General features: G+C 59.2%; 55 protein-coding genes and 1 riboswitch (1 of these 56 running past the window's edge). Of the genes, 43 read left to right on the top strand and 12 right to left on the bottom strand.

Annotation, left to right across the window (positions count from 1 at the left end; all coding sequences use genetic code 11):
* A protein-coding gene (locus NE562_RS12745) for a TRAP transporter large permease (RefSeq protein ID WP_280962810.1) crosses the window boundary here: on the top strand, nt 1–548 show its final stretch. 748 nt of this gene lie to the left of the window's left edge; the window shows 548 of its 1,296 coding nt (coding positions 749–1,296); its start codon lies off the left edge, out of view; the stop codon is at nt 546–548.
* Nucleotides 549–652: 104 nt separating this feature from the next.
* Nucleotides 653–1,666 (top strand): Gfo/Idh/MocA family protein, encoded by a 1,014-nt coding sequence (locus NE562_RS12740; protein WP_280962809.1) that lies wholly within the window; start codon nt 653–655, stop codon nt 1,664–1,666.
* 24 nt (nt 1,667–1,690) lie between these two features.
* Here the strand turns inward: NE562_RS12740 and NE562_RS12735 are convergent, their stop codons facing one another.
* On the bottom strand, nt 1,691–2,587 hold the full coding sequence (locus NE562_RS12735; protein ID WP_280962808.1) for a helix-turn-helix domain-containing protein: 897 nt from the start codon (nt 2,585–2,587) through the stop codon (nt 1,691–1,693).
* A gap of 57 nt (nt 2,588–2,644) precedes the next feature.
* Between NE562_RS12735 and NE562_RS12730 the strand changes: the two genes are divergently transcribed.
* From NE562_RS12730 to NE562_RS12685, 10 genes are all read left to right on the top strand, one after another.
* Complete coding sequence (locus tag NE562_RS12730) at nt 2,645–3,424, top strand: TIM barrel protein (protein WP_280962807.1); 780 nt, start codon at nt 2,645–2,647, stop codon at nt 3,422–3,424.
* A 16-nt stretch (nt 3,425–3,440) separates the two neighbouring features.
* The gene (locus NE562_RS12725; protein WP_280962806.1) at nt 3,441–3,728 is read left to right on the top strand and encodes a putative quinol monooxygenase; all 288 of its coding nucleotides are present in this window, start codon (nt 3,441–3,443) and stop codon (nt 3,726–3,728) included.
* Nucleotides 3,729–3,830: 102 nt separating this feature from the next.
* Nucleotides 3,831–4,613: a creatininase family protein gene (locus NE562_RS12720; RefSeq protein ID WP_280962805.1), complete on the top strand. Its 783-nt coding sequence runs from the start codon at nt 3,831–3,833 to the stop codon at nt 4,611–4,613.
* Nucleotides 4,614–4,624: 11 nt separating this feature from the next.
* The gene (locus NE562_RS12715) at nt 4,625–5,182 is read left to right on the top strand and encodes a chromate transporter (RefSeq protein ID WP_280962804.1); all 558 of its coding nucleotides are present in this window, start codon (nt 4,625–4,627) and stop codon (nt 5,180–5,182) included.
* Nucleotides 5,179–5,721, top strand: a complete 543-nt coding sequence (locus tag NE562_RS12710) for a chromate transporter (RefSeq protein ID WP_280962803.1) — start codon at nt 5,179–5,181, stop codon at nt 5,719–5,721. The genes NE562_RS12715 and NE562_RS12710 overlap by 4 nt, the downstream gene beginning before the upstream one ends.
* Before the next feature lie 170 nt (nt 5,722–5,891).
* Nucleotides 5,892–6,332 carry a MarR family winged helix-turn-helix transcriptional regulator gene (locus NE562_RS12705; RefSeq protein ID WP_280962802.1) on the top strand — a complete coding sequence of 147 codons (441 nt, stop codon included), beginning with the start codon at nt 5,892–5,894 and terminating at the stop codon, nt 6,330–6,332.
* A gap of 127 nt (nt 6,333–6,459) precedes the next feature.
* Complete coding sequence (locus NE562_RS12700) at nt 6,460–7,791, top strand: MATE family efflux transporter (protein ID WP_280962801.1); 1,332 nt, start codon at nt 6,460–6,462, stop codon at nt 7,789–7,791.
* A gap of 42 nt (nt 7,792–7,833) precedes the next feature.
* Nucleotides 7,834–8,244, top strand: coding sequence for a DUF3788 domain-containing protein (locus tag NE562_RS12695; protein WP_280962800.1), 411 nt, complete (start codon nt 7,834–7,836; stop codon nt 8,242–8,244).
* A 40-nt stretch (nt 8,245–8,284) separates the two neighbouring features.
* Entirely contained in the window at nt 8,285–8,488 is a 204-nt protein-coding gene (locus NE562_RS12690; protein WP_280962799.1) for a hypothetical protein, read from the top strand.
* 140 nt (nt 8,489–8,628) lie between these two features.
* Nucleotides 8,629–9,951 carry an MATE family efflux transporter gene (locus NE562_RS12685; protein ID WP_280962798.1) on the top strand — a complete coding sequence of 441 codons (1,323 nt, stop codon included), beginning with the start codon at nt 8,629–8,631 and terminating at the stop codon, nt 9,949–9,951.
* Nucleotides 9,952–10,258: 307 nt separating this feature from the next.
* Here the strand turns inward: NE562_RS12685 and NE562_RS12680 are convergent, their stop codons facing one another.
* Nucleotides 10,259–13,153, bottom strand: a complete 2,895-nt coding sequence (locus NE562_RS12680) for an EAL domain-containing protein (RefSeq protein WP_280962797.1) — start codon at nt 13,151–13,153, stop codon at nt 10,259–10,261.
* A 445-nt stretch (nt 13,154–13,598) separates the two neighbouring features.
* On the opposite strand from NE562_RS12680, the gene NE562_RS12675 reads away from it, so the two are divergent.
* The 16 genes from NE562_RS12675 (at nt 13,599) to NE562_RS12600 (ending at nt 31,640) form a co-directional block, all read left to right on the top strand.
* Complete coding sequence (locus tag NE562_RS12675; RefSeq protein WP_280962796.1) at nt 13,599–13,859, top strand: TfoX/Sxy family protein; 261 nt, start codon at nt 13,599–13,601, stop codon at nt 13,857–13,859.
* Between the two features lie 13 nt (nt 13,860–13,872).
* Complete coding sequence (locus tag NE562_RS12670; protein WP_280962795.1) at nt 13,873–14,622, top strand: N-acetyltransferase; 750 nt, start codon at nt 13,873–13,875, stop codon at nt 14,620–14,622.
* Between the two features lie 57 nt (nt 14,623–14,679).
* Complete coding sequence (locus NE562_RS12665) at nt 14,680–15,105, top strand: VOC family protein (protein WP_280962794.1); 426 nt, start codon at nt 14,680–14,682, stop codon at nt 15,103–15,105.
* Nucleotides 15,106–15,142: 37 nt separating this feature from the next.
* On the top strand, nt 15,143–15,727 hold the full coding sequence (locus tag NE562_RS12660; RefSeq protein WP_280962793.1) for a sugar O-acetyltransferase: 585 nt from the start codon (nt 15,143–15,145) through the stop codon (nt 15,725–15,727).
* A 95-nt stretch (nt 15,728–15,822) separates the two neighbouring features.
* Nucleotides 15,823–16,266, top strand: a complete 444-nt coding sequence (locus NE562_RS12655) for a GNAT family N-acetyltransferase (RefSeq protein WP_280962792.1) — start codon at nt 15,823–15,825, stop codon at nt 16,264–16,266.
* A 680-nt stretch (nt 16,267–16,946) separates the two neighbouring features.
* A complete protein-coding gene (locus NE562_RS12650) occupies nt 16,947–18,698 on the top strand; it encodes a cache domain-containing sensor histidine kinase (protein ID WP_280962791.1) in 1,752 nt (583 codons plus the stop codon).
* Nucleotides 18,695–19,642, top strand: a complete 948-nt coding sequence (locus tag NE562_RS12645; RefSeq protein WP_280962790.1) for a substrate-binding domain-containing protein — start codon at nt 18,695–18,697, stop codon at nt 19,640–19,642. The genes NE562_RS12650 and NE562_RS12645 overlap by 4 nt, the downstream gene beginning before the upstream one ends.
* Nucleotides 19,639–21,192, top strand: coding sequence for a response regulator (locus tag NE562_RS12640; RefSeq protein ID WP_280962789.1), 1,554 nt, complete (start codon nt 19,639–19,641; stop codon nt 21,190–21,192). Before NE562_RS12645 ends, NE562_RS12640 begins: the two co-directional genes overlap by 4 nt.
* A 249-nt stretch (nt 21,193–21,441) precedes the next feature.
* Entirely contained in the window at nt 21,442–22,962 is a 1,521-nt protein-coding gene (locus NE562_RS12635) for a sugar ABC transporter ATP-binding protein (protein ID WP_280962788.1), read from the top strand.
* Complete coding sequence (locus NE562_RS12630; RefSeq protein ID WP_280962787.1) at nt 22,955–23,944, top strand: ABC transporter permease; 990 nt, start codon at nt 22,955–22,957, stop codon at nt 23,942–23,944. Before NE562_RS12635 ends, NE562_RS12630 begins: the two co-directional genes overlap by 8 nt.
* A 323-nt stretch (nt 23,945–24,267) precedes the next feature.
* The gene (locus NE562_RS12625; RefSeq protein WP_280962786.1) at nt 24,268–25,218 is read left to right on the top strand and encodes a sugar ABC transporter substrate-binding protein; all 951 of its coding nucleotides are present in this window, start codon (nt 24,268–24,270) and stop codon (nt 25,216–25,218) included.
* Nucleotides 25,219–25,272: 54 nt separating this feature from the next.
* Entirely contained in the window at nt 25,273–26,451 is a 1,179-nt protein-coding gene (locus tag NE562_RS12620) for a Gfo/Idh/MocA family protein (RefSeq protein ID WP_280962785.1), read from the top strand.
* A 609-nt stretch (nt 26,452–27,060) separates the two neighbouring features.
* Nucleotides 27,061–27,999 (top strand): sugar phosphate isomerase/epimerase family protein, encoded by a 939-nt coding sequence (locus NE562_RS12615; protein ID WP_280962784.1) that lies wholly within the window; start codon nt 27,061–27,063, stop codon nt 27,997–27,999.
* A 276-nt stretch (nt 28,000–28,275) separates the two neighbouring features.
* On the top strand, nt 28,276–29,325 hold the full coding sequence (locus NE562_RS12610; protein ID WP_280962814.1) for a LacI family DNA-binding transcriptional regulator: 1,050 nt from the start codon (nt 28,276–28,278) through the stop codon (nt 29,323–29,325).
* A 97-nt stretch (nt 29,326–29,422) separates the two neighbouring features.
* Nucleotides 29,423–30,481, top strand: a complete 1,059-nt coding sequence (locus NE562_RS12605; protein ID WP_280962783.1) for a zinc-dependent alcohol dehydrogenase — start codon at nt 29,423–29,425, stop codon at nt 30,479–30,481.
* Nucleotide 30,482: 1 nt separating this feature from the next.
* Nucleotides 30,483–31,640, top strand: a complete 1,158-nt coding sequence (locus NE562_RS12600; protein ID WP_280962782.1) for a Gfo/Idh/MocA family protein — start codon at nt 30,483–30,485, stop codon at nt 31,638–31,640.
* Nucleotides 31,641–31,787: 147 nt separating this feature from the next.
* Here NE562_RS12600 and NE562_RS12595 read toward each other — a convergent pair whose 3' ends face one another.
* Nucleotides 31,788–32,486, bottom strand: a complete 699-nt coding sequence (locus tag NE562_RS12595; protein ID WP_280962781.1) for a DinB family protein — start codon at nt 32,484–32,486, stop codon at nt 31,788–31,790.
* Nucleotides 32,487–32,740: 254 nt separating this feature from the next.
* Between NE562_RS12595 and NE562_RS12590 the strand changes: the two genes are divergently transcribed.
* The 3 genes from NE562_RS12590 to thiT all read left to right on the top strand — a co-directional run bounded on the left by NE562_RS12590 (nt 32,741) and on the right by thiT (nt 36,468).
* Nucleotides 32,741–34,498 (top strand): VanW family protein, encoded by a 1,758-nt coding sequence (locus NE562_RS12590; protein ID WP_280962780.1) that lies wholly within the window; start codon nt 32,741–32,743, stop codon nt 34,496–34,498.
* A gap of 33 nt (nt 34,499–34,531) precedes the next feature.
* Entirely contained in the window at nt 34,532–35,650 is a 1,119-nt protein-coding gene (locus NE562_RS12585; protein WP_280962779.1) for a DUF975 family protein, read from the top strand.
* A gap of 44 nt (nt 35,651–35,694) precedes the next feature.
* Nucleotides 35,695–35,788: riboswitch (TPP riboswitch) on the top strand.
* A gap of 107 nt (nt 35,789–35,895) precedes the next feature.
* Nucleotides 35,896–36,468 carry an energy-coupled thiamine transporter ThiT gene (gene thiT / locus NE562_RS12580; RefSeq protein ID WP_280962778.1) on the top strand — a complete coding sequence of 191 codons (573 nt, stop codon included), beginning with the start codon at nt 35,896–35,898 and terminating at the stop codon, nt 36,466–36,468.
* 49 nt (nt 36,469–36,517) lie between these two features.
* On the opposite strand, the gene NE562_RS12575 is transcribed toward thiT, so the two are convergent.
* The 3 genes from NE562_RS12575 to NE562_RS12565 form a co-directional block, all read right to left on the bottom strand.
* Nucleotides 36,518–37,705 carry a DUF6179 domain-containing protein gene (locus NE562_RS12575; RefSeq protein ID WP_280962777.1) on the bottom strand — a complete coding sequence of 396 codons (1,188 nt, stop codon included), beginning with the start codon at nt 37,703–37,705 and terminating at the stop codon, nt 36,518–36,520.
* A complete protein-coding gene (locus NE562_RS12570; protein WP_280962776.1) occupies nt 37,698–38,150 on the bottom strand; it encodes a DUF6323 family protein in 453 nt (150 codons plus the stop codon). Before NE562_RS12570 ends, NE562_RS12575 begins: the two co-directional genes overlap by 8 nt.
* Nucleotides 38,151–38,285: 135 nt before the next feature.
* Nucleotides 38,286–38,501 (bottom strand): hypothetical protein, encoded by a 216-nt coding sequence (locus tag NE562_RS12565; RefSeq protein ID WP_280962775.1) that lies wholly within the window; start codon nt 38,499–38,501, stop codon nt 38,286–38,288.
* A gap of 97 nt (nt 38,502–38,598) precedes the next feature.
* Between NE562_RS12565 and rlmD the strand changes: the two genes are divergently transcribed.
* The 6 genes from rlmD to NE562_RS12535 all read left to right on the top strand — a co-directional run bounded on the left by rlmD (nt 38,599) and on the right by NE562_RS12535 (nt 45,643).
* On the top strand, nt 38,599–39,966 hold the full coding sequence (rlmD, locus tag NE562_RS12560; protein WP_280962774.1) for a 23S rRNA (uracil(1939)-C(5))-methyltransferase RlmD: 1,368 nt from the start codon (nt 38,599–38,601) through the stop codon (nt 39,964–39,966).
* Nucleotides 39,967–40,024: 58 nt separating this feature from the next.
* Nucleotides 40,025–40,435 (top strand): VOC family protein, encoded by a 411-nt coding sequence (locus tag NE562_RS12555; RefSeq protein WP_280962773.1) that lies wholly within the window; start codon nt 40,025–40,027, stop codon nt 40,433–40,435.
* A gap of 199 nt (nt 40,436–40,634) precedes the next feature.
* Nucleotides 40,635–41,321, top strand: a complete 687-nt coding sequence (locus NE562_RS12550) for a response regulator transcription factor (RefSeq protein WP_280962772.1) — start codon at nt 40,635–40,637, stop codon at nt 41,319–41,321.
* Entirely contained in the window at nt 41,308–42,297 is a 990-nt protein-coding gene (locus NE562_RS12545; protein ID WP_280962771.1) for a sensor histidine kinase, read from the top strand. The genes NE562_RS12550 and NE562_RS12545 overlap by 14 nt, the downstream gene beginning before the upstream one ends.
* A gap of 83 nt (nt 42,298–42,380) precedes the next feature.
* Nucleotides 42,381–43,064: an ABC transporter ATP-binding protein gene (locus NE562_RS12540; RefSeq protein WP_280962770.1), complete on the top strand. Its 684-nt coding sequence runs from the start codon at nt 42,381–42,383 to the stop codon at nt 43,062–43,064.
* Nucleotides 43,061–45,643 (top strand): ABC transporter permease, encoded by a 2,583-nt coding sequence (locus tag NE562_RS12535; protein WP_280962769.1) that lies wholly within the window; start codon nt 43,061–43,063, stop codon nt 45,641–45,643. Before NE562_RS12540 ends, NE562_RS12535 begins: the two co-directional genes overlap by 4 nt.
* A 514-nt stretch (nt 45,644–46,157) precedes the next feature.
* Here NE562_RS12535 and NE562_RS12530 read toward each other — a convergent pair.
* Nucleotides 46,158–47,153 (bottom strand): SPL family radical SAM protein, encoded by a 996-nt coding sequence (locus tag NE562_RS12530; RefSeq protein ID WP_280962768.1) that lies wholly within the window; start codon nt 47,151–47,153, stop codon nt 46,158–46,160.
* A gap of 426 nt (nt 47,154–47,579) precedes the next feature.
* Between NE562_RS12530 and NE562_RS12525 the strand changes: the two genes are divergently transcribed.
* Complete coding sequence (locus tag NE562_RS12525) at nt 47,580–49,526, top strand: putative bifunctional diguanylate cyclase/phosphodiesterase (protein WP_280962767.1); 1,947 nt, start codon at nt 47,580–47,582, stop codon at nt 49,524–49,526.
* Entirely contained in the window at nt 49,516–50,439 is a 924-nt protein-coding gene (locus NE562_RS12520) for a CorA family divalent cation transporter (protein ID WP_280962766.1), read from the top strand. The genes NE562_RS12525 and NE562_RS12520 overlap by 11 nt, the downstream gene beginning before the upstream one ends.
* A gap of 20 nt (nt 50,440–50,459) precedes the next feature.
* Here NE562_RS12520 and NE562_RS12515 read toward each other — a convergent pair whose 3' ends face one another.
* Nucleotides 50,460–51,125 carry a Crp/Fnr family transcriptional regulator gene (locus tag NE562_RS12515; protein WP_280962765.1) on the bottom strand — a complete coding sequence of 222 codons (666 nt, stop codon included), beginning with the start codon at nt 51,123–51,125 and terminating at the stop codon, nt 50,460–50,462.
* A gap of 98 nt (nt 51,126–51,223) precedes the next feature.
* Between NE562_RS12515 and NE562_RS12510 the strand changes: the two genes are divergently transcribed.
* Nucleotides 51,224–51,931 (top strand): ATP-binding protein, encoded by a 708-nt coding sequence (locus tag NE562_RS12510; protein WP_280962764.1) that lies wholly within the window; start codon nt 51,224–51,226, stop codon nt 51,929–51,931.
* A 554-nt stretch (nt 51,932–52,485) separates the two neighbouring features.
* Here the strand turns inward: NE562_RS12510 and NE562_RS12505 are convergent.
* A complete protein-coding gene (locus NE562_RS12505; RefSeq protein WP_280962763.1) occupies nt 52,486–53,373 on the bottom strand; it encodes a VIT1/CCC1 transporter family protein in 888 nt (295 codons plus the stop codon).
* Between the two features lie 144 nt (nt 53,374–53,517).
* On the opposite strand from NE562_RS12505, the gene NE562_RS12500 reads away from it, so the two are divergent.
* Together NE562_RS12500 and NE562_RS12495 are read left to right on the top strand one after the other, a co-directional pair.
* Nucleotides 53,518–54,159 carry a hypothetical protein gene (locus NE562_RS12500; RefSeq protein WP_280962762.1) on the top strand — a complete coding sequence of 214 codons (642 nt, stop codon included), beginning with the start codon at nt 53,518–53,520 and terminating at the stop codon, nt 54,157–54,159.
* A 30-nt stretch (nt 54,160–54,189) separates the two neighbouring features.
* On the top strand, nt 54,190–54,600 hold the full coding sequence (locus NE562_RS12495) for a peptide deformylase (protein ID WP_280962761.1): 411 nt from the start codon (nt 54,190–54,192) through the stop codon (nt 54,598–54,600).
* A gap of 95 nt (nt 54,601–54,695) precedes the next feature.
* Here the strand turns inward: NE562_RS12495 and NE562_RS12490 are convergent, their stop codons facing one another.
* From NE562_RS12490 to NE562_RS12480, 3 genes are all read right to left on the bottom strand, one after another.
* Nucleotides 54,696–54,986, bottom strand: coding sequence for a DUF6809 family protein (locus NE562_RS12490; protein WP_280962760.1), 291 nt, complete (start codon nt 54,984–54,986; stop codon nt 54,696–54,698).
* Nucleotides 54,983–55,156 (bottom strand): DUF6809 family protein, encoded by a 174-nt coding sequence (locus NE562_RS12485; protein ID WP_280962759.1) that lies wholly within the window; start codon nt 55,154–55,156, stop codon nt 54,983–54,985. The genes NE562_RS12490 and NE562_RS12485 overlap by 4 nt, the downstream gene beginning before the upstream one ends.
* 144 nt (nt 55,157–55,300) lie before the next feature.
* Complete coding sequence (locus tag NE562_RS12480; RefSeq protein ID WP_280962758.1) at nt 55,301–55,483, bottom strand: hypothetical protein; 183 nt, start codon at nt 55,481–55,483, stop codon at nt 55,301–55,303.
* 182 nt (nt 55,484–55,665) lie between these two features.
* Here NE562_RS12480 and NE562_RS12475 point away from each other — a divergent pair, with 182 nt between their 5' ends.
* Nucleotides 55,666–56,601, top strand: coding sequence for a putative PEP-binding protein (locus NE562_RS12475; RefSeq protein ID WP_280962757.1), 936 nt, complete (start codon nt 55,666–55,668; stop codon nt 56,599–56,601).
* Nucleotides 56,602–56,696: the final 95 nt, after the last annotated feature.

Raw genomic sequence — 56,696 nt, 5'->3', positions numbered from 1 at the left:
CCGTGTCGGTGATTTATTCGCTGATTATCTCACTGTTCGTTTACCGCACGCTCAAGCTGCGGGATTTGATGGATGTTTTTGCGGAAGCGGCTTCCACCTACGCGCCGATCCTGTTCATTATCGCGACCGCATCCGCGTTTGGCCGCGTGCTGACCATGACGCAGGCGCCGCAAATCATTGCAACGACGCTGGGCACGGCATTTCCCAATAAAATCGCTCTGATGATTGTCATCAACCTATTCCTGCTTATTGTCGGTATGTTTATGGATACCACGCCGGCGATTTTAATTCTCGCGCCTATCTTAGCGCCGATCGTTACGGCTGTGGGTATCAATCCGGTACATTTCGGCATTATCATGGTATGCAATCTAGCGGTCGGCTTCATCACGCCGCCGATCGGCAACAACCTGTATGTAGCTTCGACTCTGACTAAGGTGCCCGTTATGTCGCTGGCGAAAAAGGTGTTGCCCTTTATGGCCGCATTCCTGATCGTTCTGGTCGCGATCATCTTTATCCCGCAGATCAGTCTGGTACTGGTCGGCGCATAACAAAATCCCCGCGCTTGCTGGCATACGGGGATAGCGTTGGACCGTTTGCTTTTATCCGGAGAAGGGGGAACCCTTCTCCGGTCTATATCGGAAGGAGTTCTTTTATGAAAACTGTCATTGTTGGCGCGGGCGCGATCGCTTACGCGCATGCAAAAGCTTGCCGCGCCTTAAACGTAGAAATCGTCGGCGTTTTCGACATTCGCGCGGAAAGCGCGAAGAAGCTGGCGGACGAATACCATGCGGCCGTGCTGGTCGATATGGAGCAATACGAAAAGGCTGTGCAGGGTGCGGATATGGTGCATCTTTGCACGCCGCCCTCGCTGCGCCTTGCTTATGCTGAGATTGCCATGAAGGCGGGCTGCCATGTCGTCACCGAAAAGCCGATGGCGATCGCGGTGGAGGACGCTCGCAAAATGTGTGACATGGCCGAGCGGTACGGCGTTCAAATTATGGTGGACTACAACCACCGTTTCCGCCCCGGCTTTCAAAAGCTGCTAGAAATCGTCCGCTCAGGGCAGATCGGCGATATCGTGGACGCTTTTGTTTACCGAGCCGGCATGCTGGGCGGCAACGCGGGCACGAAAAACGATACTTGGCGCCGCAAGCCCGGTCTGGTATGCGGCATGAGCATCGAATCGCTATCGCACGATATCGATATGATTATCCAGCTCGCGGGGCCGGTACGGGACGTTAAAGCCGATGTGCGTGGTACATACGCGGAGATCCCGGAGTTTGATAATAATGTTCATGTATCGCTTAACATGGAGTCCGGCGCGATGGCGCTGGTCAACGCAAGCTGGTCCTCCTACATGAAGGGGTCGACTCGCGGCGTGATCGGCACCAAGGGCACGGTTTATCTGGAAGGCGACGACCTGTTTGACTTTACCCGCCTGCGCATTCGGACCGACGAGATGGAATGCGAGCAGGAGTTTAAGCTGAACGATATCTATAATCTGGCGACCTGTCCGTCCTACACCAACGCGACCCGGCACTTTTTGGACGTGATAGAGGGCAAGGCTGAAAACGCCGTGTCCGGCGCTTACGCGCTGCGAACGCTGGAAATTTCCCATGCGATATTGGATTCCGCAAAGGCGCAAAGGGTGGTTGCGGTTTCGTAAGGCATGCCCCTTGCGGCGTGGACTTTAACGCTCCTTTTCTGAAACGGCCTTAAACTTTGTCCGGAAATCCTGCGGGCGCATGCCGATTCGCTTGGAGAACAGCTTGGAAAAATGATAGGTATTATCATACCCGACGTACAGCGCGATATCGCCCACAGAAAGCTCGGTCGTCAACAGCAGCCATTGCGCCTCGCCGATCCGGCGGCTAATCAGGTAGTTGATGGGCGATATGCCGCACTCGTTGGTGAGCGCGTGGCTGATGTGCCCGGCGCTGATATGGAATACGTCGGAAAGCATTTCAAGCGAGATCGGTTCGCGAAAATGCTTGTCGATAAAGGCGATGACCTCGAGCGCGAAAGAATTGCGCTGTAAGGCTTCCTTGGAACCGCGCTTTTGTTCGGCCTTGATATTGGAGCCAGCAAGTTGATTGGATAAAAACAGCAGCGTGGTCGCGGCGGCATGCGCGATCTCAGTAAAATTCGCGTTGTGCCGCTGGTGCTGCTCCAAAATCAGTGCGAAGTTTTGATAAAAGCAGTCCGCCAGACTGCCCAGACGCATCAGCGGGTACGCGCCGGGAGAGATCACCTGATTGGGCGCCAGCCCCGGTAAGGAAAAGCGCGTGACGGTGAGCGTCCAAGCGTTGAGCGCGTCCTGTGCGTCCGACGCAAGACTGTGGATAACACCGGGGTTGATCACGATTAAATTGCCCGCCGAAGCCGAATAGGACATATTATCGAGCGTATAGGTACCATGTCCGCTTTGGATATAAATGACCTCCGCGGCGGCGTCGTGCGAATGAAAATTATAAAACCAGTTCGGGTTATCGAACACATGGGTCAGCGCAAGGATTTGAACATCCTTGGTGCGCGTAAAATCCGCTCGGTCGGTTTCTTCAAACGATACGCGTATCACCGGAAACATCCCCTTTCGTCATTCTCATTATCTTATAGTATATCTTAAATTCAAAGGAGAACGCAAATGAAAAAGTCCATTTGTATTGAAAAAATTTATTTGGAACATGACTTTTACGAGCGCTTTAATCAGGTCGCTCAGGCAGGGTTTGACTGCGTTGAGTTCGGCTATTGGCCGGGCCGCGATATCGCCCGTATTAAGGACGCGTGCGAAAAAAACAGCCTGACCGTCACCGCGTTTTCGGCCGATTTTAAGGCTTCGCTGATCGTGCCGGACGACCACGACGCGTTTTTAGAATATATCGCGCAGTCGATCGAGGTGGCAAAGACGCTGGAGTGCAAAAATCTGGTGATCCATTCTCAGGCCATGGACGATACCGGAAGCTTCACGCACGACGGAAGCGGACTGAGCGATACCGTGAAGCTGTACAGCGCGGCACTGACCGCGCAGGACGCGGCAAAGCTGGCCGAGCAGGCGGGCGTAACGCTGGTGCTGGAAGCGGTGAACAATATCTCCAAGCCCGGCTATTATATGACCACCAGCAGGTTTACCGGCGATCTTTGCAAGGTGGTCGGCTCGCCCAACCTGAAGATATTGTATGATATCTGGCACATGCAGCAGATGGAAGGTAACATGGTGGAAAATCTGCGCAGGTACGCGGATGTGCTCGGCTATATCCATGTCGGCGACTGCCCTGAACGGCACGAACCCGGTACGGGGGAGATCAATTTTGATAAGATCAAGCGGGTGGTCTGTGACGAGCTTGGGCTGGATGTTGTTTGGGGCTTTGAACTAGACCCGGAAATAAACTCAGCCGATTGTGTGCAAAAGCTAAAGGCTTTTTGAGAAAGGATGGATTCTAATGATCGTTACGATCGCAAAACAGGTGATCAAGCCCGCGTGTTTCAACCGTTACCACGCGCTGGCAAAGGAATTGGCGGAGGCTTCCCGCGCGGAAGCGGGTTGTGTGGATTACCGCTCCGTGCAGAGAGAGGACGACCGCCGCGTCCATCTGTTTATCGAGTGCTGGAAGGACCAAAATGCGATCGATCTGCACTGCGCGACCGGGCATTTTACCCGCATCGTGCCGCAGTTTGCCGAGATGTTTGATGCGGACGAACTTGTCACGCGGTATCAGGTTATTGTATAATTCCTAGGTAGACCGCAATAAAACATTATGTAAGATACAGGGCGCTCCTGCTTCCTCCTTGCAGGGACGCCTTTGTATCGCTCTTGGAAACGGAGGGCGCTGGTGAAGGACGAACTGTTAAGGCCGGACCAATGGCGGGAAAAGCAAAAAAAGAAGTCCGTGGTATTTTTACCGCTGGGACCGATCGAATGGCACGGCCCGCATCTGCCGATGGGGACCGACGGTCTGATCGCGCAGGCCGTAGCCGATCGGCTGTCACAAGCGTTTGGCGGCGTACTGCTGCCGCCGCTGTTTGCAGGCGCTGCGGCGCCTTTGGGCGCGGAAAACTGCCGGTCTCTGGGTCTGCCGGAGGAGCGGCGGAGCGCGGTCGGCATGGATTTTTCGCCGATAGGCTTGCCCAGCGTGTACCTGCGCGAAACGACGTTAGAAGCGCTCCTGCTCGATTATACGGATGCGCTGCTTGCGCAGGGCTTTCGACTGATCGTCTTGATCAGCGGACATGGCGGCGCGGGACATACCCCGGTTCTGGACAAGCTGTGCGCCCGCCGTTTAGCCGGCGCCAAAATCGTTTGGTATCCGGCGATCCTGCCCAAAACGTCGAATGATCCGGACAGCGGACATGCCACGCGGCTGGAAACCTCGGTTATGCTGGCGCTTAATCCGGAAAGCGTCGACTTGCAGGCCCTGCCGTCCATGGGCGAAAAGCTTTCGTGCGCAAGGTACGGGATCGCTGACGACCGGTTTTTTCGAGGCGATCCGACCCCGGATAAGACCGTGTTTGCAGACCCGCGCACCGCGACGCGTGCACGGGGCGAGCAGTATCTCGAACGAACGATTGAAGAATTAAGCGGCTGTATCCGGGCGCAATACAGCGCGTTAGACTAGGAGGGGCCGCTGTGGACAAGGCTAGCAAACAATATATCCCGCTGTATTTGGCGTTTTTACGGCTAGGAGCGTTTACCTTTGGCGGCGGACTGGCCATGCTGCCGTTGCTGCGACAGGAGATTGTGGAAAGAAATCACTGGGTGGAGGAAGAGGAACTGATCGATATGTACGCGCTGGCGCAGTGCGCGCCCGGCATCATAGCAGTCAATACCTCTACTTATGTGGGATATCGTATCGCGGGCGTGGGCGGCGCGTTCGCCGCCGTGCTGGGACAGATCACATCGCCCATGTGCGTGATCACCATTATTGCGGCGCTGTTTCAGCACATTACCGATTCCGTGCTGTTCCAGCACGCGCTTGCGGGTATCGGGGCAATGGTCTGCGTGCTTTTGAGCAATACGGTATGGACCATGGGTAAAAAAAGTATCCGCGACCGGTTCACCGTCCTCGTCTTTATCGCCGCGTTTGCCGCCGGTATGCTGCTGCATCTGCCCATTCTTCTGCTCACGCTGTGCGGTGGGGCGGCCGGGATTGCCTTTGCCGGTATGACCGGAAGGTGGCGCGCATGATCCTTTGGACGCTGTTCATCAACTTTGCGCGCATAGCGGTATGCACGCTGGGCGGTGGTTCCGCGACCATTCCTTTTTTGATGGAACTGCCGCAGCGGTATGACTGGGTCACCTCCAAACAGCTTGCCGGAATCATCGCGGTGGGCGAAAGCGCGCCGGGACCGGGCGGTGTGAATATGGCAAGCTATATCGGATACGAAGCGGCGGGGATCGCCGGCGTGGTCAGCGCCGTGGCCGGACTTTGTCTGCCCAGCGTGCTGATCGTTCTGGTACTGGCCGCATGCTTAAAGGGATTCGAGCGCCGCCCAATGGTTCGGCAGTTTTTTTATGGGCTGCGTCCGGCCGTGGTAGCCGCGGTGGCAGTGGCGGTGATCGGCCTGATGAAGCTGATGCTGCTGCGGGGCGGGCTACCCTATTGGCGCGCGATCGCCGTTTATGCCGCCGGTATGGCGGTCACGCATCTGCCCGCATTAAAGCGCGTGCACCTGTTTGTATGGATACTCGCCGCGGGCGGACTGGGGATGCTGTTTGCATTCTAAAGAGACCAATCAATAAGCGGCCGCCTTACCTTTTTTGGTAAGGCGGCTATTTGCATATTCTTTTCTTGGCAACCTGCCCCACCCCTGCTTTCCTCGAAAAAAGGGCTTGACACGAGTACGAAATCGGACTATAATACAGGAGTCCGAAATCGGACAAGGGGGGGCTGCGCGTGGATTTTCCGCAAGGGAAGGGCATACGGGAATTTAACCGCTTATATAAGGAGCTGGACGATCTGTACCACGACCTGTCGCTCAAAATGGGCCTGTCGGACAGCGCGTTTATCATTCTTTACGCGATCTGCGAGATGGGCGACGGCTGCTTGCAGCGCGATATCTGCCTGATGTCCTATCTCAGCAAGCAGACGATCAATTCCTCCATTCAAAAGCTGGAACAGGGCGGCTACCTTGTGTTGAAGCCCGGCAAGGGCCGGGACCGTGAGATCTTTTTGACCGACGCCGGGCGCAGGCTGGCGGAGGAAAAAATCCTGCCCGTGGCGATCATGGAGAACTTGGCGTTTGAAGAGCTTTCGCCCGAGGAAAGCCGCGAGCTGCTGCGGCTGACCGGCAAGTACGTGGAGCGCTTCCGGGCAAAGGCCAAGCAAATTTTATAGCAGTCATCGGAGGACGGTTGGCCGGAGCCAAACCAGTCGGAGAAGATGTCGAGTGCGCTCGGTTATGGGGATAACCGGGCGCTTTTTGTACCCCGCAAGAACAAACGGTTTAGGAGTTTCAGACAAAATGAAAATACAATTATCCGATCATTTTACTTATAAAAAGCTGCTGCGGTTCGTGCTGCCGAGCGTTGTGATGATGATCTTCACCTCGATCTACGGCGTAATAGACGGCCTGTTCGTTTCCAACTTTGTGGGCAAAACGCCCTTTGCGGCGCTCAACCTCATCATGCCGTTTTTGATGATGATGGCGGCGCTGGGCTTCATGATCGGCACCGGCGGCAGCGCGATCGTCGCGATCACGCTGGGCGAGGGCGACAAGGAACGGGCCAACCGCTATTTTTCCATGCTGGTCTATGTGACGCTCGCCGCCGGTCTGGTGCTGACGGTGCTCGGCGTCGCGGCGCTGCGGCCCATCGCGGCCGCCATGGGCGCGGAAGGCGAAATGCTGGAAAACTGCGTGCTGTACGGCAGGATCATCCTGTTCGCGCTGGCCCCGTTCATGCTGCAAAACGTGTTCCAAAGCTTCTTTGTCACGGCGGAAAAGCCCAAGCTGGGGCTTGCGATGACGGTGGCGGCGGGCCTGACCAACATCGTTTTGGACTATGTGTTCATCGTGCCGCTGGGGTGGGGGCTGGCGGGCGCGGCGCTTGCCACCGCGCTCAGTCAGGTCGTGGGCGGCGTGGCGCCGCTCCTCTACTTCGCGCGGAAAAACGACAGCCTGCTGCGCCTGACCCGCGCCTCGTTCGAGGGCCGCATCCTAATCAAGGCCTGCACCAACGGTTCGTCCGAGCTGATGACCAATATCTCGATGTCGCTCGTCAATATCCTGTATAACTTCCAGCTCATGAGCGTCGCGGGCGAGGACGGCGTGGCCGCCTACGGCGTGATCATGTATGTGAACTTTATTTTCGCGGCCATGTTTTTGGGGTATGCGATCGGCAGCGCGCCCGTGATCAGCTACCATTACGGCGCGGCGAACCACGCGGAGCTGAAAAACCTGTTCCGCAAAAGCCTGACCATCGTCGCGCTGGCGGCGTTCACGCTCACCATCGTGGCGGAGGCGCTTGCCGCGCCGCTGGCCACGGTGTTCGTCGGCTACGACGCGGGGCTGATGGAGCTGACGCGCCACGGCTTCCGTTTGTACGCGCTGTCCTTCCTGATGAACGGGTTCAACATCTTCGGTTCGGCGTTCTTCACCGCGCTGGGCGACGGGCTTGTTTCCGCGCTGATCTCCTTTTTGCGCACGCTGCTGTTCCAAGTCGCGGCGGTGCTGCTGCTGCCGCTGGTTTTCGGGGTGGACGGCATCTGGCTCGCCATTGTCGCGGCCGAGCTGCTGGCGCTGCTCGTCACGGCATGGTTCCTTGTGCGCAAGCGGACAAAATATCATTACGCCTGATAGAAAGGGCGCATCACGCACAAAATAAGGGAGGACGCTACCATGTACGAAAGAATGCTGGATAAGCAAACCGCTCCGTCCATCGCGGAAATGACAGCCTACTGCGGTGAAAACGCGGCGCGGTTTACCCTGCTGAACGAATGGCTTTCTCAGACCTACGGGACGGAGCGGCAGATTACGTTCCCCTATGGCAACCGATACGGCTGGGGCGTCGCCCACCGAAAAAAGAAAAAGCTGATATGCAACGTGTTTGCCGAGGCCGGTGCGTTTACCGTGATGGCGCGCCTGTCAAACGAGCAGTTTGCCGCCGTATACGGGCAGGTGCAGCCGTATACGCGTGACGAGATCGACCATAAGTATCGGTGCGGCGACGGCGGCTGGCTCCAGTACCGCGTGATCGATCAGCAGCATTTGGACGACATTCAGATCTTGTTAGCCGCTAAATGCAGCTGACCGGTGCAATATAAACACGATCGGAGAGAAGGAGCAAAAGATGGACGAAAACGATAAAAAGAACAACGCGGCCGTCCTATTGATGCTGATCGGAGCGGGCCTTGGCGTCGCGGTCGGGGCAATGGTCGGCCGGGCACAGGGGTCGCAGGGCACGGCGATGTGCTACGGGCTGCTCCTCGGCATGGCGGCCGGGGCCGGCGTCGGCGCGCTGATCAAAAGGCGGGGCGGGAACAAGCCCAAATGACGCGCGGAAAAAGCGGCTTGAATATGCCCCGGAAATTTGCTACAATACTCCTGTGAATGAAATTTACCGGGTGAGCACCTACCGTATGCAAGGCTAACTTGCATACGGTTTTTTTTGACCGCAGGGGGAGGGCACGACAGTTGCAGGAAGAGAAAAAACAAAGCATCGTTTCTATATTGCTCCGATTCAGCCTGCCGCTGATTCTGAGCGGCGTTTTGCAGCAGCTGTATAACTGGGCGGACGCGTTCATCGTCGGCAATGTGAACGGCGAGCTGGCGCTCGCCGCGATCGGCGCGACCAGCACGGTCATCAACCTATACATCATGGCGATCACCGGGTTCACGCTGGGCCTTTGCATCCTGTTCGCGCAAAAGTTCGGCGCCGGGCAAACGGAGGGCATCCCTAAAATCCTCGCGACCTTTGTCCTGCTTCTGGGGGCGGTTTTTCTGGTGCTGGCCGGGGCGGGGATCGGGCTGACGGGGCCGCTGCTCCGCCTGCTGCACACGACCGCGGACACCGTGCAAATGGCAGAATCCTATTTGCGCATCGTATTGCTCGGCGTGCCCTTTTTAGCGGTTTATAACGTATACGCCGCCGCCTTGCGCGGCATTGGGGACAGCCGCGCGCCCTTTCTGGCGATCGTCTTGTCCTCCGCCGTCAATGTGGCGCTGGATCTTTTGTTTGTCGCCCGGCTGCGCTGGGGCGTTGCGGGCGCGGCCGCCGCAACGGTCGCCGCGCAGGCGGTCATGACCGTGTTTCTGATCGCGTACAGCGTGAAGAAGCACCGCACGCTGCGCTTTCGTCCCGGCCGTAAGGCGCTGGACCGGTGGTCGCTCGTGCAAGGCGTTCGTCTGGGCGTGCCGCCCATGATCCAATCCAGCGTGAGCGCCTTCGGCAGCCTGATCCTGCAAAACTTTATGAACGGGTTCGGCACGCAGACGGTCGCGGCCATCACGACGGCCTACCGCGTGGATACCATGGTCTTGCTGCCGATCATCAACCTCGGTTCGGGCATCTCGACCATTGTGGCGCAAAACTATGGCGCGGGCGAGAAAGCGCGCACCAAAAAGGTGTTCGCCGTCGGCGCGGTCATGATGGCCGTGGTATCCCTGCTGCTTACCGCGCTGGTTATCCAAACGGGCGGCCATCTGATCGCCATGTTTGGCGTGGGGCCGGAGGCGACCGAGATCGGCTGGCGCTTTTTCCGCCGTATCGCCAGCTTTTACTTGGTCTTTGGCATGGCCACCGCGATGCGCGGCTACTTGGAGGGGCTGGGCGATGTGCTATATTCCAGCGCGGCGGGTATCCTGTCGCTGCTGTCCCGCATTATCCTGTCCTACGCGCTGGCCGCGCTGTTCGGCAACATGATCATCGCGTACGCGGAGGCGTTTTCGTGGGTCCTGCTGCTCCTCCTGTACCTTGCGCGGATGGTATGGAAAAACAAAAAAACGCGGCCTACATAACCATCAAAAAACGCCCGAGGGTAAGATACCCTCGGGCGTTCAGTTAAGGGAAATGCATAGAAAAAACAAGGGATTCACCGAGCTTGTAGGGCGCGCCGTCTCGAAGGGACGTAACACTTCCTGAGAAACCATGTGCCTTCGCTCGGCCGTACCGGCCTGTTTGATGCTCTCACTTATCCCGGTGCTTCGCTCTCGGCGCGCCGAGGGCGTCGCGCCCTACTTTTTCTGTGTTTGCGTTACCTTTTTGTCTTGCCTGACCTTATCTGAATGACATTGGGTAAGATACCCTCGGGCGTTTTGTATGCGTCTATTCGGCGGGGGACGGGCCCATCAGCCGCTCGAACGCGGCGGCGGGCATGGGGCGGTAAAAGAAAAAGCCCTGTGCAAAGTGGCAGCCGATCTGTTGGAGCACCTCCGCCTGCGCCTGCGTTTCCACGCCCTCGCAGATGACCGACATGCCCAGCTCCCGCACCATGTGCACCAGATTTTCGATCACGATCTGCTCGCGCTTGCCTTGCAGGCCGTCGCATACGAAGCTGCGGTCCAGCTTCAAAACATCGGCGCGCAGCCGCTGAAGCTGCCCGAGGGAGGAATAGCCGGAGCCGAAATCGTCGATCGCCACCTGAAAACCGAGCTGCTTCAGCTCGATCAGGACCGGGGCCACGCTTTCCGGCACGCTGGCAATCGCGCTTTCGGTGATCTCCACCTCAAGCAGGCGGTGGGGCACCCGGTACCGGTCCGCGATCGCGGCGACCTGCTTGGAAAAGCCGGTCTGCCCGAAATGGAGCTGTGAAAAATTGCACGACACGGTGGCGACCGGCAGGCCCTGATCGAGCCATTGGCGCATGGTGCGGCACACGGTTTCCAGCAGGTAAAAATCCACCCGGACGATCGCGCCCTTTTTCTCAAAAAAGGGGACAAAGGAGCCGGGCATCAGCAGTCCGTGCGCGGGATGGTTCCAGCGCACCAGCGCTTCGCTGCCGACGATCTCGCCGGTGCTCATATCCACCTTGGGCTGGTAATACGCTTCAAATTCCCCCTGCTCCAGCGCGGTGGTCAGCCTGCCTTCCAGCTCCTGCTCGAACAGCGCGCGCTGCCGCATTTTCTCATCATAAAGGCCGATGCTGCCGCCCGGCACGCCCTTGGCGCTGCGCCGGGCGTAGTTGGCCAGATCGAGCATCTGCTGGATGGTCTTCGTTTCGCCGCCGGCCACCGGATAAGCCCCAAAGGAAAGGCCGATCTCATACAAGATGACCGCCCGGTGTTTTCGCCAGCGGTTCAGCTCCGCGCGGAGCTGAACCAAGCGCGCCGTCAGCTCTTCCCAATCGCCGTATTCGGCCAGCAGCACAAAATTGTCGGCGGAAAGCCGGGCGCAGCACTCCTGCTCCCGAAGGGCCTGCTGCAAGATGCATCCGAGCGCGCACAGCGCCTGATCGCCCTCTTCAAAGCCAAAGGTGTCGTTTATGAGCTTGAACCGGTCGATGTCGCAGTAGAGCACGGCGTAGCGCCGGCCTTCGTCCGCGCCGATCAGCGCCTTGGCCCTGTCGTAAAAGCGGTTCATATTGTCCAGCCCGGTCAGACCGTCGCGGTAGAGCAGGTTTTGGATACGGCGGTTGCTGCGGGCGGTGTTTTGCAGATTGATGCACAGCAGCAGGATCACGCTGCCGAGCACGGCCGCGATCAGCCCGGTCACCAGCCAGACGTGCTGGCGCACGAAGGCGCTGATGCTGATGGGGCGGGAAACGGCGGAATTTTTCAGCAGCAGATCGTCGATCTGTTCGCTGGCCATATACTGGATATACTTATCCAGTATGGAAAACAGCCGGGGATCGGCGGATTTCGATACGCCGATGCACAGATCGTTAGAGTACTGCGTCATGGTGGTGGCGTGCAGCGCGACGTACTGAAAATCGCTGAGCAAATAGGTGGCGGCCTGCGTGTTGGCGTAGGTGGCCTCGGCCGTTCCGTTCAGCACCGCGTCGAAGCATTCTTCCACGGAAGGGAAATAGAGCAGCTCCGCTTGCGGATTGCTCTGCGCGATGCGTTCGGATAGCTGGTATCCCTCAGGCAGGGCCAGCGTCGCCGCGCCGGCGCTTTCCTCGCGGGTGATCAGCACCGTGGGCGTGTGCAGGTAGTGCAGGGTGGTGTTCATGTGGTTGCGCTCGTCCCACAGATAGTCGCCGTCCACAACGCCGATCACATCGGTCTCGCCCTGCCGCAGGGCTTGCAGCGCCTCGGCCGCGGGCCGGGCCTCGAACTGAAAGGTCAGGCCGCTGCCTTGCGCGATGCTGTCGAAGATATCCTTTGTAACGCCGCTGAAATTGCCTTCCGCGTCGCGAAAAGAGAGCGGCGCGAGGGCGGGATCGTAGGAGACCCGCACCGGGTCGGCGGACCCGATATACTCCAATTCCTCCTTGGTCAAAACCGGCGTTTGGTTGACGCGGGGAGAAAGATACTTATCGTAAAGATCCGTTTGGTAGCCGGGGTTGCGCAGCAAAATGTCGTTGATGGCGCGGTTGATCTGGGCGAGCAGGTCGGGGCGCTGCCTGTTCACGGCGATATAAAGGGGATTGGGTGCAAACTGCGCGACGCTGCGGAAAATGCTGCCGCGTCCCAAATGGGTGATGGCCACGCCGTCCAGCGTGCCGTCCTCCAGCGCGTGGAGCAGCGCCGCGGTCTCGTCGTATTCGACGATGGTGAGCGAAACCCCGTGCTCCGCGCAGTACCGCTTAAAGTTTTCACCGTCCTCGCCGCCGCGGATGATGCCCACCCGCATACCCTGAAACGCGTCGAAATCCTCGTAATCATAGCGGGTGTCGTCCGCGCGCACGTTGAGCGTGGTATAGATGTTGCACATGGGCTGGTCGGTGAAAAACATCTTGCCCACGCGCTCTTCCGTGCGATAGACCGCCGGGAGGATGTCGATCCCGCCGTCAATCAACAGATCGATCGCGTTTTGCCAGCTTTTCGCGTCCACCACCTCGTACTGCAAGCCGCCGAGCTTCGCCACCTCTAGGAGGAACTCGAAGTTATACCCTTCGTACTCCCCTTGGGCGTTGTAATACATATAGTCCCCGTCCTCATAGTAGCCGATGCGGGCGGTCGTTGCCTGATCCGCCGCAGCGTTTTGGGGCAGCAGAAAAACAGTGAGCAGGGCCGCGAACAGGAGCGCCCGGCTCAGAATGGTTTTTCTTGCCGACATGCGATCAACTCCCTAAAACGTATTTTTCGGCGCTGGAACGGGGCGTAAAGGATGGAGTGGGCGAAACCTTAGTTTCGCCCGTAACAGGCGGCGCCGGTTTCTCTGCTCTGCATCCTTGAAATGCTCCCTTTCTTGCGTTACTATAATAAATATATATCATATGTGGATTTTTTTCAAGCACACATTGCGTACCGCGTCTGTTATTTTGGACAGCAAGCAGCCCCGCGGCCGTGCGACCATTCGGCCAAGGTGGTTCCCAAGCCCTAGCGTTTGTGTTAAGATGGAAGGGACTAACTGGCTGGGAGGTGCTGGCATGACCGGTAAGGTTCATCCGTTCGGCGCGCTTGACTTATCCGATTTTACGCGATTTCTTTTCGATCGCGATCGAAAAGCGAAACACCGCCCGACGCGGCGCAAAAAAATATAGAAAAAGGATGTGACCGGCATGGCCCAATTAGCCTCCATGCGAAACATTGGAAAAGAAATGGAAAGAAAACTCAAAGCGATCGGGATCGGTTCGGCGGAAGAGCTGATACAAACCGGAAGCAAAGAAGCGTTTTTACGTTTAAAAGTGCGGTTTCCGCAAGTTTGTCTGGTTCATTTATACACGCTCCAAGGGGCGATTGACGGCATCGAATATAACCGGCTGACCGACGCGGTCAAGCGCGATTTGAAGCGCTTCAGCGACGGCCTGATCGGCACTTGAATCGAGGGCGCACATGAATGAAGAATTTATAACCTTAACTTTGGAAAACCTCGCGGACGAGCATTTGTGCTGCATCATCCGCAGCAAAAAGCCCCATCCGGGCGTGGAGGCGAAACGGCAATGGCTGGCCGAACGCATCAAGGAAGGCCATGTTTTCAGAAAGCTCAGGGAAAAAGCCACGGTGTTTATCGAATACGCGCCGCTCGAAACCGCATGGGTGCCGGTCACGGGGAAAAACTACGATTATATCTACTGCTTATGGGCTGCCGGCGACCACAAGGGAAAAGGCTACGGCAAGCGGCTGATGGAGTATTGCCTCGCCGACGCCAGAGAAAAGGGCCGGTCCGGCGTTTGTATGTTGGGCGCGAAAAAGCAAAAATCTTGGCTGACCGACCAGTCGTTCGCAAAGAAATACGGCTTTGAAGTCGTCGATACCACGGCGGACGGCTACGAATTGCTGGCCCTTTCCTTTGACGGTACCGTGCCGTCGTTCGCGCAAAATGCAAAAAAGCAGACGATCGATAGGCAAGAGCTGACGATCTATTATGACCTGCAGTGCCCCTTTATCTACCAAAACATCGAGAAGCTCCAAGCGTATTGCGAAGCAAACGCGGTGCCGGTCTCTTTGATCCAAGTGGATACGCTGCAAAAAGCCAAGGAATTGCCCTGCGTTTTCAACAATTACGCCGTGTTTTACAAAGGCGGTTTTCAAACGGTGAATTTGGTGGACGCGGCATATATCAAGAGGATTCTGAAAAAGTAGATCCCTCCCGCTGACGGGATGGATGCAGACACGACTGACAAAAAGGAGCGTTACGTGATGGATCACGAATTAAAGATTAAAATGTACACATTTACGGTGGATTGCAAAGACCCTTACGCGTTGGCAAAGTTCTACGCGGCCCTGCTCGGCTGGGAAATCCCGTTTCATGATGCGGACTGGGCCTGCGTCGGCGCGCCGGGCACGGAGCAGGGCGCGTATCCGGGCATTCTGTTCCAGCGCAATCCGGGATATGTGCCGCCCGTGTGGCCGGACAAGCCCGAAGCGCAGCAGCAAATGGCGCACTTGGACTTTGCCGTGAACGATTTGGAAAAAGCGGTGGAGCATGCGGTCCGGTGCGGCGCGACGATCGCGGAGCAGCAGTTTTCCGACGGCTGGAAAGTGATGCTGGACCCCGCCGGGCATCCGTTTTGCTTGTGCCGGATGAAAGAGATGATCGAAAGCCCCCATTTCGCGCTGCGGTAGTACAGAAAATGAAACTGGTTTTTAGGGAGAACTGGATATGACGGAAAGAGAAAAAATGCTGGCCGGACAGCTTTATGACTGCGGCGATGAAGAGCTTCTGACGCGGTGGCATAAGGCAAAAAATCTTGTGCGCGATTATAACCGGATCGATTCGGAAAATTTAGATGAAAAGCACCGCGTTTTAACGGAACTGCTGGGTGGGTTTGGTTCAAACTTATGGATTACCGCCCCGTTTTTTGTTGATTACGGCAATAATATTTATTTTGGCAATAACTGTGAAGTGAACATGAATTGCACTTTTTTGGATGATAACAAGATCATCATCGGCAATAACGCGCTGATTGCGCCAAACGTGCAGATCTATACGGCTTTTCACCCGGCCAATGCGGCGGAACGGTTTGGAGAGCTGAAAAACGAGGGATCATTTGAATTCTGCAAAACGCAGACAGCGCCGGTCGTCATAGGAGACAATGTTTGGATAGGCGGCGGGGCAATCATCATGCCGCATGTAACGATCGGCGACAATGTTGTGATTGGCGCGGGAAGTATTGTGACGAAGGATATACCGAGCAACGTGATCGCGCTTGGCAATCCTTGCAAAGTCATACGCGAGAATACGTAGAGCGCCGCCAAACCGCGATTTACTCCGGCGGATGCGTGCGGTCCCGCGTATGAAGCAGGGTATTTGGCGGAATTTTGTGACAGAGGGTAGTGAAAATGCCGGAAGCAGTGATGAGAAAAGCGGCGCGCGCGGACATGCGGCAGATCATGCGCTTGCAGGTAAGCGCCTTTACAGGCGAGCAGCGGATTCCTTCGGGGGATATCGCCTTGCCTGACGAAAAGCAGCCGCAGTGGTGGTGCGCGGAGGCCGGTGGGCGCATCGTCGGCGCGGTCGCCGCGTGGCGGGAGGACGGGCAGGCGCATTGGGGCCGATTCGTGGTGGACCCCAGCCTGCGCGGCCAACATATCGGCACAAGGCTGGCCGCGCATTCGCTCGAAAGCCTGTTTGCGCAGGGGATCGATCAGATCCATATCGACGCGAGGGAAACGACGGTCAAAATCCTTTGCGCCATGGGCGGCCGGATCACCGGCGCGCCGGTCCCGTTCTATGTGGGCACGGTAACGCCCATGGTTCTGGAAAAGGCGCGGTACCGGGCGTAAGTTCGCCCGGCCGCCCAAGCAAGGCGCAAACCGTACAGCGGCGGGGTGACCTCACCCCGCCCTACGAAGGGGCCCGCTCCGCCCAAATGTAGGGCCGGGTGACTCACCCGGCCGCCCAAGCAAGGCGCAAACCGTGCAGCGGCGGGGTGAGGTCGCCATAGTGATTCAGATTAGAATAACTGACTCCTATACGGCGTAGCGCCACCTTCCCCTCGTCGGGCATAAGCGTAAACTTAAGCAGCGTATGCATAGAGCGCTCTTTGGGCTTCCCCCGACGAGGGGAAGCTGGCACGGCGAAGCCGTGACTGATGGGGGGCGCATGAATTGGCAGCATTGATGCGCGTGGCGGCCTTAAAGTGCGCTATTTGTTACGCCCCCCATTCGTCACGCGCCTACGGCGCGCGCCACCTTCCCCTCGTGGGGGGAAGGCCAGAAAGCGGTCTTTGGCTCCCGCGCGCAGCTTAAGTTTACGCATATGCCTCGCTGAGGGGAGCCTATAGGGTGTTCGCCACCCATTTGCCACTAGATTGCCCGTATCTGACGACATTGCCGCTATGGCCGTCCCCCTCGTTTCGCCCGCGCGGACTGGCGCTTCATAAAAATTTCCTCGATTCTCCTTTACAGGGCGCGGAGAATTCCCTATAATTTGTGATAGAAGCGGCGGAAAAGGGGGCGGGCATATGAAATTTCGGGTGCGGCTGATGCTGGCGATCCTGCTGGTGGCGCTGCCTGCGGTCGGCCTGCTGTTCTTTTTCAATTACTATATTTCCGCCGATCTGATCGAGACCAACTACGCCAAGACCGTGACCGAATCGATGGCGCTGCGCGCCGAGCAGATCGACAAGGACCTGCGCAGCGTGTACCAGAAAACGACCGAGCTGAGCGTGCAAAAGGGGCTGAAGCAGGCGGTCGCGGACTATGCCGCGCTGCCCCGGCGAAAGAACGAGGACGTGCTGCGGCTCTCGCGTTACCTGAGCGAGCAGAACAGCCTGCCCGAGCTGGTGGACGCTATTTTTCTCTACCTGCCGGACACGCGGGAGATCGTGTGCTCGCAGGAATACCGCAGCGTCATTTCGGTCGCGGACACGGAGGCGTACCCGTGGATCGGCGGCGGCACGCCGGGCGGGTTCGCCCCTTGGGTGCAGAGCGACATGGGCGCGGGCGAAACGAATTTGATCTATTTGTACGCCAAGCCCGTTTACGCGGCGGAGGGCGAGCTGCTCGCCACCGTGGCGCTCAGCGTCACCGAGCGCAGCCTGTATTACGGCCTTTTGGACGCGCAGGACAGCGCGCAGGATTATTTCCTGCTGACGGGGGACGGACGGGTGTGCTCGGCGCGCCGCATGTCGGCCTTCGGCATTTCGATCGAGGAGCTGACCGGCAAGGGCCTGCCGCAGACCCGCGTCGAGGTGGGCGATTGCCGCTATCACGGCGAGAAAAGCATTTACGCCGTCGTGCGCGCGCCGTTTTCCGGCCTGTCGCTGCTCTGCCTGACCGACCGGGCGCTGCTCATGCAGGACATGCGGCAGACCCAGTGGCTGTTCTGCATCGTGCTCCTCCTCATCGTGCTGCTCATCATGCAGCTTTCGCGCGGCATTTCGCAGTACTTAAACCGCCCGCTGGGCGAACTCGTCGGCGCGATGGAGCGCGTCGGCGCGGGCGATTTTGAAACGCGCACCCCGGTGCGCCGCGAGGACGAGTTCAACCGGCTGGGCACGCAGTTCAACGACATGGTCGCCCGCATCGAGGAGCTGATGCAGCAGGTGCTGGCCGAGCAGGCGCACGCGCGGCAGGCCGAGCTGCACGCGCTGCAATACCAGATCAAGCCGCATTTTATGTACAATACGCTCAATTCCATCCGCTTCGCGGCCATCATGCAGGGCAACGAGAAGATCGCCGAGCAGCTTGCCGCGTTCATCGAGCTGCTGGAAGCCTCCCTAAACAAGACCGGCGATTTCATTCCGCTTTGGCAGGAGATCGAGCTGCTGAAGGATTACACCTCGTTGCAGCGCTACCGCTATATGGACTGCTTCACCTTTACCTATGAGGCGGCGGAGGAGGCGCGGGCGTGTCTGGTGCCGCGCTTTCTCTTGCAGCCGCTCATTGAAAACGCGATCTTGCACGGCATGGACGCCAAGCGCGGCGACAATGAAATCCGCGTGGAGGCGCGCCTGATCGGCGGCATGCTGCACATCGCCGTCAGCGATAACGGCAAGGGCATGACGGAGGACGAGCGGGACCTGCTGCTGCGCAAAAACCCGGATGAAAAGCGGCAGTTCAACGGCATCGGCGTGTCCAACACCGTCGACCGGCTGCGCCTGTTTTACGGCGCGGCCATGCGCTTTGAGCTGTATACCGCGCCGGGCGAGGGCGCGCGGTACGTGATCGAGCTGCCCGCGAACCGGGGCACGGAAGGGGAGGACGCGCCGTGAAGCAACTGAAAAGGGCGCTGATAGCGCTTCTCTGCGCCGCGCTGCCGCTCGGCTGCACCGGCTGCGCGGAGGGCACGCTGCTGACCGAGGACCACACGCGCCGCATCGGCGTGGTGCTCAAAACCATGGACAGCGAGCATTGGCAGGAGATCCGCTCGGGCATGGAAAACACGGCCAAGGAGCATGGCGCGGCGCTGACGCTTCTATACCCCAGCAACGAATGGGCGGAAGAGGAACAGGCGGTGTTCATCCGCGACATGCTTGCCTCCGATATCGACGCGCTGATCGTCGCGCCCTGCAATTCGACGAGCACCGGCTGGTTTGCCGATCAGGCGGCGGAACAGGGCCTGCCGCTGTTCACCGCGGATACCCGCGCGATCGACCGCGATATCCCGTATATCGGTTCGGATAACAAGACCGTGGGCGCGATGGCGGCGGATTATCTGGTGGAGCACGTCGGGCCGGGCGCGCCCTGCGCGGTGATCGCGGGCGCGGCCGTGCAGGCGCAGACCGTCGACCGCGTGGGCGAGTTCCGCCGCCGGATGGAGGAGCGCGAAAGCGCCCCGCTCGCCGTGCGCATGGAAAACAGCGGCTTTGCCGACGCGATGGAGACCACGGAAACGCTTCTGGAACAGGGCGTGCGCGGCATTTTCTGCGCCAGCGCCGCGATGGGCCTCGGCGCGGCGGCCGCCCGGCAGGAGCGGGGCGCGGAGGACCTGTGCATCATAGCGGTCGATACGCAGGACGACGCGCTCAAGGCCGTGCAGGAGGGCTCGCTGGACGCGCTCATCACCCAGTCCGGCTATGAGATCGGGGAAAAGGCCATAGAAACCGTGCTGCGCGTGCTGGACGGCGAAAAGGCCGGCAACGCCTACGTGGAAAGCCGCCTGATCACGGCGGACAACATTGCGGACTTTTTAGAGGAACGGGGAAATCAACGATGACCAAGGTATTGATCGCGGACGACGACGCGTTGGTGCGGATGTTTCTAAAGCAGATGATCCCGTGGGAAGCGGACGGCTACCAGATCGTCGGCGACGCGCGCGACGGGGAGGAAGCGCTTTCCCTGTTCGAGCAGTTTGCGCCCGATCTGGTGATCGCCGACGTATCCATGCCGGTGATGAACGGCATTGACCTGCTGAAACGGCTCAAGGAGCGCGGGTTTGACGGCGGCGTGATCATGCTCAGCTGTCACGATGATTTTGAGTATGTCAAAACCGCGATGCAGCTTGGCGCGGACGAATATCTGCTGAAAAACCACTTGAGCCCGGACACGCTGCGCACCGCGCTCGCCGCCGTGGCGGAAAGCACGCAAAAGCGGCAAAACAAAGCGGGCAAGCAGGGCGAAATGGACGCGATACTGGAAAAGGGCCTGCGGCAGGCGCGGCGCGAAGTGCTCCAAAAGCTGCTGGCCATGGACCGGTGCCCGTTCGAGGAGCAGCTCGCCATGATCGAGGCCGCGCGCTTTTCCGGCTCCTACCGCCAGTGCGTGGCCGTGCAGGCGCGCCTTGCGCAGGCCGAGGCGGAGAAGGCGCCGCGCTTTTTCGAGCTGTGCCAGCAGGTGGCGGTGGGCAACCACGCGGACGCGGTGCCCGTGCGCAAAACGGCCTGCGTGTTTCTTATGGATATGACCGGCTACCCTTCCCGGAGCCGCCAGCAGGAGCTGGCCGATACGCTGTGCCACGTGATAGACAGCTACGCGTGGCAGTATTTGCAGCTCCGCGTGAGCTGCGGGGTCAGCTCGCTTTGCGACGGGGACGGCTCGATCGCGCGCGCCGTCCGTCAGGCCGACCGCGCGCTCTTGGCCGCGTTTTACCGCGAGGGCGTTTGGCGGTACGAGGATACGCGCGCCATGACGGACGGCTGCCCGCCCGAAGCGGAAAGGCTGGCCCGCGCGCTGCCGCGGCTGCTGGAAGCGGGCGGCGAGCCCGCGCTCAACGAGGCGGTGGAGCGCGCCGCCGAAGCGGTGAAAAAAGCGCGGGTGATGCCGGGCGCGGCGGTCGATTGGCTGCGCCGGTGCGACGCGGCGGCGGGGCTGGCGCGCCAGCAGGCGGCGTACGCGCAGATCGACAGCTTCGCGGCCCTGCGGCGCGCGCTGGACGAATACGCGGGCCTGTTGCGGCAAGGCGGCGGGGCGGCCCTGCCGGGCGAGGTGTCGCCCGCGGTTGCCGAGGCGGCGCGGTATTTGCAGCAGCATTTCGCGCAGCCCGTCACGCTGTCCGAGGTCGCCGCGCGCGTTTCGCTGTCGCCCAACTACCTCAGCGCGCGCTTTAAGCAGGAAATGGGCGCGGGCTTTGTCGAATACCTGACCGAGCTGCGCCTTGCGCAGGTGCGCGAATTGATGCGCAAAAACCGGTGGGACACGGTGAAGAGCATTGCGCGGCAGGCCGGGTTTATCGATTACCAGCATTTTTGCAAGGTGTTCAAGCGCAAGACCGGGCAGAGCCCGAACGCCTACCGGAAGCAGTTTGCCGGGGAAGACGCCGTAGAATAAGACAACAAATTAGAAAAACACACACCAAAACGCGGATGCGCATGGGCGCGCGGCGGGCGGTGTGTGTTTTTTTATGCCTCATCGCGGAAAAGTGCGTAAGGAATGACAGGCTTTTCGAGAAACGCCCGGATTTTCGGCGCGCCCCCGCGGCCCTATAATAAGACCATAAAGAAGAGGCCGGTACCCAAAATCGCATGCAAACCAAGCAAACCGGCCGCGTTCAAACGATAAGAAGGAGGGAGAAATTTCGTGAGCAATCAGCAGCCGTATGTGCTGGAAATGCGGAATATCGTCAAGATTTTCCCGGGCGTCCGTGCGCTGGACGGGGTAAACCTCAAGGTGCGGGCCGGTAAGGTGCACGTCATCTGCGGGGAGAACGGCGCGGGCAAGTCGACCCTGATGAAGGTGATCAACGGCAGCCACGACGCGGACGAGGGCGAGATGTTCTTCGAGGGCAAGCCCGTCGGCCGGCACACCATTCAGGATACCATGAAAATGGGCATCGCGATGATCTATCAGGAGCTGAACCCGGTGCTTGAAATGACCATCGCGGAAAACGTGTTCCTCGGCCGGGAACCCAAAAGCGGGCCGTTTGTGGATTTCGCGAAAATGATAAGGGACACGCAGGCGCTGCTCGACCGGCTCCAAATCCCGTACGACGCGCACCAGAAAATGCGGGAGCTGTCGATCGCCGGTCACCAGCTGATCGAAATCGCCAAGGCGATCTCGATGAACGCCAAGGTCATCATCATGGACGAACCCTCGTCCGCCATCGCGGACGCCGAAATCGAGGTGCTGTTCGGGCAGATTTTCAGCCTAAAGGAGCAGGGCGTCGCGATTTTGTACATCACCCATAAGATGGACGAGATCTTCCGCATCGCGGACGATATCACCATCATCCGCGACGGACAGTGGATCGAATCCGGCCCCGCGGCCGATTACGACGCGAACAAGCTCGTTTCCCGCATGGTCGGCCGGGAGATTACCAACGTGTTCCCCAAGGAGGACGACATCCCGATCGGCGACGTGGTGCTCGAAGTGAAAAACCTGACGCAGGAAAAGCAGGACGGCGGAAGGTTTGAAAACATCAGCTTCACGCTCCGGCAGGGCGAAATCCTCGGGTTTTCCGGTCTGGTCGGCGCGGGCCGCAGCGAAGTGATGCGGGCGGTGTTCGGTCTCGACCCGTATACCTCGGGCGAAATCCTGATGGAGGGCAAGCCGGTCTCCATCCGCAACACGGCGGACGCGATCCGCGCGGGCATCGCCATGGTGTCGGAGGATCGAAAGGGCTATGGGCTGGTGCTCGGACGGAACATCCGCGACAACATTTCGCTCGTCACGCTGCGGGACTTCGTGAAAAACGGCCTGATCGACGACAAGGCGATCGTGAAGCGCGCCGGTGAAATGGTCGATATGCTGAACATCAAGATCGCGAACCTCGACGTGGCGGCCTCCACGCTTTCGGGCGGCAACCAGCAAAAGGTCGTTTTGGCCAAGTGGCTGATCGGCGACGTGAAGGTGATGATCCTCGACGAGCCGACGCGCGGCATCGACGTGGGCGCGAAAAGCGAAATTCACAAGCTGATGTGCCGGTTCGCGCGGCAGGGCATGGCGGTCATCATGATCTCCTCCGAGCTGCCCGAGGTGCTCGGCATGGCCGACCGCGTGGTCGTCATGCAGGAGGGACGGATAAACGGCGTTTTGGAACGCCGCGAGGCCACGCAGGAAAGCATTATGAAATTGGCAACAAGGGGGAAGAACCGTGAATAACACCAAGAAAAAGTTTAACTTCGGCGAGTTTTATGGCAAGTGGGGCACGCTGATGATCCTCGTGGTCATCGTGATCCTATCCGCCCTGTTCGTTCCGAACTTTGTCAAGCCGCGCAACATCTCGAACATCCTATTGCAAAACGCGGTCGTGGCCATGCTGGCCTTCGGCGCGACCTTCGTCATCATTTTAGGGCATATCAACGTCGCTTACGGCTCGGAGCTGGCCTTCATCGGCTGTATCGCGTGCCTGTCCATGAACAGCCTGCAAACCATGATGCCGCCGGTCGCGGCGGCCGTTATCACCGTGCTCATCGCGATGCTGGTCGGTCTGGTGATCGGCGCGCTGAACGGCCTTGTGATTACCAAATTCGGCATCCCGGCGTTTATCATGACGCTCGCCGTCACAACCATCGCCCGCGGCGGCGCGCTGCTGCTGACGGACGGCACCCCGGTATCCGGCATGGACGATGCGTTCAATTGGTTCGGTCAGGGCTTCATCGGGCCCATCCCGACCTCGGTCCTCATCATGGCCATCCTGTTTATCGTCACGTGGGTGCTGCTGAACAAGACCTGCTTCGGCCGCCACATCTACGCGGTCGGCGGCAATGAAAACGCGGCCATCGCGTCCGGCATCAAATCCAAGAACGTGGTCAAGCGCGCTTTTATCCTCGACGGCCTGATCACCGGCCTTGCGGCCGTGGTGTTCATGGCGCGGCAGGCTTCCGGCACCCCGGCGGGCGGCTTGCAGTACGAGTTTGACGCGATCACGGCGGTCGTCGTCGGCGGCACCTCGCTTTCGGGCGGCTCGGGCAACGTCGTCGGCACCATCATCGGCGCGGTCATCGTCGGCATCATCAACAACGTGCAGAACCTTCTGCATATCAACACCTACTGGCAGCAGGTCGTCAAGGGCCTTGTCATCCTCTTCGCCGTCATCATCGACGTGGTCACCAAGCAGGCCGCGGCCAAGGCGAAAAAGTAACAGAAGAAGTGGTCAATGGGTGGCAACCGCCCTATGGGCTCCCCCCGACGAGGGCATATGCGTAAACTGAAGCAGCGTATGCATAGAGCGCTCTTTGGGCTTCCCCCGACGAGGGGAAGCTGGCACGGCGAAGCCGTGACTGATGGGGGGCGCATGAATGGGCAGCATGATGAGCGTGGCTGCCTTAAAGTGCGCTATTCGTTACGCCCCCCATTCGTCACGCGCCTACGGCGCGCGCCACCTTCCCCTCGTGGGGGGGAAGGCCAAAGGGGAAGCGCCACCCTGCCAACATAATCAAAAAGAAGATACGGGAGGAACTGAAAATGAAAAAGTACTTATCTCTGGCGCTGGCCGGTACCATGCTGCTCGGCGCGCTCGCGGGCTGCGGCGCGGGCGGCGGCTCGGACGAGGGAAGCGCGGCGGGCGACGTGTTCACCGTGGCCTACTGCAACTCCGGCGACTCGGACGTGTTCGACAAGCTCAAGAAGGATACCTTTAACGAACTCGTGGCGGGCGACGCGACGATCAAGGTCGTCAACTCCGAAGCCAATATGGACCCCCAGAAGCAGCTCAACCAGATCGACGACGCGATCATGCAGGAGGTCGACGCGATCATCGCGGTGCCGATCGACTATTCCGGCATCACCCCGGGCGTTAAGGCCGCGAACGACGCGGGCATCCCCGTCATCTGCCTCGGCATTGAATCGGAGGGCGGCGATTACACCTTCGTCGGCTGCCAGAACCGCGACGCGGGCGTGATGCAGGCCGAATACATGGCCGAGGTGCTGCCCGAAAACGCCAAGGTGCTCTACCTGTCCGGCACGCCCGGCCTGTACCACTCCGTGCAGCGGCACGACGGCTTCTACGAGACCATGGCCGAAAAGCGCCCCGACGTGGAGCTGATGGCCGAAATGACCGGCGAGTACACCCGCGACAAGGCGCAGAAGGTCGTGGAGGACTGGTGCCAGTCCTACCCCGAATTTGACGCAATCGTTTGCGCGAACGACCAGATGGCGCTTGGTTCCGTCGAAGCGCTGAAGGCCGCGGGCCGCCTCACCGGCGTGCTGGTGGCGGGCGTGGACGCGACCGACGAAGCCCTGCAAAAGATTAAGGAAGGCGAAATGGCCATTTCGATCCGCCAGTCCGCCCCGGCGCTCGCGCAGAACTGCTACGAGACCATCCAGAAGATGCAGAAGGGCGAGGACCCCGGCGAAAAGGTCGTTGTGGATTTCGAGCCTGTCACCGCGGACAACGTAGACGATTTTTTGAAGTAAGAGAACCATCCATCCGACACCAAAAAATGAATTTAAGAAAGTGAGTGTATCAAAATGTTGATTGGCGAAAAGAAGATAGACAGACCGTTCCGCTGGGGCATCGTGGGCGGCGGCAAGACGAGCGGCGTGGGCTACAAGCACCGTCTGGGCGCGATGCGCGACAACACCTCGTTTGTACTGAAAGCGGCCGCGTTCGATCTGGATTTCCAGCGCTGCGTGGATTTCGGCACGGCGCTGTGCATGGACAAGGACCGCCTGTACCCGGATTACAAGACCATGTTCGAGGCCGAGGCGAAGCGCCCGGACGGCATCGAAGCCGTGGACATCGCCACCCCGAACTTCCAGCACTTCGAGGTCTGCAAGGCCGCGCTGGAAGCCGGTCTGCACGTCATTTGCGAAAAGCCGCTGTTCTTCACCGTGGAAGAGGGCGAGGAGATCAAGAAGATTTCCGAGCGCGTGGGCAAGCTTGTCTGCGTGACCTACGGCTTCTCCGGCTTCGACCTGCTCACGCAGATGCGGCAGATGATCCTGAACGGCGACATCGGCGAGGTCACCATGGTCGATTTGCGCTACGCGCACGGCTTCGGATGCGACCCGACCGGCGACACGCAGGCCGAGGGCCAGAAGTGGCGCGTCGATCCCAAGAAGTCCGGCCCGTCCTTCGTGCTGGGCGACCTGTCCACCCATACCTTCTACATGTCCGAGCTGGTCTGCCCGCAGCTCAAACTCAAGCAGGTGCTGTGCGACCGCCAGAGCTTCGTCGGCTCCCGCGCGCCCTTGGAGGACAACGCCTACGTGCTGATGCGGTATGAAAACGGCGCGGTGGGCCGCATGTGGGCCTCGGCCGTCAACGCGGGCGATATGTCGAGCCAGCACATCCGCATCGTCGGCACCAAGGCCTCGCTGGAGTGGAACGACATGCACCCGGACGAACTGCACTATGAGGTACAGGGCAAGCCCGCGCAGACCTTGGTGCGCGCCATGGACTACCTGACCCCGGAAGCGCTGGAGTACGAACGCTTGGGCGCGCTGCACTACACCGGCCTGATCGATTCTTGGTCCAACCTCTATAACCGCTTCGCGGTCGCGATGGACGCGAAGAACCGCGGCGACGAAGAGACGCTGAAAAACCTCGTTTACCCCGATTTGGAGCACGGCATCGAAGGCATCCGCTGGGTGGTCAAGTGCGTCGAATCCGCTGACAAGGGCGCCGTCTGGGTGGACTTTAAGTAAAACCAATTCTTTTCTTTTTTCTTCTTTCTTCTCTGGCCGGCGGGCACGTCCTTGGCGTGCCCGCCACAGCCGAACCACCGACGCGGAAACCCGCCCTCGTAGGGGGGAGCTCAAAGGGCGCGTCCTCGTTCTAGCCTTCCCCCAACGAGGGGAAGGTGGCGCGCGCCGCAGGCGCGTGACGAAAGGGGGGCGTAACGAATAGCGCACTTTAAGGCAGCCACGCACATCAATGCTGCCAATTCATGCGCCCCCCATCAGACCCGCGCTTCGCGCGGCCCAGCTTCCCCTCGTCGGGGGAAGCCCAAAGGGCGCTCTGCGCGCGCAGCTTAAGTTTACGCATATGCCCAACGAGGGGAAGGTGGCGCGCGCCGTAAGGCGCGTGACGAATGGGGGGCTTTACGAATAGCGCACGTTAAGGCATCCGCGCGTATCAATGCCGACAATCCTCACGCCCCCCCTCAGACCCGCGCTCCGCGCGGCCCAGCTCCCCCTCGTGGTAGGGAGCCCAAAGGGCGTTTGCCGTCCAGTTATCACTTGTGTATCCTTAACTGAATGACATTGCCTGTGTCGCTCGTTCCTATAATCAACAGAATAACGGAGGATAATATTATGAAACTAGCAATTTGCACGGACGTATTCGCGGACCTGTCCTTCACGGACATGCTGGACAAGGTAAAAAGTCTGGGGCTGGACGCGGTGGAAATGACCGCGGGCGGCTGGGGCGCGCGCAAGCATATTGACACCGCCGCGCTGCTGGCGGACGAGGGCAAGCGCAAGGACCTGCTGGCCGAGCTCGACAAGCGCGGCATGCGCATTTCGGCGCTGAACACCTCCTGCAACCCGACGTGGCCGAGCGAGACCGGCAAGGAATACGCGAAAAGCATGTACGACTGCGCCGCGCTCGCGGGCAAGCTGGGCGTAAAAAAGCTGGTGGCCATGGCGGGCCTGCCCGCGGGCGCGCCCGGCGACACCACGCCCAACTGGATCACCTCGACGGTCTCGTGGCCGGACTTCATGGCACCGGCCTATGAATACCAGTGGAAGGTGACCATCGAGTTCTGGAAGGAATTTGCGGCGCATTGTGAAAAGTGCGGCGTGGAGCAGATCGCGATCGAGGAGTTCCCGGGCACGATGGTGTGGAGCGCTTCGACGCTGCTGAAGCTGCGCGAGGCGGTGGGGCCGATGATCGGCATCAACCTCGACCCGTCGCACATGATGGTGCTGGGCGCGGACCCGATCGCGGCGGCGCGAAAGCTCGCGGGCTGCATCTACCACGTGCACGGCAAGGACGCGCGCATCGAGCGCGGCTTGGCGGATGTGGACGGCATTTTGGAGCCCCGCCCGGTCACCGATTCGGCGGAGCGCGTGTGGAACTACGTGGCCGTCGGCTGCGGCAAGGACCTGCAGTGGTGGAAGGAGTTCTTCTCGGTAGTCCACATGATGGGCTACGACGGCGACGTTTCCCTCGAAATGGAGGACCTGACCATGTCCACCGAGGCGGGCGTCCTTACCTCGATCGACGCGCTGAAGCAGACCGTCAGCAAATAAGAAATCCCATGATAATGGGGCCGCCGAAGCGCTTCGGCGGCCCTCTTTTTCGCATGAAGGCCAAATGGAAAGATGGAGAAATGCGCACATATATACCGATATAAAAAGAATGGTGACGTTCCCATTTTGAAAAAATGATATAAATATGTGGATGTTGTTAACAAAGTTCGCGCGGCAAGATTGTGAGAAATATGCATTGCGAAGCAGCGGCAGGCCGCCTATAATAAGGCTATCGAGAGAAGAAAATTTGGCTTGCGGAAATGAGGTCGGCCGGTGATGCGTCCCACAATCAAGACAATAGCAGACGAGGCCGGAACCTCTAAATCCACGGTGGACCGCGCGCTGAAAGGGCAGTCCGGCGTCAAGCCCGAACTGCGCGAGCGCATCCTTCGCATCGCGGAGGAGAGCGGGTACCGCACCAACGCGGCCGGCCGGGCGCTGCGCAGGCAGCGTTCGCCCATGCGGATCGCGGTGGTTTTTCGGTGGCGCGTGTTTGAACAGCAGATTCGCGAGGGGCTGGAAGCGGCGCAGAGCGAATTCTACGATCTGGGCATCCGGTTGGAATTTTACGATATGCACACGGGCGAGTACGAGGAGCAGTACCGCCTATTGCGGCAGCTCGCGGCGAGCGGCGTGCGCGGCGTGGTGCTCAAGCCGGTGCTGCATCCCCGCATCATCGAAGCGGTCAACCTGCTCGAGGCAAAGGGCATACCGGTCATCACGGTCAGCTCGGATTTGCCGCAGTCCAAACGCTTTTGCTTTATTGGACAAAACTACTTTCAGGCGGGCCGCGTGGCGGGCAGCCTGATGCACACGGCGCTGGGCGGGCGCGGAAACGTAACGGTCTTTCAGGAAAGCGCCCAGTACCATGCCTATACCGAACGGCTAAAGGGCTTTCAGAAAGCGCTGGAGCAAAAGGGCGGCTCGGTCGCGGTGCGGCAGGTGCGCTGCATCGGCGAGGGCGACCCGCAGAACTACGGGCAGGCGCTCGCCTATTTCCAAAGCGCGGAAAAAACCGACGGCGTGTTTTGCACGGGCATCAGCTATCCGCAGATCGCGCAGGCGGCGCTGGACAGCGGCCGCGCGCGCATCGCCTTGATCGGCTGCGATATTTTTGAGGAGACCATCGAACTATGCCGTAAGGACGCGGTCGATTTCGTAATCACCCAAAACCCGTTCCGAGAGGGCTATGAAAGCATCAAGGCGCTGTATCAATACCTGCTCAGCGGCGACAGGCCGCCGGAGCCGACGTTTTATACGCCGCTGAACATAGCGAACAAGGAAAGCCTTGAAAATCTGGACCCACAGATGAGAAACCGGATATGATTTTTTTGCGCCCAATATGGGAACGTTCCCGGTTTTGCGTGTCGATAGCAATCGGCATTCGCCGGACGGGGCTTTTGAAAAGAAAGGGTGATAGACCATGGATAAGAAAACAATGCAGGCGGCGGTATTCGAGGGCGGCGGCGTGATCCGCGTGCGGGAGATACCGATCCCCCGGATCGAGGCGGCGGACGATGTGCTGCTGCACGTGGAAGCGGCGAGCATCTGCGGCAGCGACCTGCACATTTTGAAGGTGCCGCAGGGACAGCGGGGCGACCCGGGCACGACGATGGGGCATGAATTCGCGGCCACGGTGGAGGCGGTCGGCAGCAGTGTGCAAAACGTTGCGCCGGGCGACCGCGTGGTGGTGGAGCCAAATATCCGCTGCGGCGTGTGCCCCGCATGTAGAAGCGGCCATGAAAACCTGTGCCGCAACGCGCAAAACATCGGCCAGTGGAAAAACGGCGGGTTCGCGGAATACTGCGTGGTACCGGCGAAGCAGCTGCATCCGATCCCGCCGGAGCTGCCCGCCAAACTGGCCGCGCTGGCCGAGCCGCTGGCCTGCGTGCTGAACGGGGTGCGGCGCATCCGTCCGCTGCCGTTCGAGCGCGTGGCGCTGTTTGGCGCGGGGGCGATCGGCCTTATCTTTCTGCGGGTGCTGAAGGTTTGCGGCGTGCGCCATGTGGCGGTATGCGAAACCATGGAGAGCCGCCGCCGGGACGCGGTGCGCTGCGGCGCGGACGCGGTGATCGATCCGTCGAAGGAACCGCTGGCCGAGGCGCTCGGCGCGTGCTGGGGCGAGCTGGCCGATATTGCGATCGACGCGGTCGGCGCGGGGCCCGTGCTCGCGCAGGCGATCGATGGGATGAAATGCGGCGGCCGCATTCTGGTGTTTGGACAGGACGGCACACAGCGGTCGTCCATCCGCCCGGCGGACATCAACATCAAGGAGCTGACCATTACGGCGACGCTGAGCACGCTGCACAGCTTCCCGCCCGCGATCGAGCTGCTGCAAGACCCGGCGCTCCAGCTGGACCGGCTGATCACGCACGAGCTGCCGCTGGACGAAATAGAAACGGGCATTGCGCTGATGCGCGCGCGCGAGGCGGTCAAAATCGTGCTGTACCCGCGCGGCGCGGACGGACAGAGGAGGGCGTAACATGGAAAAAAAACTGCGTTTTGGCATGGTGGGCGGCGGCAACGGGGGCAACATTGGTAACAGCCACCGCCGCGGCGCCGGAATCGACGGACTGGCGGTGCTTTCCGCCGGGTGCTTTACCCGCGACCCGGAGCGCAACCGCGCGGACGGCGAATTTTGGGGCGTGCCGCCCGACCGGATTTACGGCTCCTACGAGGAGATGGCCGAAGCCGAGGCAAAGCGGCCGGATGGGATTGACTTTGTCAGCATCGTCACGCCCAATAAGACGCACTACGGCGTGACCAAGTGCTTTTTGGAGCATGGCATCAGCGTGGTATGCGAAAAGCCGTTCACGCTGTGCGTCCGCGAAGCGGAGGAGCTGCGCGATTTGGCCGAGAAAAACGGCCTTGCGGTCTGCGTGCCCTATACCTACGCGCACTATCCCATCATGCGGGAATGCAAACGGCTGATCGAAGCGGGGGAGATCGGCAGAATCATCGATATTGTGGCGGAATACCCGCAGGATTGGATGATCTTGGGGCTAAACAGCGGGGAAAAGAACTTCACGAGCTGGATCGGCGACCCCGCGGTCTCGGGAAACTCCAATGTGACGGCCGGTATGGGCGTGCACCTATACTATTTGATCCGCTCCATGACCGGCCTGCGGCTGGACCGCGTGCTGGCCGATTTCAGCTATTACCCGGAAGGCGCGCCGCTCGAAACGACCGCCCGCGTGCTGCTGCGCTGCGCGGACGGCACGGGCGGGCTGCTGTGGACCTCGAACACGGCGATCGGGCACGATTGTACGATCGAACTCAAGATCATGGGGGACAAGGGCACGGTCGAGTGGTCGCACGACGATCCGACCCACCTGCGGCTGTCCAAGCTGGGGGGAACGGTACAGATCTTGGCCGCGGGGCGCGATTACTTGGGCGCGGACAGCAGGGCGGCTTCCCGCCTGCCCGCCGGTCACCCGGAAGGGTTTTACGAGGCGTTCGCCAACCTGTACCGGGCGTTCTGCCAGCACCTGCTGGATCGGAAAAACGGCGTTTGCGAATCGGACGACCGCTATTTCTACCCGCGCGCGCAGGACGGCGTGGACGGCGTGCGCTTTGTGCAGGCCTGCGTCGAAAGCTGCCGCGGGGGGAACGTCTGGGTACGGCTGGACGAGGTGCAATGACGGGGCGGTAGCGAACGGCCCGGCGATCAGGACGAAAACAAACGATAAAAACCCGGCGCCCTTCTTGGCTTTCGCCAAATGGACGCCGGGTTTTCTCGTTATACCGCACTGTCGGCGCTATGGTTCCGGAAAGCAAGCGGCGGCGCGCTACCCGGCGAACGCGGGCGCGCCGGTTTTGACAAATTCCTTGATCGCTAGGCTGTCCGGCAGGTGCATCATGTGGTGGCGGGTGAGGGGCAGCAGAATCAGCCCGGCCACCGTATGCTTGCCCCAGAAAGCCTTGAGCCATATCGAGTTTTTGCACGCCAGCAGGCCGCCCTCGCCGTCAAGCCGATCCAAAGCGGCGGGCGCGGGCTTTCGTTTCAGGTCGTCAGGGGTCAAGCTTTTTAAAAGGGCGCGCGTTTGGCGGCCCACCGCGTCGCGGTACGCGATCAGCGCCCGCTTATCGATCCGCTTGCTGAGATCGATGATCTGCGCGTCCGTCATGGCGTTGCCGGTGTCCTTGACGGCGACGCCCAGCCGGTTCAGCCATGCGTCGTTTAAAATTTGGTCTTGCTCCGCGATCAAAAGGTTGCCCACCAGATCTTCGATTCTGGCGATGTGCCACAGATGCCACGCGATGGTCTCGTCTTTTTTCGTGGGCATCACGCTGTACGCCTCGTCGGGCAGACCGTCCAATAGATCGTCGCAGAACGTGGGCCGGTCGCTGTCGGATACCGTGCCGGTGTGCGTGATCGCGTGAATGGTGAGCGCCAGCTCCATCGCCTCTTCAAAGGCTTTGGAGGATTTGATCAGCCTGCGCAATTTGTCAATTTGGGGTTTGTAGTCGCTCTCTATATCAAACATTTCGCGTATCTCCTTTTTTATAGTCAGTATAACTGCTTTGCGCGCTTTTTTCAATGCGGAACTAAGTTTTGGATTTTACACCCCGTCGGCAAAGCTTTAACCGTTTTGTTGTTGCATCGAAGAGGCGAATCGTCTATAATAAGCACGGACTATCCGGTCGAAAAATGGCGAACAGTTAAATGGCCGTTTGGGATACGTGTATTGTTTTTGTGAAATTGCGCATATATAGAGACAGCGAAAAAAGGAGACCTCTGATGTTTGGCAGCAACGATAAGCAACCAAAGAAGGGAGCGCACATCGTGCAGAAGCAGGATAAAGCGCCAAAGTCCGCGAAGGGCAAAAGCCGCGCGCCGCTGGCCGCCGCGATAGCGGGCGGTGTGTTTGCGCTGCTCGTTTTGCTGCTGTGCGGGTTCACCTATCTGTACCCGAATGTGTTCCCCGGCGTTACCGTGGGGTCGATCCCCGTGGGCGGCATGAACCGAACCGAGGCGCTGGAAGAGATTGAGGAAAAAAGCGAGCCGCTTTATAAAAACGCCGCGGTATCCGTTACCATTTATGAAAAGACCTATGATATCCCCGTGACCGACGTGCTCGAAGGCATTGACGCGAAGGGCTCGGCGGAGAACGCCATGGCGGTCGGCCGCACGGGCAACCCGTTTGCGCGCATGTGGCAGGTCGTTTCGGCTGTTTTCGGTCAGGGCGAGGCGCAGCTTGCCGCCACGGTGGATGAAGAGGGCCTGCAAAAAACGCTGGCCGATATCGGCGCCGAAGCGCTGACCGACCCGGTCGAGCCCACTTGGGACATCGGCGAGGACACCATGACCATCCATGCGGGCAAGCCCGGCGTGAAGTTCGACAGCGCGGTGGTCGAGAAGGCGCTCGCGGGCAAGATCCGGCTGATGGATTTTGAACCCTACGCGGTCGACACCACGCTGACCGAGACCCCGCAGATCGATCTGGATAAGATCGGCGAGGCCGTGATCGGCGAAGCCGTGAGCGCCACGGTCGATAAGAAGGACGGCAAGACCATTGTGCCCGAAAAGCCCGGCGTGCAATTCGATATGGAAGAGGCAAAAAAGATCGTGGGCGACGGCTCGGCCGAAAGCTATCAAATTCCGATCAAAAAGACCCCGGCCAAGGTCACGGCGGCGGATTTGAAGGAAAAGCTGTTCCGCGACACGCTCGCGCAAACCTCCACCTATCTGGACGAGGGCAACACCCAGCGCACCAACAACGTGCGCCTCGCCTCCAAGGCGATCAACGGCACGATTCTAAACCCCGGCGATGAATTTTCCTACAACGGCGTCGTCGGCGAGCGCACCGAGGCGCGCGGCTACAAGCCCGCGCACGCCTATGTAAACGGACAGATCGTGGATGAATTCGGCGGCGGCGTGTGCCAGCCGTCCTCCACCCTGTATATGGCCGTGCTCCGCGCCGATTTGGCGGTTACGGAGCGCACCAACCACAGCTTTACCGTGGCCTACACGCCGCTGGGCGAGGACGCGACGGTGGACTTTGGCAATCTCGATTTCCGCTTTAAAAACAGCACCGATTATCCGATCAAGATATTGGCCCAGCAGACGGACGGCCAGATGATCATGACGCTGGTCGGCACCAAGGTGAGCGATAAATCGGTCAAGACCCGCACCGAGGTGCTCGCGACCTACGCGCCGAGCACGGTGGAAAAGAAGGATAATTCCATGACGGTGGGCCAGACGCGGCTGGATCAGAGCGGTATCACCGGCTATTCCACCCGCACCTACAAGGTCGTGACCGAAAACGGCAAAACCACCGAAGTGCTGGCCAACAATTCGAGCTACCAGAAGCGGGATAAGATCGTTTATGTCGGCACCATCCAGCCCACGCCGCCCAAGACCGAAACGCCTAAAACGGATACGCCCGATCCCGAAGCGCCCAAGAGCGAGGGCGAGGGCGCGGAATCCGGCGGGCAAGCGCCCGCGGAGGGCGCCGGCGAAGGGGACGGCGGCGAGGGCGCGCAACCGGCGGCCTGATCGGGCCGCCGCAAAATGAAGGGGGAAAACAAGATGGGTAATTTCGCAGAGATACGAAAGCAAGTCAAGGCAAGGAGCAAGGAGCAGGTGACCGAGCACCTCGGCCGCTGCATCGGCGTCAACGTGCTGTTCGCGCTGCCGCTGATCCTGATTCTGATCATTTGGATGTTCATTGTATTCGCGCCGCTGCTCCGGCTCAGCTTCATGGGGGCGGCGCCGTCGCCCGCGCAGGTGAGCGGCGCGCTGGTCAACCTATACGGCAGCTATTTTCTGCTGATGGCGCTGATGTTCTTTGTCGCGGGTCCGCTGACCTACGGCATGCAGAAGTTTTACATAGGCCTGTCGCGCGGGGAGGAGCCCGGCGTTTCGATTCTGTTCCGGCCCTTTACCTCGCTGCGCTCCTACTGGACCGGCGTGAAAATGAGCGCCTGTCTGGCGCTGCGCGGCTGGCTGTGGATGCTGGCGCCCACGGTGATCTATACGGTCGTTCTGGTCGCCGCCACTATTTCCGAGGCAATGCGCCAGTCGCAGATGTACGGACGGGGCTATGGCTTTGATACCACCGGCGGTTCGGGCGCGGGCGCGGTCGTCCTCGTGGCCTCTATTTTGTTCATTATCGCCGTCCTGATCCTTTCGGTCAAGGTCGGCACCTATATGGCGGGCTATGCGCTGGTGCACGAGGATGAGCGGCGCGGCGTTTGGGCCGCCACGCGCGAGGGCAGCCGCGCGTTCAAGGGCAATCTGTTCCAGCTGTTTGTTTTCTATCTCAGCTTCATCGGCTGGTACCTGCTGTTTTTCGCGCTGTATTTTGTGTGCGCCCTGCTGGGCACATTGGGCGGCAGCCCGCTGATCTTCGCGCTTGCCATGATTGCGCTGCTATGCATTTGCTTGGTGCTGGGCACCTTCATCGGCGCTTACACGACGACTTCGTTCTACGGCCTGTATCAGGCGATCGCGCCCGCCATGCCGCGCGGCCCGGTCGATGTGTTCGGCGTGCCGATCGAGAACGCCGCCCCGGCGGCGGCCCCGCAGCCCGCGCCGCTGCCGACTCCCGAACCCGCGCCGGAGCCTGTGGCCGAGCCCGAACCCGCGCCCGCGCCGGAGGACCAGAGCGGTGCGGACGGCGGCGACGCGCCCACGCCCGAGGCGTGATTTGGACGCTTGACTTCGCTTGCCTCCTCTGCTATACTAAAGGCACGACAAGACAGGGGTGCCGCCACCGGCGGCTGAGAAATACCCTATGAACCTGATCCGGGTCATGCCGGCGGAGGGAGTCCAAATAAACAGCAAGGCGCGTTTCGATTTTGCGCTGCGTCAGCTTTTTTGAACGCCCCCGGCCGCATCGGCCGGGGGCGTTTTTTCCGTCTTGCGGTTTATCGATGGGGAGGAATATAGAAATGACTGAAACAAAAAGCATGAGCCATATCCACGTGCTCGTCGAGTGCGCGCTGATGGTGGCGCTCGGCACCGTGCTGATGCTGGTAACGCTCTTCAAAGCGCCCAACGGCGGCTCGGTCACCTTGCTGAGCATGTTGCCGTTCGTGCTGGTATCGTTCCGGCACGGCACGAAATGGGGGCTGCTCACCGGTTTTGCCTGCGCGCTGATGCAGATGCTCACCGGCTGGGCCACGCCGCTTTCCGGCACCGTGCTGGCCTATTTCGGCATGATCATGCTGGACTATGTGCTTGCGTTCACACTGCTGGGCACGGCAAACGTGTTTGCAAAGCCGTTTAAAAACCGTATGCTCGGCATCGGCGTGGGCACGGCGGTCGTGTGTCTGATCCGGTTCTGCTGCTCGTTCGCCTCCGGTTTTCTGATCTGGGACAGCCTTGCGCTGAGCGGCTGGGGCGCGGTAACGTTTTCGTTCACCTATAACATCGCGTACATGCTGCCCGAAACCATTCTCACCACGGTGGCGGCGGTCATCCTGTATAAGGTCGCGCCCCGCCTGTTTGGAAGCGAAGCATAACAGATTCGCGACAGTCTTGCGCGCTGCATTTGCAATGCAGCGCGCTTTCTTATCGCCGTAAATGGTGCAGCAAATACCGGCGCAGGCGGCGCTCCCAGCCGGTTTCGGATGCCCAGCCGTCCGGTTTTTGCTGTACCGCTTGCAGCAGCGCCAGACAGGCGTGCGGGCCGTACCAGTCGAACAGCGCGTCGCATTCCTCGCCCCAAAAGCAAAGGTCCAGCACCTCGGTCAGATCGCGCAGCGCGTGCACGGAACGGGTGACAAGCGCCGCCTTGTCGCTCAAAAAGCGGCATTCGCCAAGCGCCGCGATCAGGCCGCGCAGCGCTTCGTCCGGCATGGGGGCGCCGTCCACCCAGACCGGCGAAAGCTTTGGCGCGTCACAAAGGGGGGAGGGGAACACGCCGTCCAGCCGCCCGGCGGAAAGCGCGGCGTTTATGCGCGGCGCGAGCGCCAAAGCGGCGCGCCGCAGATAGGCGCGGTCGTCGGGTTCGTTCAGCGCGCAGCGGTCGACCAGCGTATCCGCCGCCGCTGCAAGGGCATGGTTCAGCGCGCCGCCGTCATAGGCGGTAAAGCGGCGCAGCAATGCCGCGCGCCCCTCGTCCGTCACATGAAGCGGCGCGGGGTCCTCGTGCAGCAGGGTCAAAGCCAGCGCGGCCGCCGCGACCGGTTCGTATAGGTTCAGCGACATGGCGTCCGGGTCGGGGCCGCAGCCGGCGAGCAGGGCCTCGGTCTCCGCCGCGCCGAATAAGCGCAGCAAACGGTTTTCCAGCGCCATGCGGCGCAGGTATTCCTTGAGGTAGCAAATCCCCTGTATTTGTTCCTCCACCGCCCACGCGAGGGGATAGTCGATGTCCGCGGGCACCACATGCGCGAAAAACAGACGATCGTACCGCTTGCGATAGCCGGTCATGCTGGCGAGCGTGTCGCGGTACGCCTGATTGGTGCGGGGCGGCGGCGCTGCCGCGAGACCGCGGAGCAGCCGGTCGCAGTCCTCCATCAGAAGCGCGAGCGCGTGCTGCCCGGCGGCCAGCCGCACGGCCGCGCCGCCCGCGTTTCCGCCTAGGGAAAGGGTAAAGAAAATGGAACGCAGCAGTTCTTCCGCGACCTCGACGGGGACCGAGCTGCTGTCTCCCGCGGTATAGAGCACGGTCTGCCGGGCAAGCAGCGCAAACAGCTCGGCCTGCGTCGCCTGTTCCGGCTCCGGCGGCAGGGAAGCGGGAAGCGGCCGTTCATTCATCCGCGTCCTCCCATTCTCCCGTGCGCATGGCGCGGCACAGCTCTTCCAGCGAGGTGCCTGCCAGATATTCGAGCGAGCCCTCGCACACCCCGTCGAAATATTTTTTCATCAGGTCGATCAGATCGTCGTCCGGAATACGGTCGGCGGATTCGTTTTTGAAGTAATAGAAGCAGTCCTGCAACTGAAACAGCGTGTCCGCGAAATCGTGGCGGTTCAGATACGGCGAATCGCAAAACGTCTTGGCGATCTGCGGCAGCACGCCCCCGCCCAATTCCACGCGCCCGGTGCTGCGCAGCGCCTCAAAGCGGCGCTCGGCCAGCTCCGCGATTTCCGCTTCGGAAAGGGTGAGACCGTAGGCCGCGGTCACCTCGTTCGCCGCGCGCAGCTGCGTGCACATTTGCTGCTTCCCGGCTGAAAGCAGGGTCATAGCAAAGGATGGTTCCATTTTCATCGCCTCCTTCAGACAGTTTACAGCGGCGCCGGAAGCAGTACAAGACTTGAAATTTCGCCGGTTTTGTGGTATAGTGATAACAGAAAAAATCCCTTTGACCGCCGGTTAGGCGCGGTCAAAGGGATTTTTTTAGTATTTTTCGCAATAGCCCTCGCCGCCGTTCGACAGCGACTTGAGCGTTTCTGAGATGCGCTCGTCCGGCGGGTCGCCGATCGCGGCGTGATCTATCAGGTTTTCGCGCTGCTCCCGCGTCAGCTCAAAAAACCGGTCCATGGCGCGTGTGTTATGGCCCATTTCCTCTAAAAACGAAAAGGGAATATCGCCGGAAACCTCTTTTTTATCCATGCTGCAAGCCTCCTTTCGATTGCAGTATGCGCAGTGCACATGATATAATACAAAGATAGGAAACTAAAGATAGGAAGCCAAAAGGAGCCCGAAACAGATGGAGCTTGTGAAAAATAAAATTTATCGCGCGCAGATCATGGATTATACGGCGGATGGCGCCGGTGTGGCCAAGGTGGACGGAGTGGCCGTGTTTGTGCCCCGCGCCGCCGTTGGCGACCAGTGCGATATCCGCATCACCAAGGTGGGGAAGAGCGTGGCGTTCGGCCGCATCGAAGAGATCGTTGTGCCGTCCAAGCACCGCATCGCGCCCCTGTGCCCGGTGGCCGCGCAGTGCGGCGGCTGCTGCTACCAGCACATCACCTACGAAGAGGAAAAGCGCGCCAAGGAGAAAAAGGTGCGGGACGCGCTTGTCCGCATCGGCGGGCAGGACGGCGCGAAGCTCACCGGCATTGTGGGCGCGCCGGAAACCGCGCACTACCGGAATAAGGCGCAATACCCGGTCGGCCTGAACGCGGCGGGCCGGGTCGTGACCGGCTTTTACCGCCCGCGCAGCCACGATATCGTGCCCGTGGAAAAATGCCTTATCCAGTCCGAAACAGCCGACCGCGCCGCCGCCGTGGTGCGCGATTGGATGAATCAAAATCAGGTGCCGCCCTATGATTACGGAAAAAAACGGGGCACGGTGCGCCACATCTATGTCCGCGTGGGAGAGGCGAGCGGCGAATGCCAGCTAACGCTCATTTCCGCCACGCGCAAGCTGCCCGCGCTCGACGCGCTGGTCGATTCGCTGCGGGCCGCGCTGCCGTCCCTCACGGGCGTGCTGCTCAACCATAACCAGCGGGACGATAACGTGATCCTCGGCGACCGCACCGACGTGCTCTGGGGCGAGCCGCTGCTGGAGGACCGGCTGTGCGGGCACTCGTTCCTGCTTTCGCCGGCGGCGTTTTATCAGGTCAACCACGCGCAGGCGGAAAAACTGTATGAATGCGCCTTGGATTTCGCCGGCCTGACCGGCAGCGAGACCGCGGTGGAGCTGTACTGCGGCGCGGGCACCATTACGCTGTCGCTGGCCGAGCGGGCTTTGCGCGTCGTCGCGGTCGAAATCGTGCCCGAAGCGGTAGAAAACGCCCGGCAGAACGCCGCGCGAAACGGCGTTACCAACGTGGAATTTATTTGCGCGGACGCGGGACAGGCCGCCGCCATGTTCGCGGGGCGCGGCGAAACGCCCGATGTGCTCGTCGTCGACCCGCCCCGGAAAGGGCTGGACGAAGCCACGCGCGACGCCATCCTGCGCATGCTCCCGCCCCGCGTCGTCTACGTCTCCTGCGACCCCGCCACCCTCGCCCGCGACGTCAAGGAACTCACAAACGCCGGCTACACCCTAGAAAAAGCCCAAGCCTACGACCTGTTTCCGAGGACGAGCCATGTGGAGAGTGTGGCTTTGATGACGAGGACAGAGCGATAAATCGGAATTGTTGCGTCTTAGGCGGATAAGGCGACCAAAAACGAAGGAGATGATGATATTGAACGGACGTGATGTAAGGATAGGTGCAAGCCTATTAGTCGGTGATATGGATTGTATGGTTCGATTTTACAGAGATATATTGGGTTTTTCAACACAATGGGATGGCGGGAATTTCGCTGAGTTTGAAACAGCAAGCGGTGCGCTGTCCTTGTTCATGTACAGCAGAGAACAATTTGTAAAGGCAATTGGAGAAAGTTATGTTCCGCCAAAGGGAATTAATCAGACGTTTGAAATTGCCTTGTGGCTGCCTAGCTTTGCTGATGTTGATGCGGAATATGAGCGGCTATCGATGTTTGGCGTTCGGTTTCCCACCGGAGAACCCATCACCTATCCTTTTGGCATTCGCAATTTTTATGTTGCCGACCCCGAGGGGAACCTGCTTGAAATCGGTAGCACAAGCGAAACGTAGTTTGCAACTGCGCCTTATTGTTAAAAGACGCACCTAACAAAATTCCGGTTTCTTGGCTAGAGGAGCGTTTTCCGCAAGGGCCCAACCACGCCTTGCGGAAATCTGGCGCACCTATTCAACACAATGTGAGCCTATGGCGATGCCCAACCGGAAAGCCTAGAATAGAGACTTCGCTCATGCGGACAGGAGGGGACAAATCGTGTCGCAGATTTTTTTGGTTGAAGATGACAAGGCGATCGCCAAAAATTTGGTGCTTTTGCTCCGCGCGGAGGGGTTCACGGTCGCGCATGCGTCCACGCGGGCGGAGGCGCTCGGCTTGCTCGGCGGGGATCGGTTCGATCTGGCGCTGGTCGATATTTCGCTGCCTGACGGAAACGGCTTTTCGGTTTGTACGGAAATTAAAGAAAAGCAGGATATCCCCGTGATCTTTTTAACGGCTTCGGGCGATGAGGCGAGCGTTGTCACCGGTTTGAACATCGGCGCGGACGACTATATCACAAAGCCCTTTCGGCCGCGTGAATTGATGGCGCGCATCGCCGCCGCCCTGCGGAAAAGCAAACGCGCGCCGACCGCCGCCGAGATAGGCGGCCTGTTTGTCGATACCGCGAGCGGCGTGGTGAAAAAAGACGGCGGCGAGGTCTTTCTTTCCGCCTTGGAGTACCGCTTATTGCTGGTGTTTCTCAATAACCCCAAAAGCATCCTCACGCGGGGACGGCTGCTGGACGAATTGTGGGACGCGGCGGGCGAGTTTGTCAATGACAACACCTTGACCGTGTATATCAAACGCTTGCGGGAGAAAATAGAAAGCGACCCCGCTAACCCGCGTATCATTCTAACCGTGCGCGGGACGGGGTACCGATTGGGAGGCGGCCATGCTTCGGAATAGAGAGTTTCGGCGGTTTGCCGTTTGCTTCGCCCTGATCGCCGCAGCCGCCGTGGCGCTGGGCTTTGCGATCAATACAGCGGCGGGGGTCCTCGCCGTCTGCACCGCCGCTGCCTTTGGCGCGGCGTTTTTCATATTCACCAAAGCGCGGTACAAAAGCTTGGCGCAGATCGCGGGTCAGATCGATCTGGTGCTCCATCACGCGGACCGCCTGTATATCGCGGAATCGGACGAGGGCGAGCTTTCCATCTTAAACAGCGAGATCACCAAGATGACCTCGCGCATTCGGGAGCAAAACGACGCGCTGAAAAAAGAAAAGGAGCACCTTGCCGATTCGCTGGCCGATATCGCGCACCAGCTTCGCACGCCGCTCACGTCCGCGAACCTGCTTCTTTCGCTGCTGGAAAACGCCCCGGATGAGAACGAACGAAAGGCCCTGCTGCGCGAAGCGGAGCAACTGTTTGTCCAGATGGATTGGCTGCTTACCTCGCTGCTGAAGCTGGCCCGTTTGGACGCGGGCATCGTGGTTTTCCAGAGCGGGCAAATCGAGGCGGACGAGCTGATCCGCGCCGCGCTTCGGCCGCTTCTGATCCCGATGGAGCTGCACGATATCGCGCTGCAAACGGACGTGCCCAAGGGGGTGCGGATTTGGGGCGACCCGGGCTGGCTGTCGGAGGCTGTTCGGAATATTCTGAAAAACTGCATGGAAAGCGCGGGCGACGGCGGAGCAATCGAAATCCGCTGCGAGGACAACCCGCTGTTTACCGAGTTTACGATCCGCGACAGCGGCGCGGGCTTTGCGGAACAAGAGCTGCCCCATTTGTTTGAACGGTTTTACCGCGGCAAAAACGCGGAAACGAAAGGGTACGGCATCGGTCTGGCCCTGTGCAAAATGATCGTCACGCGGCAGGGCGGGACGGTCACGGCCAAAAACCATCCGCAGGGCGGCGCGGTATTTGCCCTTCGTTTCCCCAAGTGACGAATCTCTCACGAAAAAGTCACCGGAATGTGAGCCGAAAGCGCTATGATATGGGTAAACCATGAAAAAAGGAGACTCACATAATGGATTTTTTAAGAGTGGAAGATCTATGCAAGGTCTACGGCAAGGGCGAAAATCAGGTCACCGCGCTGGACCATGTATCGCTGACCATTGAAAAGGGCGAGTTTACCGCCATCATCGGCTCCTCCGGTTCGGGCAAATCCACCTTGCTGCACATCATCGGCGGCGTGGACATGCCGACCAGCGGAAAGGTATATTTGGACGGGCAGGACGTCTATGCGGGGAACAATGACAACCTAGCCATTTTCCGCAGGCGGCAGGTCGGCCTGATCTATCAGTTTCACAACCTGATCCCGACCCTGAACGTGGTGGAAAACATCACCCTGCCCATTTTAATGGACAAGCGGAAGGTGAACCGGGAGCGGCTGAACGACCTGCTCGATCTGCTCGGGTTGCAGGAGCGCAGAACGCACCTGCCCAACCAGCTTTCGGGCGGGCAGCAGCAGCGCGTCGCCATCGGGCGCGCTTTGATGAACGCGCCGCAGGTCATGCTGGCCGACGAACCCACCGGCAGCTTGGACAGCCGCAACGGGCACGAGATCATCAAGCTGCTGAAGGAAAGCAATCGCCTATACGGGCAGACGCTGCTGCTCGTCACGCATGACGAAAGCATCGCCTTGCAGGCGGACCGCATCATCACCATCGCGGACGGCGCGGTGGTGCGGGACGTGAGGGCGCGGTCATGAACATTTTTCATAAGGTCGCCCTGCAAAGCATGAGAAAAAGCCGCACCCGCACGATCGTGACGGTGATCGGCGTGATCCTGTCCGCCGCCATGCTCACAGCGGTCACGACCTTTGGCGTTTCTCTGCTGCACTATATGGTGAACGGCGCGGCCCAGAAATACGGCGGCTGGCACGCGGCGTTTTTGGACGTCGACCCCGCCTTCGCGCAGGAGCGGGCACGGGACGATGCGGAGGCGAGCGCCGCCGCGTTTGAAAATATCGGCTACGCGGCGCTGGAGGGCGGACAAAATCCGGAAAAGCCCTATCTGTTCGTCGCCGGATTCAGCGGCGAAGCGTGGAGCGCCCTGCCCATACGCCTTGTTTCCGGCAGGCTGCCGGAGAACGGCGGGGAAATCCTCGTCCCTTCGCATGTTGCCGCAAACGGCGGCGTAAAGATCGCGGTGGGCGATACGCTCACCCTCGCGGTCGGAAAGCGAACGGCGGGGGACGCGGCGCTCAGCCAGCACGATCCGTACCGCGCGGGAGCCGAACAACTGCGCCCCACGGCGGAGAAAACCTATACGGTCGTCGGCATTTGCGAAAGGCCAACGTTTGAGGAGCGTTCCGCGCCCGGCTACACCCTGATCACAACGGCCGCCGCGGAAGACGAAGCGGACAGCCTCAGCCTGTACGTCACCCTGCAAAAGCCGCGTCAGGTTCACGCCTATGTGGCGAGCGCCGCCGGCGGGCGCACCGTGGTGCTGAACGAGGAGCTTTTGCGGTTCATGGGGCTTTCCGATGACACGCTGTTCAACACGCTGTTGTACGCGGTCGGCGGTATCGTGATCGCGATTATCATGCTGGGCTCTATTTTTTTAATCTACAACGCTTTCAGCATCTCCTTGAACGAGCGCACGCAGCAAATCGGCATCCTGTCCTCCGTGGGGGCCACGGCCGGACAGCTGCGCGGCTCGGTGCTGTTCGAGGGGCTTTGCATCGGCGCGGTCGGCATCCCGATCGGCGTAGCGGCGGGTATCGCGGGTATGGGCGTTGTGATCGCGGCGGTATCCAAAAACTTTAAGGATATCCTCTACGCCGGCGTATCGCTTACCCTAACCGTGTCCTTGCCCGCTATTCTCCTCGCGGCGGCCGTCAGTCTGGCGACGATCCTGATCTCGGCCTATCTGCCGGCGAAAAGGGTCGCGCGCATGCCGGTAATGGACTGCATCCGCCAGACAAACGAGGTCAAGGTGCAGGCCGGGGATGTCAAAATATCAGGGCTGGCCCAGCGCCTATACGGTCTGGAAGGCAGCCTTGCGCTGAAAAATTTTAAGCGGAACAAGAAGCGCTACCGCAGCATCGTGCTGTCCCTTGTTTTGAGCGTCGTGCTGTTTGTCACGACCAGCTCGTTCGTGATGGATTTGAAGCAGGCATCGGAGCAGGCGATCGTGTTCACCACCTACGACATCGGCTTTGGCACAATCGACATGGAAGACGGCCCCATGCTGGCGCTTTACGACCGGCTCAAAAACGTCGACGGCGTGCAAGAGAGCGGCTATCAGGTCTGTGTGGATTATACCTGCACGGTCCCGGCGGACCGGCTGACGGACGCTTACTGGCAAACCGTAGGGGGCTACGCGCCGGATGAAGAGGTAAAGCTGCAAATGATGGTGCAGTTTCTGGACGACGGCTCCTATCTCGCCATGGTACGGGAGCTCGGCCTGCCTACGGACGAATATACCGGGCCGAACGCGAAGCTTCTCGCAGTCGCCAAAATGGACCTAGAGAACAACCGCCTGCACGAGGTGACGGAGTTTGCCGACCTGTTTCAAGGCTCCGAGCTGGACGCCGCCATTACCCCCAAGGCGAGCGGTGAAACGGAGCAGGCCCAGCCGGTCCGCATGACTTTGGTAGAGGCCGTGGTGCCGGATATTCCCCCGATGACGGTGGGTACCTATGAAAAACAGCCCTATATCTTTCAGGTGCTGGCGCCGTGGTCGCTGCAAGACCGACTGGCCCCCGTGGGCGGCTTTTCGGAAATCAGGGCCAAGGGCATGACCTTCCGGTCGCAAACGCCCGCCGCGTCCACCGCGGCCATGAAGGCGATTGTGGAGGACGCGGGCGTTACCGCCGCGTATAACCTGATGAACATGCAGCAGGCGCTGAGCGAAAGCCGCAACTATATCTTTATTGCGAACGTTTTCGCCTATACGTTCATCGTGATGATCTCGCTGATCGCGGCGGCCAATGTGTTCAACACCATCTCCACCAACCTGAAGCTGCGCCGCCGGGAGCTTGCCATGCTCCGCTCCGTGGGGATGTCGGACCGGTCGTTTAACCGCATGATGCGCGTGGAGTGCGCTTTTTACGGCGCGCGGGCGCTGCTGATCGGTCTGCCGGTCGCGGCCCTCTGTTCTTGGCTGATTTACAAGGGCATGTTCATCGGCGGGGCGGACCATATCGAATTTGTGCTGCCTTGGGCCAGTATCGGGATCAGCGTGTGCAGCGTGCTGCTCATCATATGGATCACCATGGTGTATGCCGTCGGCAAGCTCAAAAAAGAAAATATCATTGACGCTTTGCGGGACGATATGACCTGAAAAACGCGCCTAGCTGACGCAATGTCAGTCAGTTAAGAATAACTGACTCCTATACAACATAGCGCCGCCCTTTGGCCTTCCCCCAAATGAGGGCATATGCGTAAACTGAAGCAGCGTATGCATTTGGGCTTCCCCCGACGAGGGGAAGCTGGCACGGCGAAGCCGTGACTGATGGGGGGCGCAAGAACCATTGGCATTGATGTGCGCAGTAACCTTTCAATGCGCTATTTGTTACGCCCCCCATTCGTCACGCGCCTGCGGCGCGCGCCACCTTCCCCTCGTGGGGGGAAGGCTAGATCGCGCGCGCAGCTTAAGTTTACGCATATGCCCTCGTGGGGGGAAGGCCAGATCGCGCGCTTTGGACGAATGTCATTTAAACGAGATAAGATCAACTGGTTCTGTAGGGCGCTCTGTGTGCGCGTTACTAAAGTTTACGCATATGCCTCGTCGGGGGAAGCCCAAAGGGCGTTTGCTACCCACTTAATACTTGCTCATTCTTATCTTAATGACATTGCTAGCTGACGTACAGGATATGCACGTCGCCCAGCACCCGTTTGATCTCTTGGCGCAAATAGGCTTCGGCCTCGGCGCGGGCCGTGGGGATATAGCAGTACTTGCCCCGGCCCCGGCCGGTCATGAGGCTGCTGTCGTACAGGTCGGGCGCGCCCGGGAACGCGTCGCCGTTGATGGCGCGGTGGATATAGGAGTAGGTCATCAAAATAATCTCCAAAAACATTTGCTTTCGCACCTTTTCCGTGAGGCCCGCGCGAAGCTGCTCCAAAAGCTCGGTGTACAGGGCCTTCCAGCCCTCCACCAGCATGACCGGCGCGATCAGCAGCCCGCAGGGGTAGCCCGCCTCGCACATGCGGCCCACGGCTTCGATCCGCTTTTGCAGATCCGAGGTGCCAAGCTCGATGCGGCTGATCAGCGGCTGCGGATTGACGCTCATGCGGAAAATGACCTTGCCCCTGTGGGGCAGGTCCAGCAGGCTGTCCACCATGTGAAATTTGCTGGGAAACGTAAGCTTGCCCGCGCCCTCCTCGGCAAAGCGGGGGATGGTGTACAGCAGGTTGCCCGTTATGGTGTTTTCCAGCACCAGATCGCTGTTGCTGCCGATCTCAAAGGTAAGGGGCGTTTCGCTGGCGCGTCCCTTTTTGATCAGGCGGTCCAGCATCTGCTCGCGGTTGACAAACAGGCGCAGGTAGGCGCATTTGTTATAATTGCAAACCAAATAGCAATATAAACACATCGCGGTGCAGCCCGATGAGGTGTAGGGAACCAAATAGTCGGAAACCTTGTGGTTTTCCACATATTTATGGGTCTTACGAATGCCGATAATCAAATTTCGCTTCATTTTGCCAAATTCGGCGTTGGCCTTTTGCTGCATTTCCAAAATGGAATTATGACTTTCCACCGGTATCCACGGCAGATTAGCAAATTGCGCTTTCAGTTGCCGGCCCAGCTCGTAGGTCAGGCTGTCGGGTTCAAAGTAAACGGCGTCAAAATTCATGCTTTCGTTCCTCATTCCACGTATGATAATCACAGTATGTGCCGGATGGGGCGGGTTCATAATGACTGAAAAGGACGCGTTGCAAAATAAAAAGCCCTTCAAATACTTGCCATGCTGAGGAGCAAAGCGACGAAGAATGACAAGCGGGTTTTTTCTATTTTGTAACGCGTCCTTTTTATCCTGATTTTTCTTTGGCGGCGGTTTCGCAAAGCAGGTTGAAAAAATTTGAAATCGTGGTAAAATGAAAAGAAAGTAGATTAAAACACGGCATAAAGGCGCTGGCCGCTTGAAGCGGCGCTGAAATACGTGAAAAACTGCCTGTGGGCAAATACTCCTGCCGCGTGGGCGAATGGCCGGACGCGGCAGGGTTATTTTTGAAAACCGCAAACGCGGGCGCGGGTAGGGGGGGATTGGCGGGTGCATGTCATGAGATGGAATATTGCGGCGGAAGCGATCTCCATGGTGATGCTCGGCATCATCTGGGTTTACGCCCGAAAGGGAAGCCATCTTCCCACACTGAAAAACAGGATGTTTCAGGGGTGCCTGCTGGTTACCTTTAGCGCGATTCTGACGAATATCCTGTCCACGCTGATGATCTACCGGTATGACGAAATTCCGCTTTGGCTGACCGGGCTGGTCACCACGGTCTATTATGTTTTGACGCCGCTGATGGGGCTGGCCTATTTCCTTTACACGGTGTCGGTCATCTACCCGGACGCGCAGGACGGGCAGCTGCGGCGCGTCGTCGGCGTTTGGCTGCTGCCCGGCGCGGCTTACGCGCTCATGGTGCTGGTAAACCCGTTCACGCACAGCCTGTTTACCATCGACGCGGCGCGGGGCTATGAACGGGGCCGGTTGGTGTTCGTCACCTATTTGATCTTTTACGCCTACTGTTTGGCAAGCATCGTGGTCACCGTGTACAATCACCGCCGCATCGACCGGAAGATCTACCGCATCCTCGCGGCGTTTCCCGTGCTGGCGGTGCTGGTCATTCTGGTGCAGCAGCTTTATCCGGATGTGATCCTGTCCGGTTCGGCGGCGACCTGCGCGCTGCTGATTATTTACCTGCACCTGCAAAACAAGCAGATATCGGTCGATTATCTGACGGGCGTGCCCAACCGGCAGGAGCTTTTGAACATGCTGGGCTATATGATTAAGCGCGCGCCGAACAAACGCTTTGTGCTGGTCGTGGTATCGCTGCGCGATTTTCGCATCATCAACAACACCTGCGGCCAAATCACGGGGGACGAGTTCCTGAAAGAGGTGTGCCGTTTTTTAGTGCAGGCCGGGCCGCGCGACAATGTGTACCGTTTCAGCGGGGATGAATTCGCCTTGCTTTTTACCAATGAGAACGTCGAGCAGATCAAGCGGTGCGTGCGGAGCGTTCAGTCCCGCATGACGCAGCCGTGGCATGCGGCGGATTACCGCTTTGTCCTTTCCGCCGTCATGGGCGTTATCGCCTACAACCGGGGCGATACGCTGGAAAAGACCGTCAGCGCGATCGAATACGCCGTATACGAAGCGAAAACGGGAAAATTCGGACAGGTCTGCTACTGCGATCAAAAAATGCTGGAAAAGCTGGAACGCAGGCGCAGGATCATACAGGTGCTGCGCGAGCAGCTCGCGCGGCAGAGCTTTGAAATGTATTACCAGCCCATCTATTCGGTTAAGACCGGTACCTTCCGCTATGCGGAATCGCTCATGCGCATCCCGCATTCGCCCATCGGGCCGCTCATGCCGTTTGAATTCATCCCCATCGCGGAGGAGACCGGCCTGATCGCCGAGATCACCTACGTGGTGCTGGATAAGGTGTGCCAATATATCAACCGCCTTCTGGCAAAGGGGATCGATGTGGGGTCCATCCACGTCAATTTTTCCGGCGTGCAGTTTAACCAGCCCGATCTGGCCGGGCGGGTGCTGGAGATCATCCGCAGGAACAACACGCCGCCGGGCGCGATCGTGATCGAGTTCACCGAAAGCACGCTGGCCGAAAGCACGCAGGTCGTCACCGCGTTTGCGATGGAGATGATGCAGTACGGCATCAAAATGGGTCTGGACGACTTCGGCACGGGGTATTCCAACATCGCGTCCGTCATCAACATTCCGTTCGGCACGGTCAAGCTCGATAAAAGTCTGGTCTGGGTGTCCATGGAAAGTGAAAAATCCGCGCTGGCGATCAAAAACCTGTCCCGCACGTTCACGGAGCTGGGCATGAAGGTGGTGGCGGAGGGCGTGGAGACCGATGCGCAGCGGCAGCTCGTCGTCGATTTCGGCGTGGATCAGATTCAGGGCTTTTACTACGCAAAGCCCATGCCGGCCGATGAAATGGAGGATTTTATGCTGAAGCATCAGGGGGATACGCATGGCGATTAAGTATCGGCTCGGCTCCCGCCTTGTGGCGGAGGGGGCGGCGGCGCATAACGCCGCGGACAGCGCTTGCGCGCTCGTCGAGGTACTGAGCGGGGAAGAGGCGAACGCCGAACCAAGGCTTGTCAAAGAGGTGTTCCCCTTTGTCAAGCGGCGGCAGGACACGCACTTTTCCAAGATCGAGGTGCACGCGGATTTTCTGTACGGCGCCTTTGCGATTCCGGCGAAAAAGGGCGGCAGCGGCACGCATTTCAGCTATATCGTATTCCGGGACAGCGTGATTTTTATCGACGACAGCGGTTTTGTGAAAAAGCAGCTGCAAACGATGGGGCAAACCATCGTGCGCGAAAAGTGCGGTCTGGGCTTTTTCCTTTCGGATTTTATCGATCTGCTCATTTCGGACGACCTGTTGTTTTTGACCGGCGTGGAAAGCCAGCTCGCCCACATGGAGGACGAGGTGTACGAGGGCGCGCCGGAAAATTTCAGCCACCGCGTCATGGCTTGCCGCAGGCGCGTGGTGAAGTTCGCGCACTATTATTTGCAGCTTTTGGATATCGGCAACATCTTGCAGCGGGACGATCTCGGATTTTTCACGGCGTACGAGCAGCAGTCGTTCGACCGCCTTGTCGGGCACGTCGGCCGGTTGCACAGCGAAACGATGCTGCTGCGGGAATACTGCACGCAGGTGGGCGAGGTTTACCAGTCCCAGCTCGATATCCACCAAAATAAAATCATGAAGATTTTAACCATCGTCACCACGATTTTTCTCCCGCTCACGCTGATCGTGGGCTGGTACGGCATGAATTTTACCAATATGCCCGAATTGCGCTGGCAGTACGGCTATCCGGCCGTGATCCTGCTCAGCGCGGTCATCGTCGTGTGGTGCGTCCATATCTGCAAGAAAAAGCATTTTTTCTAAGCAAGGTTTTCCGCAAAAATTCAAATATGGTGGCCGGTCAGGCAAAAGTGGTTTTTGTGCACCGTCAGCAAACCGTCGCGCTGCATTTTTCCAAGCTCGCCCGAGAGCGCGCTGCGGTCCACGCTTAGATAATCGGCAAGCTGCTGGCGGTTGAAGGGAATTTCAAATTCGTTTTTGCCCGCTCGCAGCGCCTGCTCGGATAGGTAGGAGAGCAGCCGCCCGCGTATGGTTTTGGAAGAGGTGTGAAATATACGCCGCGACAGGATCAGGTTCTTCTGCGCCGCGATGCGCAGCAGGTTGCGGATTAGCCGCGCGTGGTGCGCGCAGGCGTTCGGGCAGGTCTGAAGCAGGCGGCTGACATCCAGAAATAATATCTCGCAGTCCTCCGCCGCGATCACGCTCACCATCAGCGGTTCGCCGGGCACGCAGGCGTAGGATTCCGCGAACACCTGCCCCGGCCCCGCGTGATCTAAAATGCTTTTGTTGCCCCATACATCGTCGTTTTCAATGCGCACCCCGCCCGATAGCACCAGCCCCATGCTCCGCGCCGGTTCGCCCGCGCGGCAGATCACGCTGCCTTTCGGGTGCTTTTTGCATACCGCGCCCAAACAGTCCAGCATGGCGCGTACCTCCTCTTCGGTAGCACCGAAAAACAGCGGCGTTTTCGCTAAAAAAGAAACATTCATTTTTTGCTCCTTTGTTGTTATAACAACAGCTTTGCTGGTTTGATTTTAGTATACTGGGTTTACAAAGTCAAGCATGGCCCATAAAGGAGGAAATGAAAATGCTTCGTAAGATTATTCAGATAGAGGAAGAGAAGTGCAACGGCTGCGGCCTGTGCGCCAAGGCCTGCCATGAGGGCGCGATCGGCATGGTGAACGGCAAAGCCCGCCTGCTGCGGGATGATTACTGCGACGGTTTGGGCGACTGCCTGCCCACCTGTCCAACCGGGGCGATCACCTTTGTCCGGCGCGAGGCCGCCGCCTATGACGAAGCGGCGGTACAGGCGAACAAGGCGCAGAAGGAATTGGGGGGACAGCCGCCGCTGCCCTGCGGCTGCCCGGGCAGTCAGTCCCGCGCGCTGGGCGGCGGGGAAGCGCCCGCCGGGGCCGCGCCCGCAACGGCGGCGTCCGCATTGCGCCAGTGGCCGGTACAGATCAAGCTGGCCCCGGTGAACGCGCCGTATTTTGACGGCGCGAACCTGCTGATCGCCGCCGATTGCGCCGCCTATGCCTATGGCAACTTTCATCAGGATTTTATGCGCGGCAAGGTCGCGCTGATCGGCTGCCCCAAGCTGGACGAGGGCGATTACAGCGAAAAGCTGACGGTCATCCTGCGCGAAAATAATATCAAAAGCCTGACGGTCGTGCGCATGGAGGTGCCGTGCTGCGGCGGCATCGAGCACGCGGCGGTCACGGCACTGCAAAACAGCGGCAAATTCATACCGTGGCAGGTCGTCACCCTGTCGGTGGATGGACGCGTACTGGATTAAAGTCAAAAAGGGCGCGTTGCAAAATAAAAGAATCTCCGTATGTCATTCTGAACGAAGTGAAGAATCTCGCGCGAACGCGCGGAATGAACGTGAAAGCCGCGCGTTCGTGCGAGATTCTACGTCGCTTCGCTCCTCAGAATGACAAGAATTTGGAACATTCTTTTATTTTGCAACGCGCCCTTTGGCATGTTGCAGAGCGCGACCGTCAAAGCGCGTCGATCTGGCCTTCCCCCCACGAGGGCATATGCGTAAACTTAAGCAATGCGCGGGGGCAAAGACCGTTTTCTGGCCTTCCCCCCACGAGGGGAAGGTGGCGCGCGCCGTAGGCGCGTGACGAATGGGGGGCGCATGAATTGGCAGCATTGATGTGCGTGGCTGCCTTAAAGTGCGCCATTTGTTACGCCCCCCATCAGACCCGCGCTTCGCGCGGCCCAGCTTCCCCTCGTCGGGGGAAGCCCAAAGGGCGTTTGCTACCCAGTGAGTACTTGCTCATTCTTAACTAAAATGACATTGGGTTAATACCCGGCCCTTTTGCATGTTGCAGCGCGCGACCGTCAAAGCGCGTCGATGCCGAGCACGTTTTTCGCCACGATGCCGATCACGAAGGAGATCACCGCGACGGAAAGCGAGATCAGCGCCATTTCAAGGAAGTGCCGGAGAAAAGGCTCTTCCTTGGTCACGGAAAGATAATAGTTGAAAAATAGGATGATGAGCAGCACGGTCGCGATCATCACGGCGAAAGCGGCCACATACATGCCTGTGGGGAACAGCAGATAGGGCAGCACGAGCAGCGCCACCGTAATGAGATAGGCCGCGCCCGTGTACAGACTGGATTTGAAAGCGGTGCTGTTGCCGTCCGCCCGTTCGGCCAGATAGTTGGACGCCGCCATGGAAAGCGTGGCCGAAATGCCGGTGATGATGCCGGTCATGGCGACCAATCGGGTGTTGGCCAGCGCAAAGGTCACGCCCGCGATCGCGCCGGTCAGTTCCACCAGCGCGTCGTTCAGGCCCAGCACCATCGAACCGACGTAGTGCAGCCGTTCCTCGTCGAGCATACCGTAAAGCTCTTTTTCGTGCGCGCGTTCGTCCTCCAGCATACGGGCCGCCTGCGGCAGCGTTTGCTTCATCTGCTCATAGCGGGCCTGACCGAGCCGCTCGTCCTTTTGCATCCGCTTTACGACAAAGGTAAAGCCCAAAAGGATGGAAAGCAGCTTCAGTATCATCAGGCGCCACCGGCTGGGCTTCAGCTCTTCGCCGGATAGGCCCTTCCAAACCGTCGCGTGCTTTTTTTCATCCGCCGCCATCTGCTCGAAAAGCTTGCGGTTTTGCTCGTCCTTCTGGCGGGTGGCCAAGTAGCCGTAAAGCAGCGCGCCGGTTTCTTCGTCAACCTGCGCCTTGCGCACGGCTTGCCGCATCGCGGGATCAAGTTTCGGTCTGTTCATATCGTACCCCCTGTGCTATAATAGCGGTAGCGGCGGCGCGCCGGAAGGGCTGGCGGCCGCGAAAATACCCCTTTTCTGTATTTTACCACGGTAGGCCGCTTTTTACCATAGCGGCGCCCATGTTAAGGATTAAGGAGCGAAAACATGCATTCCACCCCACATAAGCTGCAAAATACCGCGCGTTCGTTTTCTTTTGTGTTCCTCCTCGGCCTGCTCGCGGGCGTGGTAACCAGACTTTCGGACTTTTTTCCGTACGAGGGGAGTCTGTGGAGCTTTGCCTCCATTGCCACGCTGTTCGGATTCTGGATGGTCACGGTCACGCTCGTCATCTGCTTCAGCTCGTCAAACGGTAATGCGGCGCTGAACGTGTTCCTGTACCTGTTTGGTATGACGCTTGCTTTTTACGGCCTGCAATACGTGCTCGGCTTGTTTTTGCCGCGTTTTTCGCAGGTATCCTTCCAGTGGAGCCTGTTTGCGCTGTATACGGTGTTTTCGCTGGTTTGCGCGGCGATCGGCTTTGTGCTGTATTTCTGGAACCGGGGCGGATTTGCGGGCAGCCTGTTGTACGCGCTGCCCGTCGCGGGGCTGGCGGCGGAAACGCTCGGCACGGGCGCATACCTGTACAGCCACCATATGCTGCTGTTTCAGTTCTTGTTCGATCTGGCCGGGGCGCTGGCGTTCGGCGTTTGCTTTTACCGCCGGGCGGCGCGCAAGGGGCCCTATCTGGTCACCGTAGCTGTCGTGGCGCTGATCGGTTATTTTCTGTTCTACCGCCCGTTTTTATAAAAATTTTGATCAATGCAAAGGAGTAGATCCATGGTAAGACCGATCATGAAGGACGAAGCGTTTTTAAAGCAGCCCTCGGAACCCGCGGTCGAAGCGGACATGCCGATCGCGCGCGATCTGCTGGACACGCTGAAAGCCAATGCGTCGCACTGCGTGGGCATGGCCGCGAATATGATCGGCGAGGCAAAGCGCATCATTGCCGTGGACGACGAGGGCAGCTATCTATTGATGTTCAACCCCGTGATCATCGAGCGCAGCGGGCCCTACGAAGCAGAGGAAGGGTGCCTGTCCCTGACCGGCACGCGCAAAACCACACGCTATAAAAAGATAACCGTGCGCTATCAAAACCGCGTTTTCCGCGAGCGGGAGCGCACCTTCCGCGATTGGACGGCGCAAATCGTCCAGCACGAGATCGACCACTGCAACGGCGTGATTATTTAAGGGCCTTTTGTCAAGAGGAATTTTTTTAGGGGTGGAACGGACAAAAAAAGGGGACTGCCGCGCGGCAGTCCTCTTTTTGCGGTCTATTCATTTTCTCATTCTGTCAATCGCTTTTCTTTAAAGCCAAATATGTCAATCATCATCAGCACACCCATACAAAAGCTGTATTCAAAAAGGTCTACCTCTTCGATTATGCTGCATTGCGCTTGCAGGTTTCCCATTTCTTCAAACTTGTTATACTCTTCGGGAGATAACAGTTTTTCAAAATGCTTTTTTATGTCGCTGATTTTTCGCGTAAGTGGGGTATAGGCGGGGTCTTGTGTGCGTCCGCGTTCCCACGGTACAAGGTTGCCGAAATACAGGTCATACATAGAGGACTTGCTCATTCGTTCGCCCCCTTGCTAAGAATAAATTCCTCGTCGTTCAGCTTCGCGTCAAGTGCTTCAGCGGTTTGATCCATGGTATCGATAGCTTTCCTGTATTCGGGATTTCCACGGTATATCGCGGGGTTGACACACAGTGCATCATCCGCAAACGCGTCTAAAATTTTTCCCATTCAAATTTTGTCCTTTCTTGGTTGTTCCGATATTGCTTGAAAGGGAAGCCGACGCATGATATAATATTTACGTCGCTTTTGCTTTCGGGCAACAGTCGGCTGGGGAAGTGGCGTGTTGCTGTGGTAGGTGTGCGCCGCTTCCTTTTATTTTTGTTCTTGTAGGCTCTCATACAAAGTCTGGACACCGCGCCGCAAAACTTCCGAGCGTGTTATACTGAGTTTTTTCATGCAAAACTCAATTTTTTCCATTGTATCTTTGTCGGCTCTTGTTTTGATTTGGGTGTCTAATGGCTTTTCCGGGTGAGGGCCTGGTTTTTTTCGTGCCAATAAACTTCACCTCCATTTTGGGGTACAAGTTAATCTTACAACTTGGGGCCCAAAATGTCAAGCGTTGTCTTTATCCAAGTCTTTTTATTTATTTTCACGCAGGGCTTGCTTTTACGACTAATTTATTTTATAATTAAATTAATATATATAATAAATAAACGCAAAGGAAAGGAAGGAGCAAGATGAAGCAATATGTATACGCCCATTCCGCCGGGGAGCAGGCGGCAGGGGAACGGATATACCTGTGCAGCGACGACCGGCTCAAGGACGGCGTGGTATCGCGCGCCAGCCTGCAAAAGCTGCTGCTGACGCCGGAAGCGGACGAAGCGCTGGAAAAGCGGTTCGAGCAGGCGCAGACAATGCTGTGGGCGGAGCAGTTCGCAGCCTGCGGGGAGCGGGACACGGTCGTTCGCTTGCCGGATATGCTGTTCGATTGCCTGCTCCCGCAAAACGAAGCGGAGTTTCGCTGCGTCGCGGAGCTGTTTCACTGTGAGGAACAGGCGCTGCGGGAGGAAGCGGAGCGCCTGACCGCGCGCCACCGGCTGTCCGGCTGCGAGCAATACCGTTTTGCGCCGCAGTACGTGCGGCTGTTTGAATTGCAGATCCGCTCGATCATCAAGGGCGCGGAGCAGGGCGGCCTGCAAAAAATATCCCTGCTGCTGCCCTATAGCGGCAACTGGGAGGAGGTGCGGCTGCTCTGCGCGCTGACCGATGGGATCGCGGCGGAATCGGTCATCACCTGCCCGCTTGGGCTAGAGATCACAACGCCGCGCGCGGCGTGCGTCACCAAGGAGTACGTGGCGACGATGGATTTTCTGGTGTTCGACACCGAATCGCTCACGCAGACCATGTACGGCATCGCGGCGCGGGACGCGGAGGACGCGATCGACCATTACATGCGGGAAGGCCTGTTCGAGCACAGCCCGTTTTGCTCGTTCGACCAGACGGGGCTGGGCACGCTGCTGCTGCTCGCCATCCGGGGCGCGCGGGCGATCAAGCCCACGGCGGGCATCGGCCTGAAGGGCAAGCCCGCGCACGAACCGGTCGGCCTTGCGTTCTGCCGGGAAAACAAAGTCGATATGCTGTTCACCGACCGCGCGGTGGAACTGACCGGCTGAACGTCGTGCCCACGCAAGTTTTGTTTTCACACATGACAAAGTAGACAAAGGTCTCTCGCCGCAGCGCGCATAGAAAGGAAAATGGAGCGAAGCGA

This window comes from Butyricicoccus faecihominis, assembly GCF_024462775.1.
Lineage (GTDB): Bacteria > Bacillota > Clostridia > Oscillospirales > Butyricicoccaceae > Agathobaculum > Agathobaculum faecihominis_A.
The sequence above is the reverse complement of the archived record's forward strand: the minus strand, read 5'-3'. Positions and strand labels throughout refer to the sequence as shown.

Excerpts from the sequence above, each read along its gene's own strand:
- NE562_RS12740 (WP_280962809.1), top strand. The coding sequence starts at position 653 with ATGAAAACTGTCATTGTTGGCGCGGGCGCGATCGCTTACGCGCATGCA.
- NE562_RS12735 (WP_280962808.1), bottom strand. The coding sequence starts at position 2,587 with ATGTTTCCGGTGATACGCGTATCGTTTGAAGAAACCGACCGAGCGGAT.
- NE562_RS12730 (WP_280962807.1), top strand. The coding sequence starts at position 2,645 with ATGAAAAAGTCCATTTGTATTGAAAAAATTTATTTGGAACATGACTTT.
- NE562_RS12725 (WP_280962806.1), top strand. The coding sequence starts at position 3,441 with ATGATCGTTACGATCGCAAAACAGGTGATCAAGCCCGCGTGTTTCAAC.
- NE562_RS12710 (WP_280962803.1), top strand. The coding sequence starts at position 5,179 with ATGATCCTTTGGACGCTGTTCATCAACTTTGCGCGCATAGCGGTATGC.
- NE562_RS12700 (WP_280962801.1), top strand. The coding sequence starts at position 6,460 with ATGAAAATACAATTATCCGATCATTTTACTTATAAAAAGCTGCTGCGG.
- NE562_RS12695 (WP_280962800.1), top strand. The coding sequence starts at position 7,834 with ATGTACGAAAGAATGCTGGATAAGCAAACCGCTCCGTCCATCGCGGAA.
- NE562_RS12690 (WP_280962799.1), top strand. The coding sequence starts at position 8,285 with ATGGACGAAAACGATAAAAAGAACAACGCGGCCGTCCTATTGATGCTG.
- NE562_RS12680 (WP_280962797.1), bottom strand. The coding sequence starts at position 13,153 with ATGTCGGCAAGAAAAACCATTCTGAGCCGGGCGCTCCTGTTCGCGGCC.
- NE562_RS12675 (WP_280962796.1), top strand. The coding sequence starts at position 13,599 with ATGGCCCAATTAGCCTCCATGCGAAACATTGGAAAAGAAATGGAAAGA.
- NE562_RS12670 (WP_280962795.1), top strand. The coding sequence starts at position 13,873 with ATGAATGAAGAATTTATAACCTTAACTTTGGAAAACCTCGCGGACGAG.
- NE562_RS12665 (WP_280962794.1), top strand. The coding sequence starts at position 14,680 with ATGGATCACGAATTAAAGATTAAAATGTACACATTTACGGTGGATTGC.
- NE562_RS12660 (WP_280962793.1), top strand. The coding sequence starts at position 15,143 with ATGACGGAAAGAGAAAAAATGCTGGCCGGACAGCTTTATGACTGCGGC.
- NE562_RS12655 (WP_280962792.1), top strand. The coding sequence starts at position 15,823 with ATGCCGGAAGCAGTGATGAGAAAAGCGGCGCGCGCGGACATGCGGCAG.
- NE562_RS12650 (WP_280962791.1), top strand. The coding sequence starts at position 16,947 with ATGAAATTTCGGGTGCGGCTGATGCTGGCGATCCTGCTGGTGGCGCTG.
- NE562_RS12640 (WP_280962789.1), top strand. The coding sequence starts at position 19,639 with ATGACCAAGGTATTGATCGCGGACGACGACGCGTTGGTGCGGATGTTT.
- NE562_RS12625 (WP_280962786.1), top strand. The coding sequence starts at position 24,268 with ATGAAAAAGTACTTATCTCTGGCGCTGGCCGGTACCATGCTGCTCGGC.
- NE562_RS12620 (WP_280962785.1), top strand. The coding sequence starts at position 25,273 with ATGTTGATTGGCGAAAAGAAGATAGACAGACCGTTCCGCTGGGGCATC.
- NE562_RS12615 (WP_280962784.1), top strand. The coding sequence starts at position 27,061 with ATGAAACTAGCAATTTGCACGGACGTATTCGCGGACCTGTCCTTCACG.
- NE562_RS12610 (WP_280962814.1), top strand. The coding sequence starts at position 28,276 with ATGCGTCCCACAATCAAGACAATAGCAGACGAGGCCGGAACCTCTAAA.
- NE562_RS12605 (WP_280962783.1), top strand. The coding sequence starts at position 29,423 with ATGGATAAGAAAACAATGCAGGCGGCGGTATTCGAGGGCGGCGGCGTG.
- NE562_RS12600 (WP_280962782.1), top strand. The coding sequence starts at position 30,483 with ATGGAAAAAAAACTGCGTTTTGGCATGGTGGGCGGCGGCAACGGGGGC.
- NE562_RS12595 (WP_280962781.1), bottom strand. The coding sequence starts at position 32,486 with ATGTTTGATATAGAGAGCGACTACAAACCCCAAATTGACAAATTGCGC.
- NE562_RS12590 (WP_280962780.1), top strand. The coding sequence starts at position 32,741 with ATGTTTGGCAGCAACGATAAGCAACCAAAGAAGGGAGCGCACATCGTG.
- NE562_RS12585 (WP_280962779.1), top strand. The coding sequence starts at position 34,532 with ATGGGTAATTTCGCAGAGATACGAAAGCAAGTCAAGGCAAGGAGCAAG.
- thiT (WP_280962778.1), top strand. The coding sequence starts at position 35,896 with ATGACTGAAACAAAAAGCATGAGCCATATCCACGTGCTCGTCGAGTGC.
- NE562_RS12575 (WP_280962777.1), bottom strand. The coding sequence starts at position 37,705 with ATGAATGAACGGCCGCTTCCCGCTTCCCTGCCGCCGGAGCCGGAACAG.
- NE562_RS12570 (WP_280962776.1), bottom strand. The coding sequence starts at position 38,150 with ATGGAACCATCCTTTGCTATGACCCTGCTTTCAGCCGGGAAGCAGCAA.
- NE562_RS12565 (WP_280962775.1), bottom strand. The coding sequence starts at position 38,501 with ATGGATAAAAAAGAGGTTTCCGGCGATATTCCCTTTTCGTTTTTAGAG.
- rlmD (WP_280962774.1), top strand. The coding sequence starts at position 38,599 with ATGGAGCTTGTGAAAAATAAAATTTATCGCGCGCAGATCATGGATTAT.
- NE562_RS12545 (WP_280962771.1), top strand. The coding sequence starts at position 41,308 with ATGCTTCGGAATAGAGAGTTTCGGCGGTTTGCCGTTTGCTTCGCCCTG.
- NE562_RS12540 (WP_280962770.1), top strand. The coding sequence starts at position 42,381 with ATGGATTTTTTAAGAGTGGAAGATCTATGCAAGGTCTACGGCAAGGGC.
- NE562_RS12535 (WP_280962769.1), top strand. The coding sequence starts at position 43,061 with ATGAACATTTTTCATAAGGTCGCCCTGCAAAGCATGAGAAAAAGCCGC.
- NE562_RS12530 (WP_280962768.1), bottom strand. The coding sequence starts at position 47,153 with ATGAATTTTGACGCCGTTTACTTTGAACCCGACAGCCTGACCTACGAG.
- NE562_RS12525 (WP_280962767.1), top strand. The coding sequence starts at position 47,580 with ATGAGATGGAATATTGCGGCGGAAGCGATCTCCATGGTGATGCTCGGC.
- NE562_RS12520 (WP_280962766.1), top strand. The coding sequence starts at position 49,516 with ATGGCGATTAAGTATCGGCTCGGCTCCCGCCTTGTGGCGGAGGGGGCG.
- NE562_RS12515 (WP_280962765.1), bottom strand. The coding sequence starts at position 51,125 with ATGAATGTTTCTTTTTTAGCGAAAACGCCGCTGTTTTTCGGTGCTACC.
- NE562_RS12510 (WP_280962764.1), top strand. The coding sequence starts at position 51,224 with ATGCTTCGTAAGATTATTCAGATAGAGGAAGAGAAGTGCAACGGCTGC.
- NE562_RS12505 (WP_280962763.1), bottom strand. The coding sequence starts at position 53,373 with ATGAACAGACCGAAACTTGATCCCGCGATGCGGCAAGCCGTGCGCAAG.
- NE562_RS12500 (WP_280962762.1), top strand. The coding sequence starts at position 53,518 with ATGCATTCCACCCCACATAAGCTGCAAAATACCGCGCGTTCGTTTTCT.
- NE562_RS12495 (WP_280962761.1), top strand. The coding sequence starts at position 54,190 with ATGGTAAGACCGATCATGAAGGACGAAGCGTTTTTAAAGCAGCCCTCG.
- NE562_RS12490 (WP_280962760.1), bottom strand. The coding sequence starts at position 54,986 with ATGAGCAAGTCCTCTATGTATGACCTGTATTTCGGCAACCTTGTACCG.
- NE562_RS12485 (WP_280962759.1), bottom strand. The coding sequence starts at position 55,156 with ATGGGAAAAATTTTAGACGCGTTTGCGGATGATGCACTGTGTGTCAAC.
- NE562_RS12475 (WP_280962757.1), top strand. The coding sequence starts at position 55,666 with ATGAAGCAATATGTATACGCCCATTCCGCCGGGGAGCAGGCGGCAGGG.